The organism is Paenibacillus mendelii (assembly GCF_024498075.1).
Classification (GTDB): domain Bacteria; phylum Bacillota; class Bacilli; order Paenibacillales; family Paenibacillaceae; genus Paenibacillus_Z; species Paenibacillus_Z mendelii.
This window is the reverse complement of record NZ_JANHOF010000020.1, coordinates 1-56,694: the sequence shown is the minus strand read 5'-3', so window position 1 is coordinate 56,694 and position 56,694 is coordinate 1. Positions and strand designations below refer to the sequence as shown.

The window sequence follows — 56,694 nt, the reverse complement described above, 5'->3', positions numbered from 1 at the left end:
AGCCTCTAGCTGTTATTATACGGACTTTCAAGAACATGATATCGTCCTTTTGGTACAACCAAAGGAGATCCCGAAATGGGGTCTTTTATCACCGTACAATTAAGCCCGAATATGTCTTTAACTAATGTGCTTGTAATCACCTCTGCCGGCTCGCCCTCAGCGACAAGCTTTCCATTATGAAGCGCGAAAATATGGTCTGCATAACGCGCGGACAAGTTTATATCATGAAGCACCATTACGATCGTAGTTCCGTGTTTTCGGTTAAGATCGGTGAGCAGGTCAAGAATCTCGACTTGATAGGTGATATCTAAGAAGGTTGTCGGTTCATCGAGAAATAATATGTCGGTTTGTTGTGCCAGAGCCATTGCAATCCAGACGCGCTGTCGTTGGCCGCCTGAAAGCTCATCAATATTATGATTGGCAAACTCGGTTATATCCATTATGGTCATGGCTTCGGCAACGGCCTCATAATCCTTTTTGGTCCATCCACCGAGCAAGGATTGGTGCGGAAACCTTCCTCGTCCAACCAAATCTGCGACAGATATCCCTTCCGGAACAATGGGGGACTGCGGTAGCAATCCGATCACTCGAGCCAATTGCTTGGATGGGATTTTGCCGAGTGGCCTGTCGTCAAGAGTGATTTTTCCCGATGTGGGTTTTATAAGCCTGGCCAGTGTTTTAAGAAGTGTAGACTTTCCGCAGCCATTTGATCCAATAATAACGCTTATTTTATTGCTGGGTACAACAAGGTCTACACCGTGGATCACCGTTTTATTCTCATAGCCCGCTATTATTTGTTCGGCTTGAAAAATATGTGTCGGTTTCATTATAATTCTCCCTTTCGATTCATTCGGATTAACAAGAAGATCAGATAAGGCGCTCCGAGTAATCCGGTAATGATGCCTACGGGGAATCTGTACTCAAAAGCAAATTGTCCGATTAGATCTGACGCCAGAACCAAATTGACGCCAACAAGTCCTGCCGGAATGACGTTCGAGAAGCCAACTCCGACTAGTCTTTTCGCGATCGGTCCCGAAAGGAAGGAGACAAAGGCTATTGGACCTGTGGTAGCGGTAGCAATAGCAATCATGAAGACCGAACTCACAATAAGCGCAATCCTTGTCCAGTCCGTATTCACGCCGAGAGAAGAAGCCGATTGTTCTCCAAGTTCCAAGATACTTAGATGTTTTCCCAGCACGATAACGATAGGCGTAAAGATCAGCATAGTTATAACAAGAGGCGGGAGCTCGTGCATTTGAGAGCCGTTGAGGCTGCCTGTGAGCCATCTGAGCGCTGCGGGAACATCTTGTTCCGAGCTAACCAGCAGAAGATAGGAAATGACAGCGTCAAGCATAGCCTGGATGCCGATCCCAACAAGGATTAATCGCCCGATCGAAAATGATTTTCCTCTGGATAATATATAAATCAATATTACGGTAGCCAGACCCGCAATCACGGAAGCAACGGAAACAACAGCTCCGCTTGACTGAAGTACGGTGATGCAAAAAACAGCCGCCGCGCTCGAGCCGGAGGTAATACCAATGACATTAGGATTCGCAAGAGGATTACGCAGCATAGTCTGGAAGGTGTAACCGGCAATACCGAAAGCAAATCCGGCAAAGAGACCTGCCAGCATTCTCGGCAGACGTATGGTATTAATCGCAAACGACACGCCCTTGAGCTGCTCTCCCAACAGCGCTCGAATGACATCTTTAACCGGATAGATGGTGCTCCCCAATAAAAGCATGACACAGCAAAGAATGCATGCAAGTACCGCTAGAAGGCTGGTAACCAGTATCCATCGTTGGCGTCTTTGACGTCTGCCCGCCATAATAAATGCAATAGATTGATTTCTCATAATGAACGCACTTTCGATCTCATAGCTACTATGATTAGTATTGGGGCTCCTATAAACGCTGTAACGACACCGACTTCAAGCTCTCCTGGACTGCCGATGAGCCTGCCGCCTACATCTGCTATCGTTAATATAATGGCTCCAGCAATAGCTGACATAGGTATAATTAAGCGCAAGTCGGGTCCAAGAATAAGTCGAATGACGTGAGTGGACAGCAGCCCAATAAAACCAATAGGCCCTGCCAGAGCAGTAGTCGCGCCGCACAATAGCACACCTGCAAGAGCCGCAATGAGCCTCAATGTACCTGTACGAACGCCCAGTCCGGTCGCAACCTCGTCTCCCAGTGCCAACGCATTTAGTGCCGGAGCGGCAATAAAACCGACCAGTAGTCCGACGAGCAGAAACGGGATGAAAGTAGCAATGGCGCTCCAGGTTGCCGAGCCGACGCTTCCCACTTGCCAGAACCTGAATTGATCCATGACATAAGAGCGTGGAATCATGATGGCGGTGACCAGAGAAGACAGTGCGGCGCTTGTGGCTGCTCCGGCCAAAACAAGCTTAATGGGGGTGGCACCGCCACGCCCCATTGAGCCGATTCCGAATACGAACACTGCAGTAATCGCAGCCCCTGCTAAAGCTAGCCATATATATTGATTGGCTGTGCTTATGTTCAAGAACGCAATGCCGCACACCACAAACAATGATGCACCTGTGTTCACTCCCAGAATACTCGGGTCGGCAATCGGGTTACGAGTGACCGCTTGCATAAGCGCTCCGGAAACTCCGAGTGCCGCACCGCAGAATAAACTGAAGATGGTTCGGGAAATTCTCTTGCGAACCACGTCTGCACCGTAGGAGTCTACCTCCTGGTGAAATAATCCGTCGATCAGTTCATGGAATCTAACCGGCCGAGAGCCAAAGACCAGCGAGGCAAACACACATAAGCCAAGTAAGACAATGCAAATAACCAGAACCAAGGTGAAATGCCTCGGGATTTGTGAGCTTAGCCGATTGTTGTTCGAAATCGATGAACTATTCATTGATCTTGTCGATAGCTCCTGCGATTAATTCCAAATATTCATCAATGGTATAGGATATCGATAGTGGATTGGGGTTCCCGGAAGCCGCCAAAGGCGTGCCGTCGCCAATAAACAAAACAGAACCTCTCTGGATCGCCGGGATTTTGCCGAGCAGGGAATCGGCTTTAACTGCTTCATATAAGCTTTCATCGCCATATCCGATTAAGATATCAGCATCATTTAGCGCATCAGCATTCTCGGCGCTTAAATTAAATGAGAAGTTGGTTGGATCCGTAATCTGATTCGTAATGCTCTCAGGATAAGTCATACCTAGCTCGATCAGAAACGCGCCGCGAGGGTCTGCAGGTGTATATATGTGAAATTTGGACATATCTTTAGCCGAGAAGTTGACCCAGATTACTTTTTTGCCTTGTAGCTGGGGATATGCGCTTGCCTTTTCCTTAACTAGGTTCTCGGTGTCCTTAATGAGTTGTTCGCCTTCCGCTTTCATGCCCATCCCTGTTGCGTTCAACATGACTTGCTCACGCCATGTGGTTACCCAAGGCTTGGACTGGTAGGGTACAACCGGAGCGATTTGGCTAAGAATATCATAGTCTTCCTGCGTAATACCGGAGTAAGCCGCAAGAATGACATCGGGGTTCGCATCCGATATAGCCTCGAAATCAAGGCCGTCCGTATCTTGGAAGATATTAGGTTCATTTACGTTAAGTTCCTTGAGTTTTTTAGCTGTCCAAGGCAACAGTCCGCTGTCATCCTGAACACCGTAATTCGCCGCCGAGAAGCCTACGGGTACAACGCCGAGTGCGAGAGCAACATCATGATTAGCCCATTGTATGGTAGCGACACGTTCAGGCTTGCTTTCAATAGTAGTTTCGCCAAAAGCATGCTTAATCACGATCGGATATTGGGAATTTTCGTCCTGGGAAGCGGGAGCTTCTGTTTGAGGAGCTTCGGTATTTGCCGAATTATTCGCAGCCGGAGGTGAAGACGTTGAATTGGATTGCTGACTAGAACAGCCTACTAGCGCTATTGCAAGCAAAGCGGAAATGAATAATGTGGTTAATGAGAACTTTCGTTTTGTGTTCATGTGTGTACCCTTCCTTATCATGAATTTTAGTTGGTGTTAATTACTTTGCTGAGTAAACTCACATCAATTATGATGGTGTAAAGTATGTAGGAAAAAGATGCTTACTTAATCAACAATGATGATAATGATTATCATCCTCACTAAATATATATCCTCTTTAGACAGGTTGTCAATTGAAAATTTGTAAGTGATATTTGCGACGAATGGATGCTCTCGCAAATAAAATAACCCAAACCACTTTGGAGAAGTTCTGTTTACAGTCAACTTACGGGCAGAAATCTAGAAGAGGAAATATGGTACAATAATGGCGAATGCCAAAGGATTGGAGAACGAGTCATGCGCAAACAAATTGTCCCTTATCAAGAAAATGATCATGATGCATTAGTGGATATTTGGTATCAAGCCGTATGTCGCACCCACACATTTTTGACGGACAAGGATATTCAATTTTATCATCACATGATTCAAAGCGGAGCATTAACAGAAGTTGAGATTTGGGTGGAATGGAATGAAAATAATGAACGGACAGGGTTTATTGGGCTGGACGGCACAAAAATAGAAAGACAGTTCGAGAAGGCCATTTCCGATACTTCATTTAAGCTTGCAGGGGCCGGGGAGGCAGGGTCATGAGTGAAATTGCTAGAACGCCGCAGCCACCGTATTATGCAGTCATTTTTACATCTGAACGAACAGATGGGGATAACGGATATGCCGAGATGGCAGATGAAATGGTTAAGCTTGCATCCGTTCAGCCTGGATTTCTAGGTGTTGAGAGTGCCAGAGAAGGGGTAGGCATTACGGTATCGTATTGGGAGTCTCTTGATTCGATCCGGCAATGGAAACAGAACGAGCGACATTTGGTTGCCCAACGTCAAGGCCGATCGGATTGGTATCTCACGTATAAAACAAGAATTTGTAAGGTCGAACGGGATTATGGATTTGAACAAGTCTAGGATATGGTGTGTAAAATAAACAATACGCTGCCGCGCGGCTAACAAAATATAAAAAGAATGAGGGATCTTATGGAGCAAATCGTGTTCAAACAAATTGAATTTGTACGTAGTGTTACTACCCAAGCTGTTACGGGAATATCGGAAGAATCGCTAGATTGCATTCCAGAAGGATTTAATAACAATGTGAGATGGAATTTGGGGCATATCTATTTGGTTCAAGAGAAGTTTGCCTTTCATTTTGCCGGAGAACCGATGCAATTACCAGAGAACTTCGATCGATTGTTTGGAAGAGGTACGAAACCAGCCGACTGGAACGAGGAGCCTCCCACACTTGAGCGGTTACTTAAGATGCTGGCAGCGCAACCAACACGTATCCAGGAATCGTTACACAATCGCTTAGGCGAACAAGTGGAACCCTATACAACCGGCAGTGGTTTAACTCTGAGTACGATAGGTGAATTCATAAACTTCACACTCTATCACGAGGGCATGCACTTTAATTCGATCAAACTATTGAAACGGTTCGCCGGCCGATAGGAGCGCTGTATAGGTGGTTTTCTGCTAACGGGTTGGATCATAAAGCAACCTGGATCGAACAACATCCAATGGGGTATTCATCGATATCTCAAGGAAATAGTCCAGCTGCCATTTCTGAGTTTTCTGCGCCTGGCGGCTCGTTGGATGATCCCAAGGCGGGTATAGACGTATCGCTCTTTTCCCGCCTTGACCGTTATTGGAGAGTATATCCCGATCACATAGAACCGCTTTTGGAAATACAAACTGACCCAATATACTATCACTGCGCGTACTAATCACATAGAAATCGACCGGATCGGACGTCATAGGGTTGGATCGGTCCATCCCCACTTCTCTCCCATATCGTCACGAATTGCCCAACCTTCGTGGGTGTGATTTTTGCGGCACGAAATCTGATGGACAGTCCATTCAGGTTAAACACATACGCCCCATATTCAGCATTTTGTGCTTCTGGGATGGGTTTGGAGCAATCAAATCTGCAAGGGCTATAGACAAGCTCCTTCGTGTCCAGCAGGTCACGATGTATGGCATCAGAGATTGCCCAATCATTGGGATCGCTAGGACTTGCCTCTGTAAACGCTCGTTTATTCTCATCCATTCGTTTCAATCCCCTTATTTATTCCCGCATAGCAGCTATTCATAATGTTCATTATCATAATGGAATCACAGCTCGTTCACAAGTTCAGATCAGCTATACCAATCCGTGCCGACTTTAGCTGTGCCTAACCAATAAGGGGGCAAATACAATGCACGTAGAAGAAGACTAAGGGGGAATGCACGGCATGGAGAGTCTTAGCGAGATGGTGTGGATAGAGAAAACCAGCTTTATCGATAAATTATTGGAACAAGAATTAACCATAAGTAACTTACCCGCTGGACTAGAGGCGGATGTGTGGAAGCTTAGCTCCAATACAGATAGCGCGGTACTTAAAATATGGAGCAAAGATTCGAATCCAGATGTTCATTATCAATATCACATGCTTGCGGCACTTCGGGACAAAGGCGTTTCCGTCTCAAGTGCGTATGGGTGGGGATACATGCCTGCCAATCATAAAGCATTGGTCACCAGTTATGACGGCAGTCCGCTTACTAACGTAACCGACCAGCACGCTAAGGATTTCGCAGATTTATTATTGCAGCTCCATCAAGTAACCTTGTATGAACTGGATCCTGTATTACAAAGAAAGTATGATTTTATACCCTATTTCTTTCCGAGACTCGAGGAGCATCCAGATATCCAAACGGAACTCTTACAATTGGTTAACGACGCCGATTTGCAACAAGACAAGGTCATTCATGGTGATTTAAACTTGGGCAATATCCTAGTCACTCAAGGGAAGTACATCATTATCGACTGGACCAATGTGCAATTGGGAGATGCTAGGTATGACTTAGCTTGGATGAGCTTCTTGATCCGCATCAACAATGGTGAAGAACTAGCTTCCATACTCCTGCATGCCTATCTATCAAAGAGTGACTTCCAGATCGAAGAGGTACGAAGGTTTGAAGCGATTGCATGCCTGAGATTGTTATTACTCCATAGAATTGCCGATCTTCCCAAAAATGAGAATGCGATCGAACGGTTGAATGATTTCATTATGAAGAACAAGTATCTGAATAATAATTTTGTTCTGGTCTAGAAAATAAGGGGGATGGCGAATGGATAATGAACCTCCAAAGCATATCGTATCGGTTACCGCATTAGTTATGAACGAAAGAGATGAGGCCTTGCTGCTCAGGACACACTGGCGTTCGGATACATGGGAGATGCCGGGAGGAAACGTTGAGGTCGGGGAGCCGTTGGATGAGGCGGTCTGCAGGGAATTTCTAGAGGAGACGGGGATTGTAATTCGCCCCATCGGCATAACAGGTGTGTACTATAATGCGACGAAGCATGTACTGGCGGTTGTATTTAGAGCGGAGTATGTTAGTGGAGATATAACGATTCAACCGGAAGAAATTATAGAAGCTAAATATATCAACATCAATGAATCTAATATCGATCAGTACATAACACGTCCACAACAAAGATCCCGTACGCTCGATGCGATGAAATCAACATGCTTTATTCCCTATGAAACATGGGAGGTAAACCCGGCCTATAACTTATTATCAAGGTTATACAATGAATGAACGTTTTCCAACCTGATAGTTAATATCCGAAGGGCTGTCATGTGCAGCCTTTGTTTGCGTTAGTTAAGATTTACTTTTTCTGGAATCCGATTTATAATTAGTTCACAAAGTGAACGGTTATGAAATATAACTATAGAAGGTGGGACGCCACAATGGTGAATACGCAGCAAACAATTGAAGTGTACAATTCCTTCTTCTCGATTGCCCGCCGGCTTATTAAACTCAATCACCAAAGCGCCGCCAGCTTAGGGCTTACGGTACATCAAATAGGTATTCTCAATGCCGTTCGCACAGATCCAGGCTTGACGCAGAAGGAAGTTACGGAACGTCTGGTATTCGCGAAGAGCAGGGTAAGCACACATATTGAATCCCTTGTCGAGAAAGGGCTTGTCAGCAGGGAAGTCTCCGAGACGGACCGCAGAGAAACCAAACTATTTATAACGCAGGCAGGCAATGATCTATGTCTGCAATATAACGAGGAGGCTGTTTCGTATAAAGCGCTTGGCGTATCCCTGCAGCAATTCTCACAGGAAGAGATTGCTTCGCTCCTTCGGATGCACGAGCATTTGCTAAACCAACTATCGGAATGATCGGACTGCCTATTCGCGGGCGGTTTAGTTTCGACTTTTGAAAGGGGGGTGATTCCACATGGCAAGAATGATGGGCCCATCCGGGATGTCGGGTAACGGTTATGGAAGAATGTTGTTCGATGACGGATCGCCGAAACCGAATATGTCCAAGAAGATGCTGATCCGCATCGGGAAATACTTTTTGCCCTATTGGAAACAAACCGTTCTGGTGATGTTCATTCTACTCCTTACCTCGGTCTTGGGACTTTTGCCGCCGCTCTTTATTCAGCACATTGTGGACCGCGCGCTTCCAAACAAGGATATGCAGCTGTTGGTTATTCTCGTCCTCGCTTCATTAGGTACGACCGTAACATCAGGCTTACTGGGCGTACTGCAGAATTATTTGAATTCATTCATTTCCCAAAATATCGTCTATGACATGAAGAATCAAATGTATCTTCATCTGCAGAAAATGCCGCTGCAATTCTTCTCTAACGTGAAGCAAGGCGAAGTCATTACCAGAATGACGAGTGACATTTCGGGAATCCAAGGGGTCTTCAACACCAATGTCGTCAATTTTGTCAGCAATCTGTTCGTGCTTGTGACTACGTCCGTCACGTTGATTATTTTAAACTGGAAGCTTGCCATTCTAGGGATGGTTGTCGTGCCGTTGTTTATTGTACCTACAAGGAAAATGGGGAATATACGCTGGAAGCTAGCCAAGCAGACGCAGGAGAAAATGTCCGAGCAAAATCATATCATTCAGGAAACGTTGAGTGTTAGCGGCTACCTGTTAATGAAGCTGTTTACTAGAGATACGAAAGAGTACAGCAGCTTTCAGACCGTCAATGCGGAGTCGACCCGGCTTCAAATCCGGGAATCCATGGCTGGCCGTTGGTTTATGATGCTGCTCACGACCTTCACGAGCATTGGTCCGATGTTGATCTATTTGTTCGGGGGTTACTTGTTTATTCAGGGCGAAATCACGGTAGGGGGAATTATCGGCTTCGTGGCGCTGCTTAACCGATTCTATAGCCCTGTCGGTCAGATGACCAATCTGTATGTCAATATAAAAAGATCCGTAGCCCTCTTCGAACGGATTTTTGAGTATTTTGATATGAAACCCCGCATTACCGATGCAGGCAGTACCCTTTCCATTGATACAACCAAGCCGGATATCGAATTTCGGGATGTGTGTTTTTCTTATCAAGAGGATACACCGGCCTTGCGGGAGGTCTCCTTTACCGCCGCTTCCGGGACCATGACCGCCCTTGTCGGACCAAGCGGAGCAGGAAAAACGACGATAACGAACTTGATTCCGAGGCTGTACGATTTGAATTCGGGCAGCATCCGAATTGGCGGAACCGATATTCGCGATTTTACTTTGGAGTCGCTGCGGTCTCATATTGGCCTTGTGACGCAGGACAGCTACCTATTTAACGGAACCATTAAAGAAAATTTATTGTACGCGAAGAGCGATGCATCGGACCAAGAGATCATCGATGCTTGCCAAGCCGCGTATATCCATGATGATATTGTGAAGTTCCCGGATGGTTATGACACCGTGGTCGGCAATCGCGGTATTAAGCTGTCAGGCGGTGAGAAACAGCGAATTTCGATTGCCAGAGTGCTCCTGAAGAATCCGACAATCATAATTATGGATGAAGCCACTTCATCGCTCGATACGGTGTCGGAATACTATATCCAGAAGGCTATGCATCAACTCCTGCACAACAAGACCAGTATTGTGATTGCCCACCGTCTCTCAACGATTATGGCGGCGGACAAAATACTTGTTTTGCAGGATGGAGCCATTATCGAAGAAGGCACTCATGAACATCTTTTGGATCAACAAGGCTTGTACAAGGAGCTGTACGATAAACAGTTCGAGCGGAAAGTATTTACGTAGACAGTATGATTCTAATTAGCGGATTGAAGGAGCGGTTTTCATGAGAAGAGTGGATGTAGTCGATATACATACCGCAAGTGACATCCTCGCCAACTATCCGGTAAAGATGGGCATTAGCTTCGATAGCTCCGAGGAGTCTAAGGTGGGTTATTCGTTTCATGGTAAGGTGTAGAATTCCTCACCGATGAAGTCAACGTTAGCAGTATCCAATAGCAAAAGGGATCCGCTGTAGCGGATCCCTTTTGCATCCATCATTAATGGGAATGGTACGATATAAAAAAGATAACTTAGAATACTCTCTTAGCTGTGACGAAACGCTTCTTCCATTTATCATCGAAGTCTGCGATATGAACGCCGCGATCTTTAGAAAACGTATGTAGGATGCGGCCGTCTCCTGCGTAGATGCCCACATGCCCGATATCGAGCCCGCGAGCGCTGAAGAATAGCAGGTCGCCTTTGCGGAGTTCATCGAGTCCGACTTCCTTCCCTTTCAGGGCTTGGTCATAGGAGACGCGAGGCAGATCGATAGACATCACTTCGCTAAACACATGCTGGACGAAAGAAGAACAATCGAACGTGTTGGTTTGACCGGATTTGGCACCGAATTCGTAAGGGGTTCCTATGAATTTGGACCCGAAAGCGATCAACTCGTCCGCTTGCTTCTCGGCCAATACAGAGCTCGTGTAATCGGTATAGAGCGGCTTAGCTGAGATAAAACCGATTGTATCGTCTTTGGCCTGCACCTCCAGCCAGTTCTCGTCTACCTCTCGGATTACGTGGATTCTCTCATCCTTCGGCAGCATTCGGAGGACGCGGGAATTCGCATCTGATTTCGGAGCATCGCGCAGGTTAACACCGTATTCGATCGTAGTTTCATAGCTCTGGGCGGAAGAAATCGTAATCGAGCCGGAGTAACCATGCCATTTGACGAGATTGCCCAACGCTTCGCTAATAAAACGCAGCGGAACTAGGGTAGACCAGTCGATTACCTTGGCGGGGACGGGCATGTCCAGCCGCTTCTGGTTTTTATAAGCCGCCTTTTCACCAATTCGGTATGTAAGGACGGTACCTTCTTTCTTGGCCGTAATCGTTTGCGTGCTCGCGTTCCAAGAAACCTTTGCCCCCTCTGCCTCAAAAATGGGCCGCATTGGAACGAAACTGTAGCCGTTTTCTACAACGGGAGAAGTCTGAAAGGACAGAGGTTGTCCATCCAGAAGTATAGAAGGCGACGGATTCGCCGCGGCGTGTACCGGCGCTGTATGGAGCATCATTGTCGTCAGCAGCGTAAGCGCGGTGCCTGTAACCAAGCTTGATCTAATCTTCATGTGTATTCAATCCCTTACTAGGTTTTCTTTGCCATTATATAGACGCAGTTGAGGGATGTTTGTTACTTTCCAATTTGTGGGCAGACCATTCGTGTGCTATTCTTTCGTGGACAAGCTATCGCTGAGGACTAATAGCGACACGGAATAGAGGAAATGAGAGGAGTAAGGAAATGCTATTTTTAAAAGCAACAAAAGATACATTGAAGGACCTGAATGTAAAGCCCCATCCCGTTGAATCAACAGACCCATTCTTCAGTTGGCATGTAAATATTTTTACTCTATACGGCAAAAAGCATTATGTCTTCATGAATGACTTATCAAGGCTGTCTTTAACGGTTAAGGGGATCAGAAGTAATTCAACTAAAGTGCAGGAAATTTTTCTCACCCATTTACGTCATTATTTTGCTGTCGAAAAAATTTCGAATGTGTTAATGAATGCTTACCTGGACAACTGCAAGGAATTTGTCTTGACCAAAACAGATAGTAGAAGTGTGAGATCAACACTCAATGAAATTATGCTGATTATGAAAAGCCTTGAAAGGGATCATGAGGATCTTAAAGACCAGGATACAAGGCATAAGTGGAACAACAGATTTATCTATAAGCCCATAGACTATAATGAGCCAATTGATGTATTTAGGAAGGAACTTGATGAGAGATTTGGGAGCCAGGCTTAAATGGATTATCACGTCGGACTGAGCCGTTATCGGCAATATGTTATAATAAGTGGTGGTATAATAACCAGATTTCATTTGTAGGAGAGATGTTTCTATGATCCATTACATTCGTTTACGGTAATGTGAGGTGCAGAACATTTTGACCTGGGCCATTTTATTAGAAAATGGTTAGGTTTATTTGTCTGTATCTTTTTTCATTCACCGATTACGAATGAATGGGGTGCTTTGTTGTGTCCAAACCGAGTAAGAGGATGATAAGAGCGGGTCTGATCTCCGAATTTGAGGGGATTTTCAGATGTCCAATATGCTTCAGCCAGATGAGACTGGTTCAATATAAAAGTTTGCGATGTAACCAAAATCATTGTTTTGATCTATCCAAGCAGGGATACGTGAATGTATTGTCCGTTGCCTCGAAAACGAAGTACGATAAGCGTATGTTCGAATCGAGAAGAGTGATTTATCAAAGTGGTTTTTTCGAGCCAATGTATGCGATGATCTGCAACAAAATTATAGATGAACGCGTAACTAAAAGAGAGCCGATCAAGATATTGGATGCAGGATGTGGTGAAGGCTCGCATCTGCACAACATTCAGCAAGGAATTGAGCCTCACACGAGTGTGCCACTATTGGCGGTCGGTATGGATATTTCCAAAACGGGTATTAGACATGCTGCAATGGAATATCCGAATGCGATTTGGTGTGTTGCCGATCTGGCTAATAGCCCGTTCGATAATGAACAGTTCAATACCATTCTTAATATCTTATCGCCGGCCAACTATTCGGAATTTAAGCGAATGATTACTGATGATGGTATGGTTATTAAGGTGATTCCCGGACGTGGTTATCTGAAGGAATTGAGAAGCGTTCTATACGAAGGAACGAACAAACAGGTGTATGTAAACGACAGCGCAGCGCTGGACCATTTTCAGGATCATTTTGAGCTAAGAGATGTCCAAAGGGTTCAATATGGTTTCCAATTGGATGAGATGCAACTCCAATCCCTGCTCCATATGACGCCACTATCTTGGGGAACGACAGAGGAACGTTTGCGGGAAGCTCAGGAATGGAAGATGAAAGAAATAACGATTGATTTAACCGTTCTGTACGGGAGGAAATGAGCTTGGACAATGAGTAGGCAAGCCGCGGCGGCCTGCTCATTGTTGTCAATTTATAATGGCAGCATATCTAAAACTAATTTATAGTGGCTTTGTCTTCTCTTCAACATTAATTACCTAATTGTGGCAGTATATTTCGAGAGATATATTCATACAGGTGAAAATGATGAGCAATTAGAAGCACCGCATAAGGAGGCAATGAATGACAGACCCCGGCACAGGATTAACAATCAAACCTCCTTCAGGGATTCCTGCAATTATATTGTTTAGCTTCTTAGCAGGCATGAAATCGATTGTCTTAATCCGATTGATTCAGAACGGGAACGATCAGCAGACTATTATTTATATCTACATCGGTATGATCTTTATATACCTTATTCTCCTGGCAATTGAAATCTGTAAATTATTTATTAAGCCTTCTGTTCTGGTCTTCCATCCGGAGTCCTTATCCATACGCGGCCGTTCGATTGAAGCTAATGAAATTGAGCGGATTATGGTGATGGGTTATTTTAAACCGATTCTGGGAATTAAACCATTCGGCAAGAAAATGGTCCCCTTTAAGCTATGTTTCCGGTTTGTTGGTGCAGCACACACAGGGATCGATGAGCTCACGAGATGGGCGAAGCAGAACAATATCGCAGTGATCAATAAACGTTTTATGCGATGGTGGTAGTAACTGAACGTTTATAGCTGAGGTGTTCCATGATGAGCCGACTAATAAAAACTATGGCATTGCTGTTCGTATTTGCTCTTGTGTTAGGCGGGTGCAGTAAAACGGATGTACCAGAACCTCAATTAACCACGAAGAAGCTTTATGAACTCTACCCTGGCGATCTAAAGAAAGTGGACTACATCGAGATCCGAAGTGGATCAACGGGTCAAGAAGCAGGTGCAGGCTTGGATGTATGAGGTTCGCGACATGGAATTCGTTCCAGATCCCAATCAAGTAGGAAGAACGGGCTTCCTTTATGCGGTTTCTTTGTTTGAAAATAAGGAAGCCAAATTCAGATTTACTCCGGGTAACGTAGAGGGGTATTATTACATTCACAACGAGGAATTGATGGATAAAATACAGGAGCTTTTTGAAAGCCAAAGTAAACAGTAGGAGACGCGGGAACAGACCATAGATCTTGTGTTGGTTCTCTCTCCCGCCTGCCGCCGCTGTAACACCCAAAAAGGGCGTTACAGACCGCAACCCCCCAGTGATGAGGTGCTGTAACGCCCTTTTCTACCGTTACAGTGTCGAAGTCCATGTCTCCCATCTGCATTCTGCTTCTGTAACGCCATAAAACGGCTTTACGGCTAACCGTTTCTCTGTGCGGTAACGCTGTAACGCCCTTTTTTACCGTTACAGCGCGGAGGCGCGTCCGAACTAACTGTCACCGAACACCCGCAAGGGTGTTTTTTGTTAATTATTCATTCCTTCGCATTCGTTCCTCTAGCAGTACGACATATAGGGACTATTTATATTAACAATACGAGTAGGGAAAAATTCCTAAATGAGCTGAAGGATTCAGGCTACCAGGTTACTTTCCTATGGCTCCATTCCCCAAGCTTGGCGAAGCCATTGTTAATTCCAATTTATAGTCTGCCGCAACTTTTACATTCATTTCTCGTCTATATGGAAAAAAATGAAAGTGGTGCTTCTTCTATGAGACGAATTATTATCACGCTACTTCTCTGTACCGCCCTTCTTGTTGCGGGCCTACTCCCATTAAATTTGAGCTATGCGAAGAGTCCTATTTCTGAACTTCCGCTTGTGGAGGGGGATGCAGCCGTATTCTATCTGGTACCGCACGAATTAACTGCAGCATTGAATAAACCGTCCCTAACCTTGGATTCAAAGTCATTGAAGGCTGCCCCACTGCTCAAGAGGAATGGTCATCTGTACTTCCCATTCAAATGGCTGGAGACAGCTCATTTGGCGACTGTCAAGTGGGATGCCAAGACGGGAAGCGCTCGGGCGCAGTTAAACCCGGATAACCCGGCATATTTTACGTCCTTTCATTTGATACCAAACCGATCGAAGATGTATTACAGAGAGCCCGACGGCTCACTGGGAGTGCTGGATGAAACGATTCCCACAACATTTGCAAAAGACGGGCTATTGTATGCCCCAATAACACTCCTATCCAAAATGGGAGTCCATTATAGCTTCAGCAAGGGAGTTATGCACTGGGTGTGGAACGATAAGGCAATCAAGGTGATGCACCCGACCTACACAACACAAGGTGACACCATCACGTTCAGCGCATTGGCGCAAAAAGAGTACGGTCATGTATATCTGCTGCAAAGCATGGGGATCGGTGGCATGACAAGCGTGATAGGAGGCGGAATTAGTTCGATTACAGGCACGGAGAAAATGATTGGCGGCCCAATCCTGGTAAACGGTAAGGAGTTTCGTAGGATGGAATATACGGTTGATCTTCGTCCGGGCGTGAATCCGATTCAGATCTACTCCAATGTATCGCGACCCGCAGGTATTATCATTCATCGCCAAGTCCCGGATCCATCGTCGGTTCCCATCTTGTATAATCACCCGGAGAACGAGCGAAGTATCCACTTCACTAAGCCAACGCAAGGGTACCTTCGAATTCAATCCGGAGAACCGATTGTTATTGCCGGAACAGTTACCGATAAGTACATTCAGAGCGATGTGGTTTCTTTCCAAATGTCCATGTTTCAGAATGACGATTATTATAAAATCGGGGAGAGGACGGTAGTTTCGCTAGACCAGGATAATGGATTCAGCGGTTCCGTCATTATTGATAAGCCCGGGACCTATTTGGTGAATATTATGAGTCCGTCCGTGTTTGTCGGAGGAATGAGCTCACCTTATGGCTCTGTTAAATGGGCCGAGATAGCGGTGGAAGTGCTGCCTAAAGACGAAAAGTCGTAAACTAAAAAAGATGGTTAAGTGGTATATGAAGCTAGAGTGTCAAAGCGATCCAAACGGGAGCAAGCATAGGGGCGATAGCAGAGGTGACTACTCAACAAATCATTTTAACAATATAGCATGATTACGTAGTCCAAGGGGAAAGGTTGCCGCGCGGCAGCCCGTTCCCCTTTTCCCGGATTCATTCATCCGTATGCCTTTCATAGATGATTCCGCGTATTCTCTCCTCACTAAGGTTGAACATGACAGCCAATTGTTTGATCGTGATACCGCCAGCGTGCCTGCGCCGTATTTCAGTATTACGTAATTGAAATTCATCTTGGATGCCTGTAGATGTTCCCCACGATTGGCGGCCTGATTGGGGAATATATAGATGCTATCCTTTGACATATTTCTGGATTTCCTCGATTAACTCCTTGGGCAGCACATCTCGGGCATTGACGTATTTTTTCGTCACGCTCCACGACTCCTTCATATAGCCTTCGTTAGCCGTAAGGAATTTAATTCTTCCATAGTGTCGTTGGTGAAGCCCTCCGTTGCCATAGCTGCAAACACATCAAAATGGTTTAGGGTCATTTTCGTTATCACATGTCGTACGTCTAATTGTTTCATCGACTGAAGAGCACCTTGTAGTAATCGCTTCTTCTCGGTTTTATCAACAACAAATTTCGGGCGAAAGTGCAGACCAAATGCGCTGGCATGGAAGTAGGCTTCTTCTGGGGTAGGGTAATAGTTATAAATTTCGTAGTAGGCAATACCCGCCATTTCGCCGGACGCTTGATCTCGAATGCACAGCATAACCCGGTTCCTCGACTGCCCAGTAGAAAATTGTCTATTGAACAATTCCGCCATTTCATCTTCTCCGTCTTCAAGCAATAATGCATTGATTTGCTCTGTATCCAGAGCGGTTACAGGTTCTATACCGTCTGCAACAAAACAATCTGGAGCAGTCCAACCGGTCAGAGAGAGTTGACAAGTGATATAGCTATATTCGTCGGGAATAAATCCGCAGCGCTCCAGCATGGTTATCTCTGAATTTCTGACTTGCCCAAACTTTGTGTTAACGTATGCAAATAATTTACTTCCACCTTGGTTTGCTACGTAACGTTCACACTCATCAATTAATGCATGCAATGCATCTTCGTTGCCATCTGAGTAACCATACATTAGATTACCATTTTTAGAAAATGCAGATAGACGGATTTCAGCAACGGCTACTGTTTTTCCATCACAAAGGGCGACAAAGGCTTTTTGTTCAGCATATTTCTGTGCTAATTCTGAAGAGGAAATCGCTAATCCAGTGAATTCTACGGAGTGTTTAACATATCGCATCAATGTGTCGTTAATTAGCTTCAAGAGATAATCGAAATCGTCGTCGGGGCGAACCTCTCTGACCTCCAGGGAATTGTGGTGCATCCAACCAGCTCCTTAAGTGAGGAATACCTTCAGTATAAGTAGTCGCCTGGAATAATCATATACTGAGATTTTTTGTTAAAAATTCCCGAGCACAACGGACAGGGCGCTTTTAGCAGGGATTAGAGGAATATGGAAGCGGCGGTAGAACTATAGAATTATGGACTGGAAACCAATCATATACCGATATAGTTTACAACTGACTGGCGACGCATGGGATGCGGATGATTTAACACAGGATGTGTTGATCAAGATCGTAGAGCTTGCCGCCAACAATCCACATCAACCTTTAACGAACGCTTACGTCTACCGCATCGTGAAGAATGCGTGGATTGATCAACATCGAAAGCGGCGGCTTCATACCGTACCTATAGAGGCAACCCATGAACCTTCATCACCGGATTTCGCCTTATCTACAAGGGAGATGCTGGAATGCTTGGCAGAGCGTCTGCCCCCGAAGATGACCGTGATCTTGCTATTGATGGACGTCTTCGATTTCACGGCCAAAGAAACGGCGGAATTCGTAAGGTTAAAGGAAGCGACGGTGCAGGTTACGTTAGGACGGGCGCGCGCCAGACTTAAACAAATAGCAAATAGCCCGGTCACGGAGCAGCAGTTAAGGAGGCCATACCTTAGTAAGGAGAATGAGGATCAGCTCAATCTTGATGCATTGGTTGATGCGTTTAAGCGGCGTAATCCTCATGATATACATCGGGCATTTATCCGTACCCTAAGTGAAGGAGTATCTCTTACTCGGTTGCAGGCTTCGAATGCAGGACTACACTTTACATTCCGGGATCCCGACGGCAACTTATTTCGTATCCTGGCAAAATAATTTTCCTGGTGATGTTTGGTTTTGATCCGTGATTTCGTTTATATAAGGGAGAACATGATGAAAGGGTGCTTCGGATGTCAGGTAAACTGCAGGGGAACGGTCTAAAATGTATTTGCTCGGTATATGTGCCTGTTAGAGATCCAGCGAAGTCAGCAAGGTGGTGGCAGCGGAACTTTGGTTTGGAGTTTGCGGTACCGTTCAGTGAAGAGAGTGATCAAGCTATTATGAAGCTATCGGAAGGACAGTGGCTGCATCTGGTTCAAACAGAAGGTCAAATCGATAACCAATTTCCGAACAAGGCTGGTTACGAGATGTTTAGACTCACCTTTGAAGTCAGGGAAATCGAAGTGCTGCATGACCATTTGCTGGGGAATGGCGTGCAGATTGAAGAGCTTGAAGATCGGGGTAGCTGCGGAATTAATTTCGTATTCTACGATCCCGATGGGAACAAGTTTGATGTGAACGAGAACGTCAGCATGTACCGGGCGCCCGAAGAAGTAGAAAAGGTGAAAAATCATCTATTCGCATATGCGAGATAGAGCAATCAACGGGAATTAGTGAAACAATCTTAGTAGAGGAGCTTCCTATGCGGAGCTTCTCTTTTTAATTGGCTGAGGGGATTAAACCAGTAAGGCATATACGAACATATGGGAAATGGATACAATTAAGGATGAGATCGGAGGCGAAACAATCATGAAATATTTTATCATAACAGGAACATCGAGAGGTCTTGGGGAAGCAATGTCCGAATTGTTGATAGCTCCAGACCACTATTTGTTCTGTATTTCTCGCGAAAGAAACCATAGACTACTAAGCAAAAGCGGCAATATTGCATATTTCGAATTCGATCTGAACCATGTCGATGAGATTGAATCATTAATGGGCAGCATTACCCAATCTATCGATAGCTCGAATGTTGAGGGTATTTATCTGATTAATAATGCCGCTATTATTTCACCAGTGACCTTCCTATCATCAGCTAGCATCCAGGACATAACCACGAACATGAATGTAAATCTACTCGCACCTATCATTCTTACCAGCTTATTTATCCGTCTTACGAGTGATTGCAATGTCGAGAGAAGGATCTTGAACATCTCCTCTGCATCAGCAAAAAATCTTCACCCCGGGATGAGTCTGTACTGGCAGCAAAGGCAGGACTGGATGTCTTTACGCAATGTGTGGGATTAGAACAAAACCATAGCCCTGTACCGGTAGGAATCGTTTCGATCTGGCCTGGAATGATTGACACTAATCTGCAGGAGGAAGCAAGGAACCAAGACAAGACAGCATTCCCTTCTGCTGAGATGTTTAGCTGGGTCAAGGAGAAGGGGATGCTTACCACACCAGAGGAGACGGCTAAACAAATCATAGACTATTTATTTAAGGAGGATTTTGAACATGGGGCTGTTGTGGATCTGTATGACTATTCGAAGTTATAAGTGAGCTTAGCTTCGATTCGATTAGCTATGGGCGAGAATGTTGATGAGCTTGCCGAATGGGTCGCGGACGTAGAATCGACGAACGCCCCACGGCTCATCGGCCGGCCCATATTCTATCGGAAACCCAGCACTCTTCATGCGTTCAAGCGCAGCATCGACATCATCGACTTCAATCGATAGATCAGGGGTTCTTGTGTCAGAGCCTCCCTGTGAGGCGAAGCTAATTTGTATGTTCATATCCTCATGCGAGCCGTAAGTTGCAATCCAACCATGATCCATTAATAAATCGAGGCCGAGCACGTCTTGATAAAAGCTTTTCGCTGCAGCAATATCGCGGGTATTAACATTGGTGACGATTCGTTTGACTTTCATGGAGAACCTCCATTCATCAGTAATAATTCTAATATACTATTGATCCAAAGGGTATTGCAATATGGGGTGGAGGGGGACTCATTGAGTAATCGTATGTATATAATAGCGTTGATATTAATTGTTTTATTATCTGCGTGCAGCTCTAAACCGTATAATTACGACACTGCCATTGCAAACGGGGATATCGTTAATCTACACGGCCAATTAAAGAATGTTGAGAGACTTCAAGAATTCTATCAAAACATTTCTCAAAATAAGAAAGATGACATACGGATAACTCAATTTACAGAAGAAGGAGATCCAATTTTTTATGATTTAGAGTTTAATGGGGAAGAAATCAAATATACGTACGATACCACCAAAGATAATCATGGAAAAAATAGAGTTAGATCTACAACATGTAAAACACTAATTGCCACTAAAATTGACACGGGAGTTGAATACACCCTTGAAGGTTGCTTCGGTAAGAATACGGAAGTTGGAGAGAATTTTCAATTCCTAGTTAAATAATCATATAGATAGGCGCTTCCTATACCTATAGGGGGGCGCTTTTTCGTGATGTATAACAAACAAGGAAAATATTTACATAAGAACATATGTGCGGTATATTAGAGTGAGGAAAACGTCCATTTGAGAGGAAGATGATTAGGATGACTAAACCGATAGCCAAGGGCATTGATTGCGTCTATTTACCAGCATCTGATCCCCGTTCATCTGCGGAGTGGTATGTACAGCACTTAGGATTGACTTTAAAGAGGCCGATCACCAACAACGCGCAGGCGCAGCTGGGTTTCCCGGCGGGTGATACCATCTTTCTTATGCAGACAAAGGAATCGCAGAATGCCAACTACTTTGATAGTTTTGGAAACGAACAATGCCTGTTGACTCTTGAAATTGAAAACTTCGATGAGGTGTTTGAACTATTAAGCTCGGCAGGTGTGAGGATAGACCCGATCGAGGACAACGGGGGCTGCGGGAGAAACTTCTATGTTTACGATCCTGATGGCAACAAAATCGATCTATGGAGCGGCTGGCCCCATACACAGTAGTTATAAATGCGGGGAACATTCATTATATTTAATCTTTCCATGGCAAGGTGGTTCCCTTGAATATACAATATTTCTCAGGGATTGAAGCGGGATGCGTTTTCTGCTCGGCTCGTTCCTTGCTCATAGAAAAAGCCCAACCCAGCATGGGCAGGCTTGTAGGCTTGTCTGATTCAACATGCTCATCTTTTGACTAGTGGAACAGCCGCGCCAACTTGGAGACTTACAAGATGTAGAGCCTCTGCGGTGTTGTGACTCATGCCGCTGTTATTCCCATTTGCACGATGGGAAGCGGGCTGTAAATCATGATCGGTTGTAGTCGAATCCTCTCCGGTTTGCTTCGTTTCACTTATTAAGATTTTACTGCCATCCGGCCTTACCATGTATTGACGTACGTATGCCCCTTCTCTTGCTGTAACGAGCTTCCCCTTATCCTCTTTCTGTTTTTCCTTTTCTTTCTCGATCTGCTGAAGTGCAGCTTCGAACAAATCTTGAGATAGCTGGGTGCTCGCCCGTCTTGCGATCGGTGAGTAGGCATGACCAGTTTCAATACGCATCTATTCACGTCCTTATCTTGTACTAGTTAGGTTGACCTACTTGAGTTATCGGCTATAAGCGGCACTGGATGAAGATAAGAAGCTGCCACGGTGACGGATATGAATGTTGTTTGTGGTAACCAATGAGGGTCGAATCCTATTAAAGGAGGCTTTATGCTAAAACTGGCTGTTAATCATTCCGTCATTTCTTCCGATGCGCTGATGCCTGTTATCCATGATTTATATGATATTGGAGAGATCTTAGAGATCCGTTTTCTCAGTAATGGTCTTAATGATACCTATCTCGTGATCGCCAGTGAGCGAAAGTACGTCTTACGCATATACAAAGCCAATTGGCGAAGTAAAAGCGATATTGAGTGTGAGATTGAATTGCTGCATCACTTGATATCTAATGGGGTGCCGGTATCGCATTCCGTCAAGAAGAAGGATGGCGGCTATCTGATTGAATTGGCGGCTCCGGAAGGGCATCGTTTCGCAGCGCTGTTTACTTTTGCAGAAGGCGGGCATTCGGACACGCTGGAGAACAGTTCGTTATATGGGATAGAAGTGGCCAAGATGCACAGGGCTATGGATGATTTTCATAGCAGCCATGACAGATTTATCATCGACCTCGATCATTTGTTAGAGAAGCCATTTCAATCCATTAAGCCCTTGTTAACCCACAGACCCCATGATATCGAGTACCTAGAATCATTGTCTAAGCTCCTGCGCGACCGCATTGAGGATATTTCATCTGAGCTGGATTGGGGAATGTGCCATGGCGATCTTCACGGGGGGAATGTGTATTTTCATCAAGACACTTTAACCCATTTTGACTTTGATTGTGGTGGATTGGGCTGGAGAGCTTACGATATTGCAGTTTTTCTCTGGGCAAAAGTCCGCTGCCGGGGGAAGGATGCTTTTGAGAATGAGATGTGGAGTGCTTTCTTAGCATCCTACCAAGAACATAAACCGCTGTCGGATCGAGATCTTGAAGCGGTTCCGGTATTCATCGCAATCAGGGAGATCTGGTTAATGGGTCTTCACACCGGTAATGCGCCAGTCTGGGGAGCATGGCAGAATGATCATTACTATGATATTAATTTGAAGTTTTTGCGAGAGTGGTGCGCGGAGCATAACATTGATTGAAATACGTACATGTTCAGGGGTTGCTAGATGCAACCCTTTGCCCTCAACAGTTCAAAAGATAACCGAAGGGAAAATATGGTTGACAAAAGTGGGGTAATGATCGTTCAATTAAGTTAAGTGCTTAACTATTCATTAAGGTGGTGAGTTGATGAAGGAGCTGCAGGAATACGTTCTTGATTTGCCGCTGCATACACAGACCTTCTTTGCTTTGGTTGAAACTACGGCGAATTTAGTGGATGTCTCCGAAAGATACTGGCAATCCAAAGGGCTGAATGGCGCCAGAATTCGAATATTGGTTGAAATTATGAAGGATGGGGGTACTATATTACCCTCGATGCTCGCCAAGAAAATTGGAGTTACGAAACCGAATATTAGTCTGCTTCTTACCCCTTTAGAAAATGACGGGTTAATTCAACGAGCGAGCCATCCTAAGGATGGCAGAAAAACAGTGATTTCGATAACAAGTGAAGGTCAGAGCCTGCTGTTGAGATACTTACCCGACAATCGTCACAGGGTTGCCGAAAAAATGAAGGTATTGGAAGAGAAGGAACTGAAACAACTTCTTGTGTTGTTGAACAAACTACGATTAACGTAACGTGACTTTGCATTCAACTAGTTAAGGGCTTAACTAATATGGAGGAAGGATGATAATAACCAATGTCGATCGTCATAACAGGGGCTAATGGTAAATTAGGAAGTTTAATAATGAAGGAACTGCTTCAGAAGGTCGCATCGGATCAAGTCATTGCCTGTGTTCGCCGCCCTGAGGAAGCACATGAATATCTTGAACAAGGAATAGAAGTACGCCATTGTGACTACGATCAATCGGAAACACTTGAACAGGCATTCGCCGGAGCCTCCAAGCTATTATTCATTTCAAGCTCGAATAATGATGATACAACACGTCTGCGCCAACACGCACATGTCATAGAAGCGGCGAAAAAATCACAAGTGGAGCACATCCTCTATACGAGCTTTGCCTATCCAGAGGATGGCAATATTTCGCTAACTCATCTGCATTTGGCCACGGAGCATGCCATTCTTACATCCGGAATTCCACATACCTTCCTTCGGAATGCTCTATATACAGATTTTGTTGGCGTGCTTGGTCTGGATGCGGCCATAGCTGCAGGTGAATGGAGGACCTATCCTGGGGATTGGAAATTTAATACGGTGACACGCCATGATCTTGCCGTTGGGATAGCAGCAGTAATAACCGAACCTGGCCATACGAATAAGACCTATGAGCTTACAGCACCCCGTCCATGGACGTTCCAAGAGCTGGCAACGGCTCTGTCTGATCTAACCGATAAGCCTATTTCTCTTCGTCAAGATCCTCAGGTTCACAATTGGATGTACGGGTTTCTGGGGAAAATTAATACTTCCTCCACCTCACCGGATTTGGAAAGGTTAATTGGAGGTCCCGTCACTTCACTGAAAGATAGTATAAGGCCGTTTATTTCCTTTAAGTTTGGCATCAAACAAGGGGACGGGGGATAGCCATGAGAGTTGCAACTTATAACGTTAGCCGAATTAAGGTTTGACTGTTGATGCGAAACAAGAGAGGAGCGGGCGCGAATGATAAGGGGCATTGCATTTCAAATCCCGAATGAGTATGGTCAATGGTTGACCAACATTCTGGCGTCCATTAATTGTACGATGTACGACTGGTATATAGGGGCTGGTGAAGAGTACAAGTTAATGGAGGGTGAGTTGGTCCCGTTATTTCCGGAAAACAGCTTCCACCCAATCGTAGATGGAGCAGCACTGCTTCAATATATCCATACGGATTCGCCGCAATATATCATACATGCCGATTTGAAGGCCTTTCCCCGAGGAACGCCGATTACGCATGTTGAAACCCATGAAGATTTTCTAGCTAGCGGCTGTGAGCTCGTTGTGCTCATTATTGACTGTTCATACACCTCGATTTACTGCAAGGATCCCGGAATGTTGAATAAGCTATATTCGAATATGGAAGCGTACAGCGTGCAATCCTTGACGTACATTACGGATGACAATGATTTTCGAACAAAATTAGCCGTGTGGTGAAAATGTACTAATTTAAGCCAACCCTATTGTGATAATCTAAGGAAAATAGGGGGGATGATTTTGGGTTGGATAATATGGATTTGTACCGTTATATTCTTATGGGTATCTTACTTTGAGCAGAGAAAAACCATGGATTTTAAAATGTGGCTCACCGTCTTCGGGGTTTACTTAATAAGTATATTTTCTATTCATTTATCCGGAATACTCACCCCTATTGGCGTCCTAATTGGGTGGATCTATATGAACAAGACGAAGAAATCCTACCTATCAAAGGCTCTAATTTTCGGTTTTATTTCCACCCTGGTACTTGCTTACATCCCGAATGTTAGTTTCGACCAAATCAAGGTACTAACTCAAGCTGGTAAATATACCAATGAGTTTAACCAAGTTCAAGCTGTCTATCATTTCACAAAAGGGTCCGATATTAATACTGTTCTTCAATCCGCTGCCGACCATTTGAAGACCAACAACCCCAAGAGTGAAATACGCGTAGATGACCCTCATGTCCTGTTTAGTATATGGGTTCTTAGGCATAAGAATATTGCAATGAAAGATCTGGACTGGTTATGGTATGAAGCTCCGTTGGAGATCCATTATTATTGGCAATCCAATCGTCCCGACCCATTGGTGAACATGGAATACGTTATTTTCGGTAATGTGGGGTACATGGGTATTTTCAACAGGGAGAATGAAGCAAGCCCCTACTATCTTCAAACCATCTACGAGTTCGATCGGCTTAAGCAGAATAATCCGCTAATACCGTAAACCTCGCTTACGCAAGCTTCGGAGGAACGAGCCGCGCTCACCTGTTGCGACAAAAGTCATCAGGACGTACGAGCAATCGTTCCAATCGTGAAATGAACATAGACAGGCCAACCCGGAAGGGCTGGCCTGTTCTGGCTATCAATTGTATCACCGAAGCTCTAGATGTAGGACGAGTGGGTGATTAACTTCAATCCTGGATGGATGGTTAAAATGAATGTCTTTCCCTACGATTGTATACGCCAAGTCGACACCATCCAATTGGATGCTTTCGATCACTTCGATCTGCTCATTAGGAAGCTTGAGTACCTTCAGTTCCAGTTTTCCGTGCAGCACGTGAAGCCGGATTTGCCCGGGGCTCATCTCGAATGTTCCCCAGCCCATGTCGAGCGACCAGAATACGCGGAACATACCATCGGCCAATTGCGCAGGGCTGAAGCCGATCATGCCTTGGGCCATGTTATATTCGAATCCGCTGAAGGCCTGCAGCAATGAATAGCTTGCCATCGATCTTGCGTAATTGCTGCCGCATTCGATCTCATTCCACGGATTGCGCTTCTCGCCGTCGTAACGATCGCGAATGGCCTCGACGATGGCAAGACCTTCCTCGATAAAGCCTTCTTGGATCATGTGCGAAGCTGCCTGGTATTCAAAGCCTGTCATTGTTTCCGTATTGTAGGTTAATGGAATCGTCGGCTTGCTTACCCCGCTTGGCCATGTGCAGATCACAAGTCCTCCTTCGTCGTTGAGCGTGAAGAGTCTCCACGTATTCGCTTCATGTCTCATGCTGGATTTGAAGTTATACCGATACAACGATTTCAATGCGGAGCGGGTTTGCTCCTGATCGAGTACCTCGCCGAGACCGCACAGATTGGCATGCCACTGGGCGACGACCTGATCGATGGCGCAGCCTTCCGCGATCTGGTATTTAATCTCTCCCCGTTCTGTATTCCAGTAATGATTCACGGTTGGTTCGCCAAATGGATCAAGCACGGATTTGTCTGCCAAATCGATGTGCTGAACGTAGTATTCGCCATTGAATAAATGCTCATCTACCCATGCTTTGCCCATTTCGAATATCCTGCTGTACTCATCCGATGCGGCCTGTTCACCCAAGAACGACGCCATCTCCGCGCCTGCCTTAAGAGCAGCCAAGTAAAATCCGCTTAACCAGGAATTAGGTCCGTATAGCTCCATATCCAAGGTGTGATGCTGTCTGCCTGTGAGAACGCCCATTTTGCCCGGATCCCACTTGTCCTCGTTGCTCTCGGCCCATGCATACTCAATTGATTGCTTGACGTCCGGCCAGACGGAACGCAGCCATTCCGTATTCCCCGATATCTTCCAATCGCGATAAGTCTTGATAACGCCGCCGAACTGGCCGTCAGCACAGGCGCGGTAGTTATTTCTTTCGCGCCCGGCCGGCAGCATGAGGCGGAATGACATTCGGCCATCCTCGCGCTTGTTGTACTGGAAATCTAGATTCCGCATGCTGCGTTCCAAGCCGGGGAATAGGAACGGCATCGCGTAAGCATAGTTCCAGACATGCGTACAGGAACCTTCGCAGCAGCCGGTATCCGCAATGCAGCCTTCGAATCCGTAGAAGGAACCGTCGGTCAGCCGCAAGCTCGTCGCTGTTTTCAGGACGGACAGATTCGCGGATACCGCGTTCTTGACGACGGCCGGCACCGTGGAAGAGAACAAGGCCTCCTTGAATTTGAGCGTGTCCCCATACAGGCGGTCCCAATGAGCGAAGGCATACCTCGCGCTTGCCCGGGAATCCTCGAACAGTGTGGCGTAGTAGTTTTTCCATGAATTATGCCCGTTCGGATCCGGATTCCAATAATTATTCATATTCGGAAAATGCCAGCTGATCGTGAATCTGATCGTCGTCTTCTCGCCTGGCTTCAGCTCCACGTGTGCGGCCAGTGACGCTGTGTCTTTCCGGTACATAGGCGTCTCATCCACGCCATACTGTCTGTTCTTCAGACGCCCGGGCTGTTTAAAATCATGCCAGAACATCTCCAGATTATCGCACCATCCGCCGCGGTACCAATATTCCTGATAGCTGATCTCCGCCGCATCCGTAGCGATAGTGATATCTCCGAACTGGTGATGCTCGCTGTCATATTGCTTCGAGCCTAGCTTGATCATATGCACGCTGCGCTCTCGACTCTCGCGTGTCGTCTCGCTGTATTCATAGACAATCTTCTCCGTCGGAATGGGGTTACCGGCTGAGAGGCATAGCGTATAGGTAATAGGTACTTGCTCCGTATTTTCCAGTTCCCACTCGAAGAAGGCTGCGGGAATGCTGGAATCATCCTCTTGCAGCGGAATGAAAGGGTTAAAGGCCAGTAATTGAACGTTCCCCGGGAACGCCGGTTCCTTGAACGACATGCCTGCCAGCGGGAATTCCCCTCTGAATGCCACCTCTTCAAAATGGGGCATGCCCGCCATCGTCTGGCTTTCCGGACCGAACCCATAGCCGCTATGAAGCGGACCCCCGCGAATATGCTCGCCAACGTAGGGTGCTTGCATGTCCCCGTTCAATACCCGTGCGTCCAGCACATGTCCATTATGCTCCGCCTTCACCGCAAAGTGGCTAAAACCGTTGAAGCTCTTCTTATTGGGACGGTTGAAAATTTCCCAGTCCACTAACCGGCCGTTGCCCGCTAAGCCGATGCTGCCGCTTCCGATTCCGCCTAGCGGAAAGCTGATTTCTCTTGTTTTCGGGCCTTTATATACGTTCTCCATACGCAGCCTCCCCATATAATGATAGAATACGAAGTAATATACTGGTTTCATCATAAGAGGAGCGAGTATGGAATTCTTTATATAATAGACCTGTTTTCTTTGTAAAAAACGATTGTAATTAGATCTTGAAAGAGGTTTAATGCAGATGAAATTAGAAGATCACGTCATTGCACCCTATATTCGCATTGCCGATTATGCGATCCGGCCTCCGTTTCTTATCGGCGAGCGCAATCTGCTCGATTACATTATTTTCTATGTACAGGAGGGTCAATTTGAAATTCAGGTCAACGGTCAAATGCATACGTTGAAAGAAGGGGACCTCTGCCTGCTTCAGCCTGGTGATGTCCACACCATCAGAGGATTGACCAATACGATTAATCCGTACGTACACCTGGATTTGTTCTATAATCCGCAAAGGGAGAACAGCTTCGTCACCCTAGCCGGTCAAGTGGACATGACTTCCTATGAAGCTTACATGCAGCCCAGACTTCATCATTGCGAGGATGTTCGCCTACCCTTCAAGCTGGAGACGTCCCATTCGGGCAAAATGCGGGATTTGGTCTTAAAGATGATTGAATGCTGGCAGCTGCAAACCTACATGGGGATCGTAGAAGCCAACCAGCTTGCCCATGAATGGCTGACCACCCTGTTCAAGCATTACATGAAGCCCAAGCCGGGGGTACTGTCCCCGCAGCCCTTCCTGAATTGGATCACGTCATACTTTGCCTTTCATTTCTCCGAACCGATCAGCATAGGCGATATGGCGAGAAGGGCCAACCTGTCGCCTTCTCGATTTACAGTGCTGTTCAAGCAGCATTTTAACATGACGCCGTATCAATACTTGTTAAAATTACGAATCGAACATTCTCAGGAGCTGTTAAGGGAAGGACTAACCATCCAGAAAGTGAGCGAATATTGCGGCTTTACCGATGTGCATCACTTCTCGAAATCTTTCAAGTCCGCAACAGGAGTTAATCCCGGTTATTATAAGAGAAACCCGGACTGTCTGGCGGGTGAAGCCTCTCCTTAACGTTATGCTGCGAACAAATGAAACCTGTTATATTTCCTCAGCGTATCAGTGGATATGTGATGAAATGGAGGAGGTTTGCAATAATGTCAATGTTCAAACGAATGCTAGCGAGTGTCGGGATTGGCGGGGCTCAGGTAGATCTTATGCTCCATCAAGAAGTGGTGAACGCAGGGGATACGATCAGCGGCGTTGTCCGGATTCAAGGTGGCCGTGTGGATCAACAGGTCGATGACGTCTATGCCTTCGTTAAGACGCGTTACGTGAAGGAACAGAACGATACGAAGATGGATGTGGAAGCAACCTTGTCCAAAATCCTGTTGGCGAGGAAGTTTACCGTAGAGGCGGAGCAAGTCTATGAGTACCCTGTCTCATTCCAGCTTCCGGTGAATACACCAGTGACGATGGGGAGAACGCCTGTCTGGATTCAAACCGGATTGGATATTAAAGAAGCGGTCGATCCGAAGGATCAAGATCAGCTTGAAGTAAACCCGCACCCGTATTCCGCGGTAATTCTGGAGGCGGTTAAACAGCTTGGTTTCCGGCTTCGCAAGGTGACTTGCGAATACGCGCCGAACTACAGCAGGCTGAATGGATTGCCTTTCGTTCAAGAGTTCGAGTTCGTCCCTACCTCGCAGTTCCGTGGTCAACTCGACGAGTTGGAAATCATGTTTGATCCGGATGAGAACGGCGTGGACTTGCTGCTGCAGATCGACCGCAAGGCGCGCGGGTTAGGCGGATTCTTCTCCGAAGCGATGGATACGGATGAGCGGTTTGTAAAGCTGCGGTTCGACCGCAATCAGCTTGCTTCCGGAGCGAGCTACGCTGCCAACCAGCTGGCCGAAATAATCCACAAATACGTATAAACGAACACACCCGCATCTAATTGCGGTGTACGCGAAGAAGCCTTTCCCAACGGGAAGGGCTTCTTTATTATCAGCGTTAGCTTCTCCAGAAACATTCTTATGCTTCGCTGATTCTATGCCCGCGCTTCCATTGCCAAGATTTTACTTGTATATTAAGATTAATTCAATCCTATTAAGAAAGTGAGTGATTGTAATGAGAGTCATTTCATTCGTTGGTGAAGCCAATATTGTAGAGGTGCGGAAGGGATAAGATTGGGAGATCCCACTTCCGTGCAACAATTCAAACCACGGAGGGAGAACATTCGATGTCTTTCAGTTATTATGGCGAGCTTTGCACAGAGGTCTATGACCTAACGAAGAAAATTGGGCAGTCCTTTAATGGTGATATTGAATATTATCAGGCACGGTTGAAGTCTTGCAAGGGGCGGATTCTTGAAGCCATGGTCGGTTCGGGACGTGTGATCATCCCTCTTCTTGAATCAGGTCTTCTAGTCGACGGAGTCGATTACTCTCTGGAGATGCTGGAGTCCTGCCGGCGGCATTGTGATGCTCGTGGTCTGAGCCCCATCTTGATTCAAGCGGATTTGAAGGTGCTTGATCTTCCGAACCAATATGAAGCCATCATTATTCCTGCTGGATCATTTCAGCTAATTGAACAACGTGCAGAAGCGATCGAGGTCTTAAGGCGATTGTATGATCATCTCGAATCAGGTGGACGTCTCCTGCTGGATCTCTTTCTACCTGGGGAGGACTACAACAGTTCTAATGTAGGCAAATGGGACGGCACCGCTACGTTCCATTGTCCGAATGGCGACATCATCACGATGGAAGGCAAGTGCGTGGAAGCCGATCTTTTCTTTAACCAATATAAAGTAGACTACCTCAAGTATGAAAAGTGGCGGGCTGGAGAGCTCATTCAAACCGAATTGCAGCGCTTCGCCCTTCGATGGTACGGAGTAGAAGAGTTCAAGTTTATTTTAGAAAGCATTGGTTTTGCCGATGTCACGATTTCCGCCGACTTCGAATTTGGCAATCCACCCACCCATGGGAAGCAGCAATTCGTTTATGAAGCCGTAAGAAAATAAATCCAGATCACGATGACCCTTTACTGCCGGGCAGTAAAGGGTTGTTTTGAGAACGGAGGAACGCTGCACATGACTCAGAGTCTGGGCTATAGAGCCTCTTCACTTTGTATCATTCGAAGAGAGGATTCCATATTGGTAGAGAAGTTTCCTGAGGTGGACGGTGTAGTTACATATCGCCCAGTGGGAGGGACGATTGAATATGGGGAAGACAGCAGGTCGGCTGTCATTCGCGAGGTAAAGGAAGAAATCGACCAGCCGCGGAATTAAATATACATCACAGGGGGATTTCTGAATGACAATAATAAACGTTCACGATAAAGGATATGTACGGTTAGTAGATCACATGGGATCAGACTTAACCGTTGCCAATGCTGCGCGAGTATCCTATGCCAAAGAGTCGCTCGAACTGAGTGAGCGAGATATCCGGCTCATTAAGTTTCTAGCCCAAGAAGGCCACACATCCCCATTCCGGCATGCCATTACACAATTTGAGGTATACGCTCCATTGATGGTTGCTAGGCAGTGGTGGAAGTATGTGGTGGGCTCCGCTCATTATGAAGGGACAGGCGATAGCTTAGATGCCTGGAATGAGTCGAGCCGCCGCTACATTACGGAGGAGCCCGCATTCTATATCCCTAAGGCAGGTGAATGGAGATCGAAGCCGGCCAATTCCAAGCAGGGCAGCGGTGAACCCATAGCCTGGGAACTGGGCAAGAAGTACACAGGAGAATTAATGGCTTACATCGAGCAAGGGATCTCTAAATACGAGGCAGCCTTAGTAGATGGAATCTGTGCGGAGCAAGCCCGTCTGTTCCTTCCTGCGTATGGGTTGTATATCCGCTGGTATTGGACAGCTTCCGTACAATCCGTCGCCCACTTCCTGGCACAGCGTCTAGAGGACGATGCCCAGCAAGAAATTCAGGATTATGCCAAGGCTATTCTCGAGCTGATTAAGCCGATCTATCCGGTTTCCCTTGAGCAGCTTTGTAAATAGCATATCAGCGCGTGAGTTTCTGACAAAGCGTTCTCTGCCATTTTGCAAAATAAATAACCTGCGGAATCATTGTTCAATGACTCCGCAGGTTATCTGTTCTACTTCACGGCCAGCAGCTTCAAGGCTGCTGTAATGAACACCTTCATACCGATTAGAAGAGAGCCTTCATCGATTGTAAATTGTGGATGATGGTGGGGGTAAGTTATTCCCTTCTCCTTGTTGCCGGCTCCGATGTTGAAATAAGTGCCCGGCGCCAGGTGCAGGTATGCGGAGAAGTCATCGGCTGACATGCTTGGTTTGATCGTGTACAGCTTGTCCTCTCCGTAGAGCTCCTTAACGGATTCTGCTACGATCTGTGTAACCGCCTCATGATTGATAAGAGGGCGATAGCCGTAATCATAACGGAACTCATACGTTGCGCCGTGCGCTTGTGTAATGCCTTCAATAATCTGCTTCATCCGCTTCGGCAATTGTCCACGAAGATCAGGATCCATGCAGCGAACCGTGCCGCACAGCTCTGCACTTCCCGGGATGACATTATGTGTATGTCCGGCGATAAATTTCGTTACCGATACGACCAGCGGGTCCATAGGATTGAAGGCTCTGGAGGCCAGATGCTGCAGGTTCGTAACCAATTGAGCGCCAATCGCAACGGGATCGATCGCCATATGGGGCTCGGCCGCGTGTCCGCCCTTGCCGTGCACCGTAATATAGAACGTATCCGGTGAAGCCAGCATCGGACCTGCGACGACACCGACCTTGCCTACCTCGATCGGCGATTGCAGATGCGCGCCAATGACGGCATCCACGCCTTCCATCACACCGGCCGCGATCATCTCATCGGCGCCGCCGGGAGGCAGCTCTTCCGCATGTTGAAAAATAAACCGGATTTCGCCTTGAAGCGAATCGTAATGTTCGGCCATCACCTTCGCTACTCCGAGTACAGTGGCCGTGTGTCCATCATGCCCGCAGGCATGCATCGCACCCGGGTTGACCGAACTGAACGGAAGCCCGGTGTTTTCTTCGATCGGCAGCGCATCGATATCTGCCCGAATCGCCAGAACCTTGCCAGGTTGCCGGCCGATCAGTCTCGCCATCACGCTCGTCGCGGTCGGACGGGATACCTCCATACGTCCGATGGAGCGAAGTGTCTCTTCTATATAATGAGCGGTTTCGCTCTCGTGAAATGAAACCTCAGGATGCTGGTGCAGGTGGCGCCTCCATTGAATCACTTGTTCTTGTGCGGCTTCCGCCTGGGCAAGCAAACGTTGTACGTCAGTCATTGAAGGCTCCTCCTTTCTAGGCGTTTAAACCAAGTTAGCGTTATATTCGGATTTATTGCGTTCAATCTGTCCAAGATGCTTCTCTACATGATTGCAAATAAACTTGTCTATAATATGGGAAATCGAAATTTGCTCTTCATTCTTCATGCCGTACTTCTGCCACTGTTCTTCCGTGAGCTTGTTCAGAAGCAGCGCATTATAGCGGGCGAGCGCTTCATAAGCATCCAATATCTCAGGCAGCGGAATATCGTTGAATTGCTGTACATTCACCCATTCCTCATGAGCAAAGGTAACGATTGGCGTCACCGGCTCTGAGATGATTTTGCGTATGCGGTACGAATTGACGATATTGGAATCCATTAGATGACCGATGATTTCTTGAATGCTCCATACGTCCGGACCGGGCTTCCATGCAATCAGCTGCTCCGATAACCCTTCCACGCTTTGACGAATCTTCACGGCTGTCTGCTTATAATTGTGAATCGAGCTTTGTCGATCTGTCCCCATTGACATGCGCCTCCTCTAGCATTCGTTACCGGGTAGAGCTATTTAACTACTTAAGTGCATCTTCAATAAAGGTATTGTTAAATGACTTGCTAATATCGACTTTGTCCTTGATCGTGCCCGCTTCGAGCAGAATATCTGCCGTCGATTGCATAGCCGCTTGAACATCGGCCGTCACTGGCGTATTGATATAGTTCGTATAGTTGACGAGCGTCTTCACCAATTCCAAGTCCATCTTCTTCTCTTCCGCTAGAAGCGACGCGGCTTCATCCTTATTTCCATTGACCCAGTCAACCGTCTTCTGATACACCTTCAAGTAAGCCGTCGTCAGCTCAGGATGCTCCTCAATAAATTTGTCCCGCCCGATCATGAGCGCAGGAGCGACGATATTCATCGTTTCCACGCTTTCGACGATCCGTGCGCGGCTTGATTTCACTTCCGTTGTTACGAATGGATCCCAGGTTGCCCAAGCATCAACGCCGCCCGTTTGGAATGCGGAATTGGCTTCGTCCGGCTGCAGCTGCACGATTTTGAGATCCGATTCCTTCATGATGTTCTTCTCAAGCGCCTTAATCAGGAAAATATGTGCCGATGAGCCCTTCGCTACGGCGACTTTCTTGCCCTTCAGATCGGCAATCGATTGAACCTCGCTGTCCGTCTTCACAATAACGCTGTTCTGATTACCTTGAACGCCGATAGTGGAGATGACGGTGAACGGGCTGTTCGCCGCCTTGCCTGTAACGACCGTGCCATCGCCGATAAAGGAGAAATCCACGCGGTTCGATACGATCCCTTCCAGCAGTGGAACGCTGCTCTGGAATTCATGCCACTCGACATCCGCATTCAATTTGGCGAACTCTTCTTCGAACCAGCCCTTCTGCTTGGCGACCGACAGCAGGTTCAACCCGCCGTTAACCGCGATATTGACCGTTACTTTATCATCGCCCGACTTGCCGCCGCCGCTGCCGCATGCAGTCAAGGTCAAAGCTATGATCAGAATGAGCGATAGCAGACCGAATCGGGTTGTTATTCTTGTAGATTTACGCATTGTCAAAAGCCCCTTATCGTACTAGATTTATTTGCATTGTATTATTTCCGAGTATTCTAGTAAAGTATATATGAATTATGCTATCATAACTACAGGTTATGTGTGGGGGTGTTTACATGAATATGGAGCAATTTGAATATGTTTCCGCTATTGCGCGTACAGGCTCGATCTCGATTGCCGCCGAGCAGCTGCATGTCAGCCAGGCCGCCATCAGCAAAGCGATTGCCAAGCTGGAGCAGGAGCTGGGATTTAAGCTGTTTACCCGCTCACGGCTTGGCACGGAGCCTACGCCCCGGGGTAGAATCATTATCGAGAAAATATACGATATTCTGCTCAAAGTCGCGGAGATCAAGGAAGAAGCGCAGATCGAGAGCAAGCAGATCGAGGGGGAGGTTCGCTTCTCCGTTGGTCCCAATTTCATGGCGGTGCTGACCAAATCGATTATTTCCTTCAAACAGGACTATCCCAATGTCCGGCTTGCGATATCCAGCAAGAGTACGGAGGAGGTTATACAGGATCTGAGGGAGGACCGAACCGATCTGGGCCTGATCTACTTTCACGAGCATGATCAGAAGAAGGAGCATGTCAAGGATTTGACGATGCACAAAATGTTGGATTCGCGAATTGTCGTGTGCGTGGGTAGAGGATCACCGCTCGCCTCAAGGAAGAGTGTCTCCCCGGAAGAGCTTCTCGCCTATTCGTTCGTCAATATCGATGGCGTATTCTCGAACTGGTATTTGGAGGAATTCGTCAGCAAGTACGGCTCTGTCGATGTAATCTTCACTTCCAACAATATCGAGCTGCTTCGAAGAACCATTGTCGAGGGTGTGGCGATCGGCATGTTTATCGAGTACAGCATGCTGAACGATCCGCTCATTCTAAGCGGCGATATAGTTATTGTTCCTCTTATTAATCACGAGCCTACTACGATTTCGCTAGGCTGGGCGCGGTCTAATCATAAGCATTTCTCCATTGCCCAGAAGGAATTTTTGAAGTATGTCATGCGGGAATATTTGAATCCGAATTTGAAACATTGACCGATTCTTCTTGCCCGGCCCTGTATTGACAACTAACTTCCTCTTCTGCTACTATTCATCCTAAATTCTACAGCGGCGTAAGAGATTCGTTGCAGGGGGACATCAGCACATGACATCGGCGGCATTAGAAATCAACCAGTTGAACAAAACCTTCTACACGGCAAACCAGGCTACTCATGTTCTCGATCACATTGAATTTACGCTGATGGAGCAAGAGTTTGTCTCGATTATCGGACCGAGCGGCTGCGGGAAGAGCACCCTGCTTAAGATCGCTGCCGGGCTGGATGTGCAGTACGAAGGCCGCATGCTGCTGCATGGGGAAGACGTCACCGGTCCGAGCAAGGATAAGGGATTTATTTTTCAAGAGCATCGTTTATTCCCATGGGCAACTGTTGAGAAGAATATTGCTGCGGATCTCTCCCTGAAGGACCGTAACGTTCGGGAGCAAGTCGATGAGATGATCAAGCTTGTCCGGCTGACTGGATTCGAGAAGGCTTATCCGAAGCAGCTGTCGGGAGGCATGTCGCAGCGGGTCGCCATTGCACGGGCCTTGCTCCGCAAGCCAAAGGTGCTGCTGCTCGACGAACCGTTTGGCGCGCTTGATGCGTTTACCCGTAATCATATGCAGGAATCCCTGCTCGATATATGGCGCGAGAACCGCACCTCCATGCTGCTCGTCACGCATGATATCGACGAGGCAGTATTCTTGTCCAACCGCGTTGTCGTCATGGATGCAAGACCCGGCCGCATTAAAGCCGTTATCCCTATTGAGTTGCCTTACCCAAGAAACCGGGTTAGTGCGCCCTTCCAAGAACTGCGCAATGAAGTGATTCGTGCACTTGGTCATGAGGAGCAAGACAACGATACTTGGTCTATTTAACATCATCGGAAGGGATTGTTTCCTCATGTTCAAAAGCGAAAAGGCGAAGCGGTTTGCCTTGGGCAGCCTTATTCCAGTGATTGTGCTGCTGGTTTGGCAGCTGGCATCGACGCTGGAATGGATATCGCCCCAGCTGTTTCCTTCACCGGTCTCCATTTTTCGTAATTTCTACGAGATTATCGTTTCAGGCGAACTCATGCATCACTTGGGAATCAGCGTCATGCGGGCTATGCTCGGCTTTGTAATCGGCGGCGGCTTAGGATTATTGATGGGTCTCTTCGTCGGATTGTTCAAGCGCTCCGAGCAGCTGCTCGATCCGTCTATCCAAATGCTGCGAACCGTGCCATTGCTGGCCGTTACGCCATTGTTTATTTTGTGGTTTGGCTTCGGGGAGCTGTCTAAAGTGCTGCTTATATCGATGGGCGCCTTCTTCCCTCTGTACGTCAATGCGTTCTTGGGGGTCCGCAACGTCGATGCCAAGCTGTTTGATGTGGCGCGCGTGCTGGAATTCAGCCGGATCCATCAAGTGACTAAGGTTATCTTGCCGGGCGCGATGCCCAATATTTGTTAGGTGTCCGTTTATCGTTAAGCACGTCTTGGCTGTGCTTGGTTGTAGCGGAGCTGATGGGGGCGGATCAGGGCATCGGCTATCTCATTCAGGATGCGCGAGCCTATATGCGGACCGAAATCGTATTTGTCGGCATATTCATCTTCGCCATCGTCGGCAAGCTGACCGATTCTCTGGTTCGGATTCTGGAGACGAAGCTGCTCAAGTGGCAGGATAGCTACCGCGGATGAGTCATCTCAAAAAAGCCTATGCTGCCGCATTTCTATATGCGGTTATCATCGGCTTTTCTCTTATTTTCGTAAAGTTTGCCCTGATCTCCGCGCATCCGATCGACTTGCTGGCCCATCGGTTCACGTTATCCTTTGCCGCCGCAGCCGCGGTTGTCCTCCTCAGACGCTCCAAGCTGCGGCTTTCGGGGAAGGACATGCTCGCCATGCTGCCGCTGGCTGTCTTCTTTCCGACCTTGTACTTCGCGCTGCAAACGTTCGGGTTATTATATATTCCGTCTTCGGAAGCAGGGATCATTCAAGCGACCATTCCCTTAATGACGATGCTGCTCGCGTCGTATTGGATCAAGGAGGCATCTACCTTTAAGCAAAAAATAGGGATTGCGCTCTCCGTCGCGGGCGTCGTCTATATGATCGCCATGAAGGGCATTCACATGAACGCAGCTAATTTGAATGGAGCCCTGCTCATCTTGCTATCGTCGCTTTCGTTTGCAGTCTATAATGTGCTTGGCCGCAAGCTGGTTCAGCAATACAGCGCAGCGGACATAACGTTCTTCATCATGGGCGTCAGCTTTGTCGTGTTCAACGGCTTTGCGATCGGCCGTCATGCCGCAGAAGGGACGCTGACGTCATTCTTCACGCCATTCGTCGACCCCTTATTTATTGCTTCGATTCTGTATCTAGGCATACTCAGCTCGCTGATCACTTCGTTATTAACCAATTACGCGCTGACGTATATGGAAGCCTCCAAAATGAGCGTGTTCATCAATCTGGCCACGTTCATTACCGTTATCGCCGGTGTGGCCGTGTTTGGCGAGAAGCTGCTGCCGGCACATATTACCGGCGGGCTCGTTATACTAGCCGGCGTCATGATCGTGAATATCTCGGGTAAACCCACCCGAAAATTATCCGAAACAAACAGAAGAAGCGACTAAGAACCTGGTGTTCTTAGTCGCTTCTTCTTTCATTTGCTTACGATTGAATTTTTGCCGGCAGTAAACGAAACCACTTGTGCTGTCTCATCGTATCAGTGAAGAGGTGAAAAAAGGAGGAAATTCAGTAATGTCCATGTTCAAACGAATGCTCGCGAGTGTCGGGATCGGCGCGGCTAAAGTAGATCTCATGCTGCACCAAGATGTTGTGAAGGCGGGGGACCTGATCAGCGGCGTCGTCCGCATTGAAGGTGGGCGCGTGGATCAGGAGGTTAACGATGTCTATGCCTTCATCATGACGCGATACCTGAGGGAGCAGAACGATACGAAGAGGGAAGTGGAGGCAGCCGTCTCCAAATTCCTGCTGGCCGGGAAGTTTACCGTAAAGGCGGAGCAGGTCTACGAGTTCCCCGTCTCATTCCAGCTTCCGGCGAATACGCCTGTGACGATGGGCAGAACGCCAGTCTGGATTCAAACCGGACTTGATATTAAAGAAACGGTTGATCCGAAGGATCAAGATCAGCTTGGCGTAAAGCCGCACCCATATTCCGAGGTTATTCTGGAGGCGGTCAAACAACTCGGTTTCCGGCTGCGCAAGGTGGAGTGCGAATACGCACCGAATTACAGCAGGCAGTATGGATTGCCTTTCGTTCAAGAATTCGAGTTCGTCCCTACCTCGCAGTTCCGGGGTCAATTGGACGAATTGGAAATCATCTTTGACCCGGATGAGAATGGTGTCGACTTGCTGCTGCAGATCGATCGCAAGGCGCGCGGGTTAGCCGGATTTTTCTCCGAAGCGCTGGATACGGATGAGCGGTTTGTAAAGCTGCGGTTCGACCGCAATCAACTTGCTTCCGGTGCCAGCTACGCTGCCAATCATCTGGCCGAACTAATCCGCAAGTACGTATAAATGAACGCACCCGCATTTACATTGCGGCATACGCGCTGAAGCCTTTCCCAACGGGAAGGGCTTCTTTATTATCCATGTGCTATGCAGTTATAACCGTTATATACCGATGCTTTAATTGCCAAAATTTTACTTGTGTAATATATTTATTCTATGAACATGTAGATAGATTCCGATCGCGAAAACAACCCTTTACTGCCGGCAGTAAAGGGTTGTTGTGAGAGCGGAGGAATGATTCGATCGACTCAAGTCTATCAGTGGTGCGTACCTATAATAGGAGATGAGAGGTGGCTAGGTAATGGAAAATAGATTCACTACTCGATTAACACTCAACAACTATGGTTTTGCTGGCATGGATGCATCTCAGCTCGGTGCGATCAAATCGGTTGCGGATTTTTATCAGATTCCATTAACCCCAACACGCATTTATGGGATGACGGGCTTGGCCTTTCTCCATGTACTTGATGAGCGTTGTATACACCCCAATGCAGGTCCGCCAGTACCCGAGATTTATCGACTCGCACGCAATCTTGGTATTCGAATAGAAGGGATCCACCAGTTTGCCGAGGGGGAAGCCTTCACTGTTCTGCAGGCAGAAGCATGGGACAAGGCAAGGGCGGCAGTGGATTCCAATAAACCCGTGTTTGCCAAACATATCGCTCAACTTGACCAGACTTCCGTCATTACGGGATATGATGAGGTTGGTTATTATATCGATTCCTGGCATACGGGGTATCAACACAGTGAGGATGTGATCCCCTGGAACTTACTAGGGCTAAGCCTGTGTCCGTGTGTGAATTGTCTAGAGGAACGTAAGCATTCTAAACCAAGAGATACAACAAGCGGGATCGTTTCCTTGCATTGGGCCGATCCTGTCGCAGCAGGTGATGAATTATTCACGTTTAAGGAGGCTATCCGATTTGTCCTCCGCATGAATGAAGAGGCTGTCTACGAGGAATTTGGACAAACGTACTTTGTTGGCTCAAGAGCTTACGAAGAGTGGATCAACGCCATACAACATGATGTGGTTTTGAAGTTTGATTTTGCCCTGGTCATCGAAGTCGTTCATGAAGCCAGATCGCATGCCAAGCTCTTCCTCGAAGAGATGAAGGATCAACTAAATATGGAATCGCAGAAGTCCCTTGAAGAAGCCATACATATCTATACCGAGATATCTACTAGAACCCGTGTGCTGAGAGACAAGTATCCGTATGAACAACTGCGGGTGTTGTTTAGCGCGATCGAGAAGGAAGAAATGCTAACGATCTTAAGAGAACTATCAATATTGGAAAAAAAAGCGTTGGCGTTATTATCGGAAATTTATTCGGTTATTTAGCTGTGAATCGCTCTAGCAGCAGCGTATAAACGGAACTCAAGCATTACTTGATATACAGATTTCACGGGAATCGATACACTGAAGTCATCTTGAGCGAAGGAGTGATGGCAGTGTTTAATATGGTCAAAGTAGGAAGAAATATTGCCAAGCTAAGGAATCAAACGGGAATTACTCAGATGGGGTTAGCCGATCTAATGGGGATTAGCCACCAAGCCGTTAGCAATTGGGAGCGGGGAGAAACCATGCCCGATATCTCTAAGCTTCCCCAACTGGCTGAAGTATTCGGTGTGAGTATCGATGAGATTCTCGAAAACAGCAAAGGCACACAGCTGCTTAAGCATGTGCTCGACCATACAACCGAGGGTTACTTACAGAATAATGATATATCGATAGAAGAGATTTCGGAGGTGGCCCCCATACTCCGAACCGAGCAGGTGGATGAGGTATTTGAAAGTGTGAAGGATAGAATGGCGATAAGCGATCTCGTGTCCATAGCACCCTTCCTTAGCGAAGAGTTGATTGATGAATGTGCGAGAAAAGCTTTTGAACACGATGGGATGTCTTCTCTAATGCCTATAGCACCATTTGTCAGTGAAGAGACCATTGACGAAATTGGGAGAACGGTTTTTAACCAGAAAGGAATATCTTCATTGTTGCCCATTGCTCCATTTGTCAGCGATGAGCTGATTGACGAAATTGCAAGAAAGGATTTTGAAGATGCCGGACTATCATCATTGGTGTCGATAGCGCCATTCATCAGAGAAGAACTGCTCAATGAATTTGCGAGGACATCATTTGAAGCTGGAGGGATCTCCTCCTTGGTGTCGATGGCTCCATTTATCAGCGATGAGGTGCTCGACGAATGTGCAAGGAAGGCTTTCGAGCTAGAGGGTGTTCATGCCCTGCAGTCGATCGCGCCATTCGTCAGTACAGAGGTCATGGATGAATGTGCGAGAAAGGCTTTTGCCCTTTAGCTCCTTATTGGAAAAGATGCTTATAACCGTTTTTTATCTTTTTAGCGCTAGTTGATCCGTGTTAAATTAAATCTGAATTTATTGACCGGCGGCCGGCCGACATTCGTACACTGCCGCCGATTCGGCCCAAGGGTAAGGTAAGTTTACTCTCGGGCCATTTTGCTTTCTTTAATCAAGGGGGGGGAATTGCTTGTGATAATTAGCCTGAGGCCAGTAACGATCGAGAATTGGTATGACTGTGCGAGGCTTAAGGTAACGGCCGAACAGCTTAACGTCTTTCCGGCGCCTGTTGTTTACTGGATCGCGGAATCCAAATACATGGATGATTTTGAATTACGCGCGGTGTACGAGGATGATGAAATCGTGGGCTTTATCGTGTTTTGCAACAAGCCGGATGAGGAAGGGAACTTCTGGATACCTGCATTCATGATGGATGAGAAACAGCAGGGCAAAGGCTATGGCAGGGCTGCAATGAAAGAGCTTATCGCCTATATGAGCGTTACCTTGAATTGCAGCCGGATTATGATCGGACATAGACCCAACAACCAAGCGGCGGGACACTTATATGAATCATTGGGGTTTAGTAAAGTGAGTGAAGAAGTAATCGATGGTGAAATCATTCGCGTGCTTCAAATGTAAGGAGGCAATATGGTGGGTGGTGTAATCATTCGTCTCTATCAGCAATCGGATGCTGAGGCTATTGCAGCAATGATCAACCAGGATCCCTTGAACTTTCAATACGGGCTAACCGCACAAGAATTCGACCGGGAGTTAGATGAGCCTGGGGAGAGAATTCGTGAGAATACCTTTGTGCTCCTCGTTCATGCACAAATCATCGGGTATCTCTCTCTATGCTTCAGCGATTCCGGCGATCGTATTCATGTCTATTGCTATGCTGGTGTCGATCAGGATTGGCGAAGAAAAGGGATTGGTACACGCATTCTTCAATTCATTGTTCAGCATTTGACGAATATTGCCGTAAGTGAGGAAAGAACAATCGTCTTTGTACATCGTGCTGACTCTAGAGCAGCGGGTTTAACCGAATTAGCCCTTCAACAGGATATGATACCTGGACATGAACTACGAATCCTTCGCAACGCACAACTAGACCGAATAGCAGCCGATCCTCTTCCGGGTTATGTTTTGAGTTCTCCCAAGCATTCGGATGCAGCTTCTTGGGCTGCCATCTATAACGATGCATTTGGCGGTCATAAAACGGCTGATCAAGTTATTCACGAATTTAAGCGTTCGGATTATAATCCTGACTTATATATATTGGCAACAAGCATAGACGGTATGCCAGCAGCATTCGTCTCTTCGAAATTAGTCGGAGAAATGGGTAAGATTCCCACACTAGCCGTAAGGCCGGAACATCAAGGCCAAGGGCTAGGTCAGGCGTTGCTAGCTGAAGTTCTAACCCGATTAAGAAAGGCAGGAGCTATAGAGGTCACTTTAACTGTAGGCATAGATAATAGGAAGGCACTTCACTTGTACAAGAAGCTTGGATTTGGTTCGTATGCGACGAGATGTAATTATTACAAAGAAATAAGGCCTTCAAGCGCGAAATAAGCGTTTAGGTTCAGGGAATGCCTAGATGGTCTCGAATCATAGAAACAAGTTTTGTAGGCTGCTTTTCGTGAAGCTTCAAAGAACGCAATGAAGGCAGCCGGTCTTTCCGGTGACAAGACGGCATACTCAATCATTACGTAAACTTCCGCGACGTCTGCAGCTGGATTTCCAAGCGAAGCATGCATCCAGTCGACCACCTTACAACTCTCGTCCCCGTTTAGCTGGAACATCAATCGCTCCTTGTTCGACTAGCTTTAACATGTTTAAGTTGGGCAACGATGATGACGCTAATGATGACGAGAAGGAACCACGAGCTGATTTTGCTGAAACTAACCAGTTGCCAGGTTTGGTGCTGATCAGGGTATTTCCAAGCATCAAAAAATGTGGCTATATTTTCCGCTAACCAGATGAAAAAACCTACAATAATAAAAGCGAGCGTTAAGGGCATTCGATAAGTAGTCGTCCTTACCCGATAGATGATCCTTGTTTTCCGGAAGACAATAAACACAAGTGCCGTCAACCACCAACGAAAATCGGGAAGAAAATGATGGGTGAAAAAGTTGAAATAGATGGATCCTCCCAATAGCGCCGAAGGCCTAAGCCCAGGCCAGCCAGTCATGTCCATCTTCAGTCTCCGCCAAATCTGACACATAAAGCTTGCGACACTGGCATACATAAATCCGCTATAGAGCGGGACACCGAGCAGCTTCGTATACCCAGGCTCAGGATATGACCATGATCCCATCCAAACCTTATAGACCTCCAGCAACAATCCAATCAAGTGAAATACACAGATTACTTTGATTTCATCACGTGTCTCTAATCCACTGCGGTACATGAAGTATTGAACTCCAAGCAGTATAAGTAGAATGGCATCATAACGATGAATGAAAGGTACCGTTATTACGCTAGAGAGAGCTAAGGTTCCAAAGATGGCAACAGGAAATATACAGCTCATCGCCTGATGATAGCCAAAATGCAGGAGTTGTATGATTGGTTTCAATTCTGTTTATCTCCTCCCTAGGCCCATTGAATCGTACGATTCATCAATCATTGTGGTTACCTATTTATCTGTTTGCTATGTTGTCTAAAATCAAGAATAAAGGCGAAAGCCCTATTTAAAAAGAGAAAGTTTCTCTTATTATATTTCTTATTTTGATCACCATGCTCACCCTCTATGGAAAATCCCATTGCTGCCCTTTAGCTTAATACAAGGAGCAGCTGCCGCGGCAAACTGCTCATTTATTGATCTTATGTACCCGTTGAGGTTTAATTCACAAGATGAGAAAAAATGCGTACTGACTCTGGTGGGCTAGATATCGCCTATACCGAGGGAAGTCCATTAGACTATGTAATCTTAGGCCCTTGTAGCGTTTTTTCTTTTTTAAGTAGAGTCTGTTCGTATCTTGTAATTTTATCATCCATACGTTCTAACACATTCTTCATCTCTTCCATTCTGGTTACGAGCTGCCTACGCTGCTCGACGAGAAGTTCTTTTCTAGCATCCATGGTTTCATCCCCCTGTTGAAACAACCTCACATACGTAATCAAAGTCTCAACTGGAAGACCTACGCCTCGCATACACTTGATAAATTCAACCCACCTGCAGTCTTCTTCCGTATAATCCCTGATTCCGCTTTTATTGCGGTTCACGCGTGGAATAAGTCCGATGCGTTCATAATAGCGGAGTGTATCCTGTGATAAGTTAAATTGTTCACTTACTTCTGCGATCAACATGCCGATTTCACCTCCTGAATTCAGATCAAGAACGCCTATCTGATAGAATAGGCGTTCTTATCGTTACTTATAAAATTGTCATCGCATCACAATAGGTCCAACGACCGGATGAGGAACATAAGGCTCTTCCAGCGACGCCATTTCTTCAGGTGTCAACGTAATCGCAAGAGCGGCTGCTGCATCCTCGAGATGGGACATTTTCGTAGCGCCGATAATGGGAGCTGTTACCGGTTCATTCTGCAGCAGCCAGGCAAGTGCAACTTGAGCGCGGGGGACGCCACGTTGTTCTGCGATCGCCGCAACCCGCTCTACAATCAATTGATCGGTATTTGCAGTCGCATCGTATTTCGATTTCTGAACTTGGTCGGTTTCGGAACGATGGGTTGTTTCCGACCAATCACGTGTCAATCTTCCAGATGCGAGCGGGCTGTACGGAATCACACCGATTTTTTCTTCCTTACACAGCGGCAGCATCTCTCTCTCTTCTTCACGGTAGATGAGGTTGTAATGATTCTGCATCGATACAAAGCGGGTCCATCTGTTTTTCTCAGCTGCATGTAACGCCTTAAGGAACTGCCATGCGTACATAGCAGAAGCTCCTATGTATCTAGCCTTCCCGGCCTTTACAACATCATGCAAGGCTTCCATCGTCTCTTCGATGGGAGTATTGTAATCCCAGCGATGGATTTGGTACAGATCCACATAATCGGTTCCCAGCCGCTTAAGGCTCTTATCGATTTCACTCATGATTGCCTTTCGGGAAAGCCCAGCACCGTTGGGACCTTGATGCATGCGAAAATGAACCTTCGTTGCGAGGACAATTTCATCTCGGTTGGCATAGTCCTTTAAGGCCCGTCCAACAATTTCCTCACTTGTTCCGTCTGAATATACATTCGCCGTATCAATAAAATTGATACCGAGCTCTAGGGCTTTCTTTATAATTGGACGACTGCGCTCTTCATCAAGTACCCATGGGTGGACCCACCGCTCTGCTACACCAAAGCTCATACAGCCAAGACAAAGCCGAGATACATCCAAGCCCGTATTTCCAAGCTTCACATATTCCATTGGATTGTTCCTCACTTTCATGTGGTTTCCCTCATGTGTAGTTTACTCCCTGGAGTTAACTCCAAGTCAAGTCATTGTGATTCCATAATGAATGTTTGCCGTATTCATGTTACTGCACAAGGGACTCCATATCCTTAAGTGATGGTGAGACGGCGGCTTAAAATGCGTTTATGGAAAATGATGGAAAATCATAAAAACGAAGTCCTCAGCTATAAAACAGGCGAGACATCCTTGGTCGAGCGAAGGGACGAATATGCTTACATGCTGGATCACGATAAGACTACTGAACGGCAAATTTAGATCGCCAGTAATTGATCAAATCTATCAATTTCATTGGATTTATGTTTTCATGGAGGAGTATCATCCTATAGAAATTGAAGAGGCAGCTCCAGCTGTTGAAACGGCAGGATTGTCGATGCCGCGAGTATTTGCTGCGATGTCAAGATAAAATTGAGAAGGGAAGGACAAGTATGTATAACATGTTAGTTGTCGATGACGATCGTTCCGAAAGGGAAGGAGTCAAATTTCTGACAGAACAATTTAATTGGGGACTTGAAATATACGAAGCGGATTCCGGGGAATCGGCGCTGGAATACATCCGCGACCACAGCAATATTGATATTCTGCTTACGGACATACGAATGAGAGAGCTTGACGGTCTGCAGCTCGCGCAAAAAGTCAAAGAGCTGCTGCCGCATATCAAAATCATTTTTATGAGTGCCTATGGCGAGTTCGAATACGCTCAGAAAGCGATCGATTTGAACGTGACTCATTACATACTGAAGCCGGTGGAAATCGGTGAATTCATGCGCGTTGTTTCGAATGTCATCCGGCTGTGCGACGAAGAGCAGAAAGAGAAATTAAAGAATGAACGAATCCAAGAGATCTATTGGAAGGGAATTCGCTACGAGAAGCAGCAGTTTTTATATGATCTTATTCATGGCAGGGGGATGATTGCGGAAGAGGATAACGAGTCTCCGGACACGGCCATCCACTTTAGCGGGTACCGTTATTTGCGAATGGCGATGATCCATACGGGAAGCCGTTTTTTTGATAGGAACGATCTCGATGTCGAGCCGGTATTGACGGGAATGATTGGCGGGAAAGCCGATTTCGTTAATTTGAATGAGGTACAGAGCGTTTTATTATACGAAGGCAGTCCGGAAGAAACCATAGAGGATCTTATTCGGATGGGGACATTGCTGGTCGAGTTGTTCAAAGAAAAACATAGCGCGGACGTAAGCATCGTGATCAGCGGGTTGATCGAAAGCCTCAAGCATATAGGCAGTGAATACAACTTGATGGAAACGATGTTGGCGAATAAGTTTTTTATGGAGAAAGGGGCGGTGCTCTACACAGGGGAGGTCAAGTCGGGAGACAGGGACGTTTATTCTAACACTCGCCGTGTTTTGTTCGATACAACGGAGTGGTTAAAGGAAGTCGAGGTGGATAGCGATAAAATCGTTCTTCTGATCGAGCTGCTCGAAGGTAGAAAAACCGTCTCGGAAAACTATGCGAAATATGTTTGCACGGAAGTATTGAAGTCGATCGATCGTCCGATACAACATAATGTAAACGATTTCATTATGGGACTGGAAAGGATCCATAATGCTTCTTCGCTCATGGAGCTCATGGAGGTTATGCGGTCGATCGCCCAGGATATGATAGCGAGCGTTGAAAGACCCCGTGAATTGTTTCGCAGCGTGATCGAAGAAGTCATACAGATTATTGACCGGGAGTACTGCAGTGAAATCACGCTGGAGAGCATTGCAAAGCAGGTCTATCTGAGTCCGGGTTATTTGAGCCGATTGTTCAAGAAGTATAAGGGCAAGAGTATCGTGAAATATATCACGTCGATCCGGTTGGAAAAGGCGGGCGAGCTTCTCTTGACTTCGAACAAGAAAATCACGGATATCGGCAAAGAAGTAGGGTATCCCAACTTTGCCTATTTCTCCGCCTTATTCAAAAACAATTACGGGAAAACGCCGTCCCAGTACAGGGAAGAACAGGGCCTATGAGAAGATGGATGAACTGGACATTCCTACGTTTTAAATTTAAACAGAAACTGTTTATGTCGTATCTTATCGTTACTATTATCCCGATTATGGTACTCGGGATTTATTCATACACGCAATCAAGACAATTGCTCAATGATCAAGCGAAGCAAAGCATCGAGAGAAACATTAGTACAGCAGAGAGCAGCATTGCCTATAAGATGGAATTGTACAATAACTTGATTCAATTGATTGTCGCCAATCGATTAATTCAAGATATGGTATCGGTTCCAAACGGTGGAGAGGTCGAATTATCGACGTTGGCCAATCAATTAAGAGAGTATTTGGATCCGTACTTCAATATGATGCTCACGTCCTATCACGGAATTGATAAGCTGACCATATACACCGAGAGCCCGCTGCCGGAATACGGAGATTATTTGCGGTCGGCCACAGGGGTATCGGATCAAAGCTGGTATAGGGAGGCTCTTAGAAAATTTGGCATCCGCTGGTATTTTGACGAATCACAGCAGGCAGCCTATGCGGTAAGCAAATTTCCGGAAACGTTCCTGTCTGGCCATCATGTCTTGTATGTTCATGTAGATGTCAAAAGTATATTCATGGATGCTATGAAGCTGCTAAGCGATTACGGTCTCGTCATAACGGACTCGCACGGCACTGCGGCAGTGACGAATGCACGTGCTGCCGGCTGGTTTTCTGATGCCCCTGCAGGGGTTCAGGAAGAAGGCATTTCCACGATTAACGGAATAGAGTTTATGGTGATCAACAAAAAAATTCCGAATACAGGCTGGACGATCCACTGCTACGTACCGATCGACCAAGTATCCGGAAACGCTGCCCCTATCTTATATGCAACCTTTATCGTTATCGGTATTTGCATCGCTATTCTACTCATTATCATCTCTCTATTCGCCAACGGGATGTTAAGACGCATCTACCGGTTGAATCATTGGATGAAACGCGTGGAGAACGGCGGGCTTGAGCTGAAGATCCATAATTCGTCCAAAGACGAAATCGGCGAGCTGACCGATCGTTTCGGCAACATGCTGTTTCGTATTCGAGAACTGATTCAGGAGGTACGGCAGAAAGAATTGCATCGGCTGCAAGCGCAGATGAATCCTCATTTTTTATATAATACACTTTCGTCCATCAACTGGAAGGCACTGCAAACTAAATCCTATGAAATTAGCCGGATCGTAACCTCGTTGTCCAAATACTATCGCACGGCACTCAACAAAGGAGACCATTTTATATCGGTCAAAAATGAACTGGAAAATGTGAAATCGTATTTAGACATTATGCTCATTACCGATAATTATGGCTTCGATGTTATGTACGATATCGACAACGACGTTAATCGGTTTGATACGATCAATATGATTTTGCAACCGCTGGTGGAGAATGCGATCAAACACGGCGTTAACCGAAAGACGGAAGGCAAGGGGATAATCACCATTTCGGCTACTCTTGTAGATGGCAACGTGCAATTTGCCATTATGGATAACGGGCCGGGGATGGAGGAAGAACTGATCCAGAATGTGATGAAGCTTCGTTCTGCGGGGTATGGCCTTAGGAATGTACAAGATAGAATCGAACTGTTTTTCGGTCATGGTTACGGTATAACCGTTCGAGGTCATGGGGAGGGAGAGGAAGGAACAACGATGTTGATAACCGTCCCGCAAATCGTAAAGGATGCTAACTTATCTGATTTGACAAAAAAACGATAAGGAAATCAAATAAGTGATAATGTTGCCTCATTACCCCCATGCTATACTTTCCATATGAAATGAATGCGCATTCATGGATTAGAGGAAGGAGACGAAAGGGATGAGTAAAACGACAGTGCTGGCCGAGCGGCCGGGATGGAATGGCCAACCGAAAACCAGGGAAGCCAGATCCAAACGACATGCGTTCAAAAAATACAAGGTACTGTTAATCATGATGGTTCCTTCCTTATTGTACGTCATCATTTTCAACTATGTACCGATTTACGGACTATTAATTGCGTTTGAAGATTTTCAAATTACGAAAGGCTTCTTCGGCAGTCCTTGGGTCGGATTGGCCCATTTTGAGAAAGCGTTCCGAGATCCAGGTTTCTATCTGGTGCTAAAAAATACGGTATTAATCAGCTTGTACCGCATGGTGTTCGGGTTCCCCATACCCATCATTTTCGCGCTGCTGCTGAGTGAAGTGAAGAACGTCAAATTCAAGAAGACAGTTCAGACGGCATCCTATCTACCCCATTTCATTTCATGGATCATCCTGGGCGGTATTTTCATGAGTATCTTTTCACTTGAGGGGCCGGTTAACGCGATCCTTGGCGTTTTCGGGGTCGATCCCATATTATTCATGGCTGATACCAGTTATTTTCGTTCGATTCTTGTCATCACGTCGATTCTGGCGGGATTCGGCTGGAGCTCGATCATTTATTTTGCCGCAATCACGGGCATCGATCCGCATTTGCACGAGGCTGCGGTCGTTGATGGCGCAGGCAGGATGAAGCGAATGATCTATATTACGATCCCGCTGCTCATGCCGGTGATTAGTATTATGCTCGTCTTGTCCATGTCAGGTATTCTCGATGCCGGATTCGATCAGATTTTCAACATGTACAACCCGCAAGTATATGACGTTGCCGATATTATCGACACTTATGTTTACCGAAAAGGTTTGATCGATATGGATTACGGTTATGCGACGGCGGTAGGCTTATTTAAATCGTTAATCGGTCTCATCCTGATGCTGACGGCGAATGGATTGGCCAGAAGGATCGGAGGCGGTGATTATACATTATGGTAAAGACGGAGAGTAAAATCGCAGACATCTTTCTATATGCAATCATGACGGCCGTGCTGGTCATTACGTTGTATCCATTTTGGACGCAAGTGGTCATTTCCTTAGATGGCGGGGATGCAGCCAACAGTTCATTCATGCTGTTTCCGAAATCGATTACGTTTGACAGCTACAAGCTTGCACTTGACTTTGATGCCCTATGGATCGGATATAAAAATACCATTATAAGGACATGCCTCGGTGTGGCGCTTAGCATATTGGCAACCGCGATCACCGCTTATCCATTGTCGAAAAAGGATTTACCGCTGAATCGCTGGATTACTAAATTCATGCTGATCCAATTTATTATTGGGGGCGGATTAATTCCAAACTATTTGTTAATCAAGTATCTCGGGATGTATAACACCATATGGGCGCTTGTCATCCCCGGTATGATCAGCACCTTCAATGTCTTGATTATGCGCAACTTTTTTCGGTCGCTTCCGGAAAGCCTGGAGGAGTCGGCGATGGTCGACGGTGCAGGATATTTGAAAATATTCATCCGGATTATTCTTCCGTTATCCATGCCTATTATTGCCACGGAAGCGTTGTGGGTAGGAGTCGGACATTGGAACGCCTGGTTCGACGCGTTGATCTATACGAACGATGCGAATAAAGAGATGCTGCAGCTGGTGCTTAGACGAATCATTATCCAGAATAACCCGACCCAATTTAGTGAAGTTTTAACGAAACTGCAAGAGAAAAGTCCCTATTCCGGAAGGCAGCTGCAAGCCACCGTCATCATGCTTTCGATCCTTCCGATGCTTGTTGTCTATCCTTTTTTGCAGAAATATTTTGTGAAGGGAATCATGGTAGGTGCTATTAAAGGTTGAGCATGAAACGTGAAGCATTTAATAGAACGAAACAAGTAAACGGGAGAGGGTTAAAACAATGAACAGAAAAAAACATGGGTTATCCGCATTCATCTTCTGCATGGTGCTTGTTCTGCTGATCAGCGGATGCAGCGGGAAATCAAATTCGGAAGCACCGAAGAATCAGGAAAACGCTCCGTCGAACGACGGGGAAGGTTCGGATGGCGAAGCTGCGAAGATGAAGCTGAATTTTTGGACGTATTATCCGGAACAAACCAAAACAGACGGTTATTTCATGAACTTCCTCAAATCCAAATTCGATTTCGATGCTGAATTTTATGTCGCCTCCTCCGATACGGCCAAGGAAAAGCTGAATCTGGCTATCGCTTCCGGCGATATTCCCGATTGGTGGAAAAGCCTTAGCTTCCAGGAATACGACAAGCTGATTAAACAGGATGTTGTTGCCGAGATCAAAGCGGAGGATCTGGAACAGTATGCCCCCAAGTACACAGCATTTTTGAAAAAGGTATTGGGAGACGATCCGTTTAAATATTTGCGCAGGGACGGCAAAATTTACGGATTGCCGGGGATTTGGGACTTAGCTCCGCATGGAAACGTTGTAGGCTTCCGTGAGGATTGGCTGAAAAAAGTCGGAATAACGAAAACACCGGAGACGCTTGAAGAGATGGAAGAAGCGTTGAAGCGATTCCGCAATGACGATCCGGACGGTAATAACAAACAGGACACTTATGGCATTACGGGTACGGCCGGGGCAATCGGAGACTTATTCAGCTTTGTGTTCGGCGCGTATGGCGTTTATCCAGGGGCATTTACGGAAGACGACGGCAAGATCGTGCGTGGCGATATATTGCCTGGGGCGAAAGAAGCCTTAACCGTATTAAACCGTTGGTATAGTGAAGGTTTGATCGACCCTGAATTTATTGTCAACAAAGCAAACAATGTACAGGATAAATTGGCTCAGGAAAAATCCGGAGCTGTCGGCACCTATTGGTTCGGGCTTGCGCAGGATGGCGTATTCTGCTGCAATGACATCTATGCGACACTGCACAAAAAGAATCCAGATGCCAGCTTTGCCATGATTCCGGGGCCTAAGGGACCGGACGGAGACTTTGGCATGCTGCAGGGCAATGCGCTGTTTGGAGTCGATATTATGTTTGGCAAGCAATTGGAGAACGATCGCGATAAGATGATCAAATACCTTCAGGTTTTCGAATTCACCTCCTTCGAAATTGAATCCAAGATCGCGATAACCTTTGGCGAAGAAGGAAAGACGTTCAAGAAGACGGCAGATGGCGAGTTCGAATACATTGAGCCGTACGACGATCAAAAGGAACGGTGGAAATACGGCTTTGACGGCGCTTATTCCGTTCCAGGGGGATGGAATGACGATTACAGTGAAGAATTGGCGTCTTTTGCTACAAAGGATAAATCCTTACTTCCGCTGCGAAGCAAGCTGATGGAATTGGGCACGGGAAAATATGATATTCTTGGACCGATCGACAGGCCAATCTACAATGATTACAAGGAAAGACTGGATAAGCTGACGATGCAAACGTTCATTGATATGATCACAGGCAAGAAACCGGTCAGCGAATTTGACAACTACGTGGCGGAGTGGAACAAAATAGGCGGCGATAAGGTCATGGCAGAAGCACAGCAAGCGTATGATCAGTTAAAACAACAATAGAGTCACAAGAAACGGCATAGGTTGATCGGGCGGCCTTCCAATGAAGGCCGCATAGCATACCTTCCCTTGACGGTTTCTTATACAAGCTAAAGAGGAGTGACGGATTATGGGCATATCCATACAAAACAACAAAATAGTCATTCAGAATGATTATATCTATCGGGAAATCGATATTTCGGAAGGCTTGGCGACGACTGAATATAATATTCGTCCTAATGGTAAGAAGAGGGGAGAATACTGGTACCCGGTTTTTTCGTTCGAGTCGAACCTGCCTTACGAGGCTGCCGTGACCATCGACGGCAAGACATATGAGGCCGGTCCGTGGAAGCACCGGTTGAATTGGGACAGGGAAGGGGCCTTTTACGTGGCAAACGCCGAGGTGAGTAAGGGTTGTTTCGGAGATATACTTCACCTGACATGTACGAGGCGCCACAAGGGATTACCGCCGGTTGAACTTGTGATCGAATATGAAATTGCCGACGAGCTGCCCATGTTAACGAAAAATGTACGCGTGTACAATGTTTCGTCTTCCCCCATTACCGTAGATAATGTAACCGTTGATATCGTTCGATTGTTTGAAGGGAAAATAGAACTTTCCGTATTCAGTGATTATTATTGGAGCATTCAGAAGGAAGACGACTATTACGTTCCTTTCTCCCGGTTCGAGTTCCCGAAGCCAATCGGCATGGAGCTTATACAAGGAGAACATTTTGAAACATTCAAGTGCTACGAAGCGGTTACATCGGGAAACAAAGATGAGGCTTCTATTATCTTGCATCGGCTTTACAAGCAAATTGCGCCATGGATTACGTCGCCGCAAATCAAACAAATCGTGGCTACATGCAAATCATACGAAGAGCTCCTTGCATTTGCCGACAACGCAGCCGAGGACGGCGTCGAATCGGTCGAGTTTTTCGTAGGTCAGCTGTTTACGAATACAGGCGACTATATCCCGCGTCCGGATCTTTTCCCGAATGGGGAAGAAGATATGAAGATGCTGGTCGATTACTATCACAGTAAAAACTTGACGGTTCTTCCGTATTGCTCAACGACAATCGCCTGGCATTCTTCCGAGATTTGCAAGCAGCATCCGGAGTGGCAGTATTTAGGTCCCGACGGAATCCGTTATTCTCCGGAAGGGCTGGGCAATATGTGCTACCAGTCGCCATGGGGCGATTATATCAGGACGAAGCTGCTCCATCTCCTCGATCATATTGGGTTTGACGGCCTTGCCATTGACGGTCCTTATCATGGGCTTCCGTGCCTAGAGGCCGACCACAGCCACGCTAATCCCCAAAGCGTGGAGTTCATGAATTGGATGTGGGAAAAGCGCTTTTTCAAGGAGATTACGGACAGAAACAAGATGATTACTGCGCCGCAAGAAATGCAATCCATGTTTCTGGGGTTGAGCCAGCGTCCCGGCGGTTACCGAGAGGAAGACCAGAATGTCATGGGCGGCATGCGCCTTGTTACGCAATCGCGTGCATTTGTTTACGACTCGAGGTATAAAGATCCGGCTTGCGCGACATGGACGTCCGCTAACCTGGAAACATACCACGGTCATAGCATCGAGCCGTCAGAGGAAAACACGGCCACCTACGACCATGCGCTCGGCGGCATGTTCGGATACGGGCATAGCGGCGTATTATACGGAAAAAAGGCTTATATCGGGAATAAGACGAATACCATTTTTCAGAAATGGATTTCGTTCTATAAAAAGTATCGGGCGACACTGGCTGGAGAAATGGTGCATCTGGCGCGTCCGAACGGTTTCGAACCGGATGCGGTGATGCATGTATCGATGGAAGCGGAAATTCCCTCCGTCCTGGTCGTGTTTAATCCGGTCGATGAAGAAAAGACGATTACGCTGGAGCTGCCGCTAAAATATGCAGGGTTTGCAGGCGGAGAAGAGGCCCTCATCGAAACAATCGGCGCGGTGAACCTGGACTCGCGCGGTCATGGCGTCGTAACGCTGACGCTTCAACCACATGAAATTGCTACGATGGAAATCATCAAGCGGATGGGCTGAACATGCAGCTTTGAAACGAATAAATGAAATGTTGCAAGGAGATGAGAGTACGATGTTGAGCATTTCTGCGGGAAAGTTGAACATTCAATTGGATCGTCAAGGCAGGATAACTGGTCTAACCGATACCGCTGACGGTAATCGATATGAATCTGCCAAGCATACTATGCCGCTGCTTCGGGTTGTCGTTGACGGCCGGATCGAGTTGCCGGAGCAGGCCGATTATGAAGCGGCATCCGGCATAATGACATTGAAGTTTCCTGAGTGCGGAGCGGCAGTGGAGGTTTTGGCCGAAGAAAAAGGGCTTTATGCGACATTCGAAGTGCAATCCATCGATGGTGATGTCGATGCCGTCATCTGGGGGCCCTACGTTACGACGGTAGCCGGTTCGATCGGGGAGTCGGTTGGCGTCGTGCATAACGGATCATTCGCCCTCGGCCTGCAGGCATTGAATATAAAAACCGTCGGGGGATGGCCTCTCGAGCTCGATCGGATGGAATATGTTCAGCAAACGTATTCGAACAGCGGGATGCCGGATCCTGACAGCACACAGCCTTCGGACAACAAATTCGAATATGATGTTTGCGCGGCGTGGCCGATAAGCGAAGGAAGCATGCTGCAAGCGTATGCCAGGAATCGGACGAACGCGGCCCGGCGCCCCGCATGGAATTTGCCGGAGGTCGATATCGCGCCGATCGCCGGCGACGACGCTCGAATCGCCGGGACCAAGATCGCCTTATTCGGCTGTGCGGTTGACCGGGTTCTCCAAACGATCGAAGCGATCGAGATCGGGGAAGGGCTG

General features: G+C 46.7%; 59 protein-coding genes and 2 pseudogenes. 45 read left to right on the top strand and 16 right to left on the bottom strand.

Annotated elements, in window-relative coordinates:
• Window positions 1–5: 5 nt before the first annotated feature.
• From NNL21_RS31770 to NNL21_RS31755, 4 genes are read right to left on the bottom strand one after another with little or no spacing between them, the layout of a single operon-like run.
• Window positions 6–827, bottom strand: coding sequence for an ABC transporter ATP-binding protein (locus NNL21_RS31770; protein WP_204820748.1), 822 nt, complete (start codon window positions 825–827; stop codon window positions 6–8).
• Complete coding sequence (locus tag NNL21_RS31765) at window positions 827–1,858, bottom strand: FecCD family ABC transporter permease (RefSeq protein WP_204820749.1); 1,032 nt, start codon at window positions 1,856–1,858, stop codon at window positions 827–829. Before NNL21_RS31765 ends, NNL21_RS31770 begins: the two co-directional genes overlap by 1 nt.
• Window positions 1,855–2,895 carry a FecCD family ABC transporter permease gene (locus NNL21_RS31760; protein ID WP_204820750.1) on the bottom strand — a complete coding sequence of 347 codons (1,041 nt, stop codon included), beginning with the start codon at window positions 2,893–2,895 and terminating at the stop codon, window positions 1,855–1,857. The genes NNL21_RS31765 and NNL21_RS31760 overlap by 4 nt, the downstream gene beginning before the upstream one ends.
• Window positions 2,888–3,982, bottom strand: a complete 1,095-nt coding sequence (locus NNL21_RS31755) for an iron-siderophore ABC transporter substrate-binding protein (protein WP_204820751.1) — start codon at window positions 3,980–3,982, stop codon at window positions 2,888–2,890. Before NNL21_RS31755 ends, NNL21_RS31760 begins: the two co-directional genes overlap by 8 nt.
• 336 nt (window positions 3,983–4,318) lie before the next feature.
• Between NNL21_RS31755 and NNL21_RS31750 the strand changes: the two genes are divergently transcribed.
• The 3 genes from NNL21_RS31750 (at window position 4,319) to NNL21_RS31740 (ending at window position 5,472) form a co-directional block, all read left to right on the top strand.
• A complete protein-coding gene (locus NNL21_RS31750; RefSeq protein WP_204820752.1) occupies window positions 4,319–4,612 on the top strand; it encodes a GNAT family protein in 294 nt (97 codons plus the stop codon).
• Entirely contained in the window at window positions 4,609–4,935 is a 327-nt protein-coding gene (locus NNL21_RS31745) for an antibiotic biosynthesis monooxygenase family protein (RefSeq protein WP_204820753.1), read from the top strand. Before NNL21_RS31750 ends, NNL21_RS31745 begins: the two co-directional genes overlap by 4 nt.
• 69 nt (window positions 4,936–5,004) lie before the next feature.
• Entirely contained in the window at window positions 5,005–5,472 is a 468-nt protein-coding gene (locus NNL21_RS31740; RefSeq protein WP_204820754.1) for a DinB family protein, read from the top strand.
• Between the two features lie 24 nt (window positions 5,473–5,496).
• On the opposite strand, the pseudogene NNL21_RS31735 reads toward NNL21_RS31740, so the two are convergent.
• Window positions 5,497–6,070 (bottom strand): annotated as a pseudogene (locus NNL21_RS31735) (MepB family protein).
• A gap of 184 nt (window positions 6,071–6,254) precedes the next feature.
• Here NNL21_RS31735 and NNL21_RS31730 point away from each other — a divergent pair.
• The 5 genes from NNL21_RS31730 to NNL21_RS31710 all read left to right on the top strand — a co-directional run bounded on the left by NNL21_RS31730 (window position 6,255) and on the right by NNL21_RS31710 (window position 10,255).
• A complete protein-coding gene (locus NNL21_RS31730) occupies window positions 6,255–7,112 on the top strand; it encodes an aminoglycoside phosphotransferase family protein (protein WP_204820755.1) in 858 nt (285 codons plus the stop codon).
• 19 nt (window positions 7,113–7,131) lie between these two features.
• Window positions 7,132–7,605 carry an NUDIX hydrolase gene (locus NNL21_RS31725; protein ID WP_204820756.1) on the top strand — a complete coding sequence of 158 codons (474 nt, stop codon included), beginning with the start codon at window positions 7,132–7,134 and terminating at the stop codon, window positions 7,603–7,605.
• Between the two features lie 152 nt (window positions 7,606–7,757).
• Complete coding sequence (locus NNL21_RS31720; protein WP_204820757.1) at window positions 7,758–8,195, top strand: MarR family winged helix-turn-helix transcriptional regulator; 438 nt, start codon at window positions 7,758–7,760, stop codon at window positions 8,193–8,195.
• 58 nt (window positions 8,196–8,253) lie between these two features.
• Complete coding sequence (locus tag NNL21_RS31715) at window positions 8,254–10,083, top strand: ABC transporter ATP-binding protein (protein WP_256555618.1); 1,830 nt, start codon at window positions 8,254–8,256, stop codon at window positions 10,081–10,083.
• Between the two features lie 40 nt (window positions 10,084–10,123).
• A complete protein-coding gene (locus NNL21_RS31710; protein WP_256555617.1) occupies window positions 10,124–10,255 on the top strand; it encodes a hypothetical protein in 132 nt (43 codons plus the stop codon).
• A gap of 115 nt (window positions 10,256–10,370) precedes the next feature.
• On the opposite strand, the gene NNL21_RS31705 is transcribed toward NNL21_RS31710, so the two are convergent.
• A complete protein-coding gene (locus NNL21_RS31705) occupies window positions 10,371–11,408 on the bottom strand; it encodes a stalk domain-containing protein (protein WP_256555616.1) in 1,038 nt (345 codons plus the stop codon).
• A gap of 170 nt (window positions 11,409–11,578) precedes the next feature.
• On the opposite strand from NNL21_RS31705, the gene NNL21_RS31700 reads away from it, so the two are divergent.
• From NNL21_RS31700 to NNL21_RS31680, 5 genes are all read left to right on the top strand, one after another.
• Window positions 11,579–12,085, top strand: a complete 507-nt coding sequence (locus NNL21_RS31700) for a DUF6933 domain-containing protein (RefSeq protein ID WP_204820758.1) — start codon at window positions 11,579–11,581, stop codon at window positions 12,083–12,085.
• 215 nt (window positions 12,086–12,300) lie between these two features.
• Entirely contained in the window at window positions 12,301–13,203 is a 903-nt protein-coding gene (locus tag NNL21_RS31695) for a putative RNA methyltransferase (protein WP_373567620.1), read from the top strand.
• A 199-nt stretch (window positions 13,204–13,402) separates the two neighbouring features.
• Complete coding sequence (locus NNL21_RS31690; RefSeq protein ID WP_204820759.1) at window positions 13,403–13,873, top strand: hypothetical protein; 471 nt, start codon at window positions 13,403–13,405, stop codon at window positions 13,871–13,873.
• A 246-nt stretch (window positions 13,874–14,119) separates the two neighbouring features.
• On the top strand, window positions 14,120–14,305 hold the full coding sequence (locus NNL21_RS31685; RefSeq protein WP_204820760.1) for a hypothetical protein: 186 nt from the start codon (window positions 14,120–14,122) through the stop codon (window positions 14,303–14,305).
• Window positions 14,306–14,851: 546 nt separating this feature from the next.
• Window positions 14,852–16,099: a hypothetical protein gene (locus NNL21_RS31680; RefSeq protein WP_204820761.1), complete on the top strand. Its 1,248-nt coding sequence runs from the start codon at window positions 14,852–14,854 to the stop codon at window positions 16,097–16,099.
• Window positions 16,100–16,567: 468 nt separating this feature from the next.
• Here NNL21_RS31680 and NNL21_RS31675 read toward each other — a convergent pair whose 3' ends face one another.
• Entirely contained in the window at window positions 16,568–17,512 is a 945-nt protein-coding gene (locus NNL21_RS31675; RefSeq protein ID WP_204820762.1) for a hypothetical protein, read from the bottom strand.
• A gap of 157 nt (window positions 17,513–17,669) precedes the next feature.
• Between NNL21_RS31675 and NNL21_RS31670 the strand changes: the two genes are divergently transcribed.
• From NNL21_RS31670 to NNL21_RS31655, 4 genes are all read left to right on the top strand, one after another.
• Window positions 17,670–18,344 (top strand): RNA polymerase sigma factor, encoded by a 675-nt coding sequence (locus NNL21_RS31670; protein ID WP_204820763.1) that lies wholly within the window; start codon window positions 17,670–17,672, stop codon window positions 18,342–18,344.
• Window positions 18,345–18,418: 74 nt separating this feature from the next.
• Window positions 18,419–18,883, top strand: a complete 465-nt coding sequence (locus NNL21_RS31665) for a VOC family protein (RefSeq protein ID WP_204820764.1) — start codon at window positions 18,419–18,421, stop codon at window positions 18,881–18,883.
• 154 nt (window positions 18,884–19,037) lie between these two features.
• Window positions 19,038–19,535 (top strand): SDR family NAD(P)-dependent oxidoreductase, encoded by a 498-nt coding sequence (locus tag NNL21_RS31660; RefSeq protein ID WP_204820765.1) that lies wholly within the window; start codon window positions 19,038–19,040, stop codon window positions 19,533–19,535.
• Window positions 19,526–19,786, top strand: coding sequence for a Rossmann-fold NAD(P)-binding domain-containing protein (locus NNL21_RS31655; protein ID WP_204820766.1), 261 nt, complete (start codon window positions 19,526–19,528; stop codon window positions 19,784–19,786). Before NNL21_RS31660 ends, NNL21_RS31655 begins: the two co-directional genes overlap by 10 nt.
• A gap of 21 nt (window positions 19,787–19,807) precedes the next feature.
• Here the strand turns inward: NNL21_RS31655 and NNL21_RS31650 are convergent, their stop codons facing one another.
• Complete coding sequence (locus NNL21_RS31650) at window positions 19,808–20,158, bottom strand: VOC family protein (RefSeq protein WP_204820767.1); 351 nt, start codon at window positions 20,156–20,158, stop codon at window positions 19,808–19,810.
• 81 nt (window positions 20,159–20,239) lie between these two features.
• Between NNL21_RS31650 and NNL21_RS31645 the strand changes: the two genes are divergently transcribed.
• Both NNL21_RS31645 and NNL21_RS31640 read left to right on the top strand, forming a co-directional pair.
• Entirely contained in the window at window positions 20,240–20,668 is a 429-nt protein-coding gene (locus NNL21_RS31645; RefSeq protein ID WP_204820768.1) for a DUF4362 domain-containing protein, read from the top strand.
• Window positions 20,669–20,808: 140 nt separating this feature from the next.
• The gene (locus NNL21_RS31640; protein WP_204820769.1) at window positions 20,809–21,207 is read left to right on the top strand and encodes a VOC family protein; all 399 of its coding nucleotides are present in this window, start codon (window positions 20,809–20,811) and stop codon (window positions 21,205–21,207) included.
• A gap of 179 nt (window positions 21,208–21,386) precedes the next feature.
• Here NNL21_RS31640 and NNL21_RS31635 read toward each other — a convergent pair whose 3' ends face one another.
• Window positions 21,387–21,761 (bottom strand): hypothetical protein, encoded by a 375-nt coding sequence (locus NNL21_RS31635; protein WP_204820770.1) that lies wholly within the window; start codon window positions 21,759–21,761, stop codon window positions 21,387–21,389.
• A gap of 153 nt (window positions 21,762–21,914) precedes the next feature.
• Between NNL21_RS31635 and NNL21_RS31630 the strand changes: the two genes are divergently transcribed.
• The 5 genes from NNL21_RS31630 to NNL21_RS31610 all read left to right on the top strand — a co-directional run bounded on the left by NNL21_RS31630 (window position 21,915) and on the right by NNL21_RS31610 (window position 25,706).
• Entirely contained in the window at window positions 21,915–22,889 is a 975-nt protein-coding gene (locus tag NNL21_RS31630) for a phosphotransferase (protein ID WP_204820771.1), read from the top strand.
• A 148-nt stretch (window positions 22,890–23,037) separates the two neighbouring features.
• Complete coding sequence (locus NNL21_RS31625; RefSeq protein ID WP_204820772.1) at window positions 23,038–23,484, top strand: MarR family winged helix-turn-helix transcriptional regulator; 447 nt, start codon at window positions 23,038–23,040, stop codon at window positions 23,482–23,484.
• A 62-nt stretch (window positions 23,485–23,546) separates the two neighbouring features.
• Window positions 23,547–24,389 (top strand): SDR family oxidoreductase, encoded by an 843-nt coding sequence (locus tag NNL21_RS31620; protein WP_204820773.1) that lies wholly within the window; start codon window positions 23,547–23,549, stop codon window positions 24,387–24,389.
• A 78-nt stretch (window positions 24,390–24,467) separates the two neighbouring features.
• Window positions 24,468–24,941, top strand: coding sequence for a DUF2691 family protein (locus tag NNL21_RS31615; RefSeq protein ID WP_204820774.1), 474 nt, complete (start codon window positions 24,468–24,470; stop codon window positions 24,939–24,941).
• A gap of 240 nt (window positions 24,942–25,181) precedes the next feature.
• Window positions 25,182–25,706, top strand: a complete 525-nt coding sequence (locus NNL21_RS31610; RefSeq protein ID WP_204820775.1) for a hypothetical protein — start codon at window positions 25,182–25,184, stop codon at window positions 25,704–25,706.
• A 147-nt stretch (window positions 25,707–25,853) separates the two neighbouring features.
• Here NNL21_RS31610 and NNL21_RS31605 read toward each other — a convergent pair whose 3' ends face one another.
• Entirely contained in the window at window positions 25,854–28,457 is a 2,604-nt protein-coding gene (locus NNL21_RS31605) for a GH116 family glycosyl-hydrolase (protein WP_204820776.1), read from the bottom strand.
• Window positions 28,458–28,602: 145 nt separating this feature from the next.
• Here NNL21_RS31605 and NNL21_RS31600 point away from each other — a divergent pair, with 145 nt between their 5' ends.
• The 5 genes from NNL21_RS31600 (at window position 28,603) to thyX (ending at window position 32,429) form a co-directional block, all read left to right on the top strand.
• Window positions 28,603–29,487, top strand: coding sequence for a helix-turn-helix domain-containing protein (locus NNL21_RS31600; protein ID WP_204820777.1), 885 nt, complete (start codon window positions 28,603–28,605; stop codon window positions 29,485–29,487).
• 83 nt (window positions 29,488–29,570) lie between these two features.
• Window positions 29,571–30,350, top strand: coding sequence for a sporulation protein (locus tag NNL21_RS31595; RefSeq protein ID WP_204820778.1), 780 nt, complete (start codon window positions 29,571–29,573; stop codon window positions 30,348–30,350).
• A 305-nt stretch (window positions 30,351–30,655) separates the two neighbouring features.
• Complete coding sequence (locus NNL21_RS31590; protein WP_204820779.1) at window positions 30,656–31,435, top strand: class I SAM-dependent methyltransferase; 780 nt, start codon at window positions 30,656–30,658, stop codon at window positions 31,433–31,435.
• 69 nt (window positions 31,436–31,504) lie between these two features.
• Complete coding sequence (locus NNL21_RS31585; protein ID WP_204820780.1) at window positions 31,505–31,702, top strand: NUDIX domain-containing protein; 198 nt, start codon at window positions 31,505–31,507, stop codon at window positions 31,700–31,702.
• A 25-nt stretch (window positions 31,703–31,727) separates the two neighbouring features.
• On the top strand, window positions 31,728–32,429 hold the full coding sequence (thyX, locus tag NNL21_RS31580) for an FAD-dependent thymidylate synthase (RefSeq protein WP_204820781.1): 702 nt from the start codon (window positions 31,728–31,730) through the stop codon (window positions 32,427–32,429).
• A 98-nt stretch (window positions 32,430–32,527) separates the two neighbouring features.
• Here the strand turns inward: thyX and NNL21_RS31575 are convergent, their stop codons facing one another.
• From NNL21_RS31575 to NNL21_RS31565, 3 genes are read right to left on the bottom strand one after another with little or no spacing between them, the layout of a single operon-like run.
• The gene (locus NNL21_RS31575) at window positions 32,528–33,712 is read right to left on the bottom strand and encodes an amidohydrolase (RefSeq protein ID WP_204820782.1); all 1,185 of its coding nucleotides are present in this window, start codon (window positions 33,710–33,712) and stop codon (window positions 32,528–32,530) included.
• Window positions 33,713–33,736: 24 nt separating this feature from the next.
• Window positions 33,737–34,219, bottom strand: a complete 483-nt coding sequence (locus NNL21_RS31570; RefSeq protein WP_204820783.1) for a DinB family protein — start codon at window positions 34,217–34,219, stop codon at window positions 33,737–33,739.
• A 46-nt stretch (window positions 34,220–34,265) separates the two neighbouring features.
• Window positions 34,266–35,264 (bottom strand): aliphatic sulfonate ABC transporter substrate-binding protein, encoded by a 999-nt coding sequence (locus NNL21_RS31565; protein ID WP_204820784.1) that lies wholly within the window; start codon window positions 35,262–35,264, stop codon window positions 34,266–34,268.
• Between the two features lie 116 nt (window positions 35,265–35,380).
• Between NNL21_RS31565 and NNL21_RS31560 the strand changes: the two genes are divergently transcribed.
• The 9 genes and pseudogenes from NNL21_RS31560 (at window position 35,381) to NNL21_RS31520 (ending at window position 43,694) form a co-directional block, all read left to right on the top strand.
• Window positions 35,381–36,301 (top strand): LysR family transcriptional regulator, encoded by a 921-nt coding sequence (locus NNL21_RS31560; protein WP_204820785.1) that lies wholly within the window; start codon window positions 35,381–35,383, stop codon window positions 36,299–36,301.
• 109 nt (window positions 36,302–36,410) lie between these two features.
• Complete coding sequence (locus NNL21_RS31555) at window positions 36,411–37,181, top strand: ABC transporter ATP-binding protein (protein WP_204820786.1); 771 nt, start codon at window positions 36,411–36,413, stop codon at window positions 37,179–37,181.
• Between the two features lie 25 nt (window positions 37,182–37,206).
• Window positions 37,207–37,979 (top strand): annotated as a pseudogene (locus NNL21_RS31550) (ABC transporter permease).
• A complete protein-coding gene (locus NNL21_RS31545) occupies window positions 37,976–38,911 on the top strand; it encodes a DMT family transporter (RefSeq protein ID WP_204820787.1) in 936 nt (311 codons plus the stop codon). Before NNL21_RS31550 ends, NNL21_RS31545 begins: the two are co-directional and overlap by 4 nt.
• A 127-nt stretch (window positions 38,912–39,038) precedes the next feature.
• Complete coding sequence (locus NNL21_RS31540) at window positions 39,039–39,818, top strand: sporulation protein (RefSeq protein ID WP_204820788.1); 780 nt, start codon at window positions 39,039–39,041, stop codon at window positions 39,816–39,818.
• A gap of 295 nt (window positions 39,819–40,113) precedes the next feature.
• Window positions 40,114–41,151, top strand: coding sequence for a cysteine peptidase family C39 domain-containing protein (locus NNL21_RS31535; protein WP_204820789.1), 1,038 nt, complete (start codon window positions 40,114–40,116; stop codon window positions 41,149–41,151).
• 119 nt (window positions 41,152–41,270) lie between these two features.
• Complete coding sequence (locus NNL21_RS31530) at window positions 41,271–42,125, top strand: helix-turn-helix domain-containing protein (protein ID WP_256555619.1); 855 nt, start codon at window positions 41,271–41,273, stop codon at window positions 42,123–42,125.
• A gap of 192 nt (window positions 42,126–42,317) precedes the next feature.
• Complete coding sequence (locus tag NNL21_RS31525) at window positions 42,318–42,764, top strand: GNAT family N-acetyltransferase (RefSeq protein ID WP_204820791.1); 447 nt, start codon at window positions 42,318–42,320, stop codon at window positions 42,762–42,764.
• A gap of 9 nt (window positions 42,765–42,773) precedes the next feature.
• Window positions 42,774–43,694: a GNAT family N-acetyltransferase gene (locus tag NNL21_RS31520; RefSeq protein ID WP_204820792.1), complete on the top strand. Its 921-nt coding sequence runs from the start codon at window positions 42,774–42,776 to the stop codon at window positions 43,692–43,694.
• A gap of 229 nt (window positions 43,695–43,923) precedes the next feature.
• Here NNL21_RS31520 and NNL21_RS31515 read toward each other — a convergent pair whose 3' ends face one another.
• The 3 genes from NNL21_RS31515 to NNL21_RS31505 form a co-directional block, all read right to left on the bottom strand.
• Window positions 43,924–44,697, bottom strand: coding sequence for a DUF817 domain-containing protein (locus NNL21_RS31515; RefSeq protein WP_204820793.1), 774 nt, complete (start codon window positions 44,695–44,697; stop codon window positions 43,924–43,926).
• Between the two features lie 344 nt (window positions 44,698–45,041).
• A complete protein-coding gene (locus tag NNL21_RS31510) occupies window positions 45,042–45,431 on the bottom strand; it encodes a MerR family transcriptional regulator (protein WP_204820794.1) in 390 nt (129 codons plus the stop codon).
• Between the two features lie 78 nt (window positions 45,432–45,509).
• Window positions 45,510–46,499: an aldo/keto reductase gene (locus NNL21_RS31505; protein WP_204820921.1), complete on the bottom strand. Its 990-nt coding sequence runs from the start codon at window positions 46,497–46,499 to the stop codon at window positions 45,510–45,512.
• Window positions 46,500–46,969: 470 nt separating this feature from the next.
• Here NNL21_RS31505 and NNL21_RS31500 point away from each other — a divergent pair, with 470 nt between their 5' ends.
• From NNL21_RS31500 to NNL21_RS31470, 7 genes are all read left to right on the top strand, one after another.
• Window positions 46,970–48,517, top strand: coding sequence for a response regulator transcription factor (locus NNL21_RS31500; RefSeq protein WP_204820795.1), 1,548 nt, complete (start codon window positions 46,970–46,972; stop codon window positions 48,515–48,517).
• 53 nt (window positions 48,518–48,570) lie between these two features.
• Window positions 48,571–50,241 (top strand): cache domain-containing sensor histidine kinase, encoded by a 1,671-nt coding sequence (locus NNL21_RS31495; RefSeq protein WP_256555614.1) that lies wholly within the window; start codon window positions 48,571–48,573, stop codon window positions 50,239–50,241.
• Between the two features lie 100 nt (window positions 50,242–50,341).
• Entirely contained in the window at window positions 50,342–51,313 is a 972-nt protein-coding gene (locus tag NNL21_RS31490; RefSeq protein ID WP_204820797.1) for an ABC transporter permease, read from the top strand.
• Window positions 51,307–52,179, top strand: a complete 873-nt coding sequence (locus NNL21_RS31485) for a carbohydrate ABC transporter permease (RefSeq protein WP_204820798.1) — start codon at window positions 51,307–51,309, stop codon at window positions 52,177–52,179. The genes NNL21_RS31490 and NNL21_RS31485 overlap by 7 nt, the downstream gene beginning before the upstream one ends.
• 58 nt (window positions 52,180–52,237) lie before the next feature.
• Window positions 52,238–53,866, top strand: coding sequence for a type 2 periplasmic-binding domain-containing protein (locus tag NNL21_RS31480; protein WP_204820799.1), 1,629 nt, complete (start codon window positions 52,238–52,240; stop codon window positions 53,864–53,866).
• 106 nt (window positions 53,867–53,972) lie between these two features.
• The gene (locus NNL21_RS31475) at window positions 53,973–55,895 is read left to right on the top strand and encodes an alpha-galactosidase (protein ID WP_204820800.1); all 1,923 of its coding nucleotides are present in this window, start codon (window positions 53,973–53,975) and stop codon (window positions 55,893–55,895) included.
• A 52-nt stretch (window positions 55,896–55,947) separates the two neighbouring features.
• Window positions 55,948–56,694: hypothetical protein (locus tag NNL21_RS31470; protein WP_256555613.1), on the top strand; the 747-nt coding region annotated here is incomplete at its 3' end.

What these genes read in the sequence shown, in the direction of transcription:
- NNL21_RS31710 (WP_256555617.1), top strand. Translation starts at nt 10,124, where the DNA reads ATGAGAAGAGTGGATGTAGTCGATATACATACCGCAAGTGACATCCTC.
- NNL21_RS31695 (WP_373567620.1), top strand. Translation starts at nt 12,301, where the DNA reads ATGGGGTGCTTTGTTGTGTCCAAACCGAGTAAGAGGATGATAAGAGCG.
- NNL21_RS31615 (WP_204820774.1), top strand. Translation starts at nt 24,468, where the DNA reads ATGATAAGGGGCATTGCATTTCAAATCCCGAATGAGTATGGTCAATGG.
- NNL21_RS31625 (WP_204820772.1), top strand. Translation starts at nt 23,038, where the DNA reads ATGAAGGAGCTGCAGGAATACGTTCTTGATTTGCCGCTGCATACACAG.
- NNL21_RS31670 (WP_204820763.1), top strand. Translation starts at nt 17,670, where the DNA reads ATGGACTGGAAACCAATCATATACCGATATAGTTTACAACTGACTGGC.
- NNL21_RS31740 (WP_204820754.1), top strand. Translation starts at nt 5,005, where the DNA reads ATGGAGCAAATCGTGTTCAAACAAATTGAATTTGTACGTAGTGTTACT.
- NNL21_RS31490 (WP_204820797.1), top strand. Translation starts at nt 50,342, where the DNA reads ATGAGTAAAACGACAGTGCTGGCCGAGCGGCCGGGATGGAATGGCCAA.
- NNL21_RS31680 (WP_204820761.1), top strand. Translation starts at nt 14,852, where the DNA reads ATGAGACGAATTATTATCACGCTACTTCTCTGTACCGCCCTTCTTGTT.
- NNL21_RS31620 (WP_204820773.1), top strand. Translation starts at nt 23,547, where the DNA reads ATGTCGATCGTCATAACAGGGGCTAATGGTAAATTAGGAAGTTTAATA.
- NNL21_RS31720 (WP_204820757.1), top strand. Translation starts at nt 7,758, where the DNA reads ATGGTGAATACGCAGCAAACAATTGAAGTGTACAATTCCTTCTTCTCG.
- NNL21_RS31585 (WP_204820780.1), top strand. Translation starts at nt 31,505, where the DNA reads ATGACTCAGAGTCTGGGCTATAGAGCCTCTTCACTTTGTATCATTCGA.
- NNL21_RS31650 (WP_204820767.1), bottom strand. Translation starts at nt 20,158, where the DNA reads ATGAAAGTCAAACGAATCGTCACCAATGTTAATACCCGCGATATTGCT.
- NNL21_RS31530 (WP_256555619.1), top strand. Translation starts at nt 41,271, where the DNA reads ATGGTCAAAGTAGGAAGAAATATTGCCAAGCTAAGGAATCAAACGGGA.
- NNL21_RS31715 (WP_256555618.1), top strand. Translation starts at nt 8,254, where the DNA reads ATGGCAAGAATGATGGGCCCATCCGGGATGTCGGGTAACGGTTATGGA.
- NNL21_RS31760 (WP_204820750.1), bottom strand. Translation starts at nt 2,895, where the DNA reads ATGAATAGTTCATCGATTTCGAACAACAATCGGCTAAGCTCACAAATC.
- NNL21_RS31590 (WP_204820779.1), top strand. Translation starts at nt 30,656, where the DNA reads ATGTCTTTCAGTTATTATGGCGAGCTTTGCACAGAGGTCTATGACCTA.
- NNL21_RS31575 (WP_204820782.1), bottom strand. Translation starts at nt 33,712, where the DNA reads ATGACTGACGTACAACGTTTGCTTGCCCAGGCGGAAGCCGCACAAGAA.
- NNL21_RS31505 (WP_204820921.1), bottom strand. Translation starts at nt 46,499, where the DNA reads ATGGAATATGTGAAGCTTGGAAATACGGGCTTGGATGTATCTCGGCTT.
- NNL21_RS31485 (WP_204820798.1), top strand. Translation starts at nt 51,307, where the DNA reads ATGGTAAAGACGGAGAGTAAAATCGCAGACATCTTTCTATATGCAATC.
- NNL21_RS31535 (WP_204820789.1), top strand. Translation starts at nt 40,114, where the DNA reads ATGGAAAATAGATTCACTACTCGATTAACACTCAACAACTATGGTTTT.
- NNL21_RS31635 (WP_204820770.1), bottom strand. Translation starts at nt 21,761, where the DNA reads ATGCGTATTGAAACTGGTCATGCCTACTCACCGATCGCAAGACGGGCG.
- NNL21_RS31480 (WP_204820799.1), top strand. Translation starts at nt 52,238, where the DNA reads ATGAACAGAAAAAAACATGGGTTATCCGCATTCATCTTCTGCATGGTG.
- NNL21_RS31630 (WP_204820771.1), top strand. Translation starts at nt 21,915, where the DNA reads ATGCTAAAACTGGCTGTTAATCATTCCGTCATTTCTTCCGATGCGCTG.
- NNL21_RS31640 (WP_204820769.1), top strand. Translation starts at nt 20,809, where the DNA reads ATGACTAAACCGATAGCCAAGGGCATTGATTGCGTCTATTTACCAGCA.
- NNL21_RS31700 (WP_204820758.1), top strand. Translation starts at nt 11,579, where the DNA reads ATGCTATTTTTAAAAGCAACAAAAGATACATTGAAGGACCTGAATGTA.
- NNL21_RS31770 (WP_204820748.1), bottom strand. Translation starts at nt 827, where the DNA reads ATGAAACCGACACATATTTTTCAAGCCGAACAAATAATAGCGGGCTAT.
- NNL21_RS31705 (WP_256555616.1), bottom strand. Translation starts at nt 11,408, where the DNA reads ATGAAGATTAGATCAAGCTTGGTTACAGGCACCGCGCTTACGCTGCTG.
- NNL21_RS31570 (WP_204820783.1), bottom strand. Translation starts at nt 34,219, where the DNA reads ATGGGGACAGATCGACAAAGCTCGATTCACAATTATAAGCAGACAGCC.
- NNL21_RS31750 (WP_204820752.1), top strand. Translation starts at nt 4,319, where the DNA reads ATGCGCAAACAAATTGTCCCTTATCAAGAAAATGATCATGATGCATTA.
- NNL21_RS31565 (WP_204820784.1), bottom strand. Translation starts at nt 35,264, where the DNA reads ATGCGTAAATCTACAAGAATAACAACCCGATTCGGTCTGCTATCGCTC.
- NNL21_RS31510 (WP_204820794.1), bottom strand. Translation starts at nt 45,431, where the DNA reads ATGTTGATCGCAGAAGTAAGTGAACAATTTAACTTATCACAGGATACA.
- NNL21_RS31520 (WP_204820792.1), top strand. Translation starts at nt 42,774, where the DNA reads ATGGTGGGTGGTGTAATCATTCGTCTCTATCAGCAATCGGATGCTGAG.
- NNL21_RS31665 (WP_204820764.1), top strand. Translation starts at nt 18,419, where the DNA reads ATGTCAGGTAAACTGCAGGGGAACGGTCTAAAATGTATTTGCTCGGTA.
- thyX (WP_204820781.1), top strand. Translation starts at nt 31,728, where the DNA reads ATGACAATAATAAACGTTCACGATAAAGGATATGTACGGTTAGTAGAT.
- NNL21_RS31595 (WP_204820778.1), top strand. Translation starts at nt 29,571, where the DNA reads ATGTCAATGTTCAAACGAATGCTAGCGAGTGTCGGGATTGGCGGGGCT.
- NNL21_RS31600 (WP_204820777.1), top strand. Translation starts at nt 28,603, where the DNA reads ATGAAATTAGAAGATCACGTCATTGCACCCTATATTCGCATTGCCGAT.
- NNL21_RS31725 (WP_204820756.1), top strand. Translation starts at nt 7,132, where the DNA reads ATGGATAATGAACCTCCAAAGCATATCGTATCGGTTACCGCATTAGTT.
- NNL21_RS31745 (WP_204820753.1), top strand. Translation starts at nt 4,609, where the DNA reads ATGAGTGAAATTGCTAGAACGCCGCAGCCACCGTATTATGCAGTCATT.
- NNL21_RS31500 (WP_204820795.1), top strand. Translation starts at nt 46,970, where the DNA reads ATGTATAACATGTTAGTTGTCGATGACGATCGTTCCGAAAGGGAAGGA.
- NNL21_RS31540 (WP_204820788.1), top strand. Translation starts at nt 39,039, where the DNA reads ATGTCCATGTTCAAACGAATGCTCGCGAGTGTCGGGATCGGCGCGGCT.
- NNL21_RS31475 (WP_204820800.1), top strand. Translation starts at nt 53,973, where the DNA reads ATGGGCATATCCATACAAAACAACAAAATAGTCATTCAGAATGATTAT.
- NNL21_RS31495 (WP_256555614.1), top strand. Translation starts at nt 48,571, where the DNA reads ATGTCGTATCTTATCGTTACTATTATCCCGATTATGGTACTCGGGATT.
- NNL21_RS31755 (WP_204820751.1), bottom strand. Translation starts at nt 3,982, where the DNA reads ATGAACACAAAACGAAAGTTCTCATTAACCACATTATTCATTTCCGCT.
- NNL21_RS31555 (WP_204820786.1), top strand. Translation starts at nt 36,411, where the DNA reads ATGACATCGGCGGCATTAGAAATCAACCAGTTGAACAAAACCTTCTAC.
- NNL21_RS31765 (WP_204820749.1), bottom strand. Translation starts at nt 1,858, where the DNA reads ATGAGAAATCAATCTATTGCATTTATTATGGCGGGCAGACGTCAAAGA.
- NNL21_RS31545 (WP_204820787.1), top strand. Translation starts at nt 37,976, where the DNA reads ATGAGTCATCTCAAAAAAGCCTATGCTGCCGCATTTCTATATGCGGTT.
- NNL21_RS31605 (WP_204820776.1), bottom strand. Translation starts at nt 28,457, where the DNA reads ATGGAGAACGTATATAAAGGCCCGAAAACAAGAGAAATCAGCTTTCCG.
- NNL21_RS31660 (WP_204820765.1), top strand. Translation starts at nt 19,038, where the DNA reads ATGAAATATTTTATCATAACAGGAACATCGAGAGGTCTTGGGGAAGCA.
- NNL21_RS31730 (WP_204820755.1), top strand. Translation starts at nt 6,255, where the DNA reads ATGGAGAGTCTTAGCGAGATGGTGTGGATAGAGAAAACCAGCTTTATC.
- NNL21_RS31675 (WP_204820762.1), bottom strand. Translation starts at nt 17,512, where the DNA reads ATGCACCACAATTCCCTGGAGGTCAGAGAGGTTCGCCCCGACGACGAT.
- NNL21_RS31685 (WP_204820760.1), top strand. Translation starts at nt 14,120, where the DNA reads ATGGAATTCGTTCCAGATCCCAATCAAGTAGGAAGAACGGGCTTCCTT.
- NNL21_RS31560 (WP_204820785.1), top strand. Translation starts at nt 35,381, where the DNA reads ATGAATATGGAGCAATTTGAATATGTTTCCGCTATTGCGCGTACAGGC.
- NNL21_RS31690 (WP_204820759.1), top strand. Translation starts at nt 13,403, where the DNA reads ATGACAGACCCCGGCACAGGATTAACAATCAAACCTCCTTCAGGGATT.
- NNL21_RS31610 (WP_204820775.1), top strand. Translation starts at nt 25,182, where the DNA reads ATGAACAAGACGAAGAAATCCTACCTATCAAAGGCTCTAATTTTCGGT.